The sequence below is a fragment of the Klebsiella sp. GW_Kp181 genome (genome assembly GCF_040062315.1).
In the GTDB taxonomy this organism is placed as follows: Bacteria; Pseudomonadota; Gammaproteobacteria; order Enterobacterales; family Enterobacteriaceae; genus Klebsiella; species Klebsiella oxytoca.
In genome coordinates this window covers 1-49,757 of record NZ_JBEAFR010000066.1, presented here as the reverse complement: position 1 = coordinate 49,757, position 49,757 = coordinate 1, and the positions used below count along the sequence as shown (strand labels likewise).

General features: G+C 53.2%; 60 protein-coding genes, 1 tRNA gene and 1 pseudogene. 43 read left to right on the top strand and 19 right to left on the bottom strand.

Translation table 11 applies throughout. The features are described 5' to 3' along the window. Positions 1 to 72 precede the first annotated feature (72 nt). The 4 genes from ABLV11_RS17325 to dhaK form a co-directional block, all read right to left on the bottom strand. Positions 73 to 1,722: a glycerone kinase gene (locus ABLV11_RS17325; RefSeq protein ID WP_049591528.1), complete on the bottom strand. Its 1,650-nt coding sequence runs from the start codon at positions 1,720 to 1,722 to the stop codon at positions 73 to 75. A 67-nt stretch (positions 1,723 to 1,789) separates the two neighbouring features. Beyond that, positions 1,790 to 3,211, bottom strand: coding sequence for a dihydroxyacetone kinase phosphoryl donor subunit DhaM (dhaM, locus tag ABLV11_RS17320; protein WP_126489574.1), 1,422 nt, complete (start codon positions 3,209 to 3,211; stop codon positions 1,790 to 1,792). Between the two features lie 10 nt (positions 3,212 to 3,221). Then, positions 3,222 to 3,854, bottom strand: a complete 633-nt coding sequence (gene dhaL, locus ABLV11_RS17315; protein WP_004115682.1) for a dihydroxyacetone kinase subunit DhaL — start codon at positions 3,852 to 3,854, stop codon at positions 3,222 to 3,224. Between the two features lie 10 nt (positions 3,855 to 3,864). Continuing rightward, entirely contained in the window at positions 3,865 to 4,935 is a 1,071-nt protein-coding gene (gene dhaK / locus ABLV11_RS17310; RefSeq protein ID WP_224330793.1) for a dihydroxyacetone kinase subunit DhaK, read from the bottom strand. 595 nt (positions 4,936 to 5,530) lie between these two features. Here dhaK and ABLV11_RS17305 point away from each other — a divergent pair. After that, positions 5,531 to 6,628: a glycerol dehydrogenase gene (locus ABLV11_RS17305; RefSeq protein ID WP_004115678.1), complete on the top strand. Its 1,098-nt coding sequence runs from the start codon at positions 5,531 to 5,533 to the stop codon at positions 6,626 to 6,628. A gap of 98 nt (positions 6,629 to 6,726) precedes the next feature. After that, positions 6,727 to 8,646, top strand: coding sequence for a dihydroxyacetone kinase operon transcriptional regulator DhaR (gene dhaR, locus ABLV11_RS17300; protein ID WP_224330791.1), 1,920 nt, complete (start codon positions 6,727 to 6,729; stop codon positions 8,644 to 8,646). A gap of 58 nt (positions 8,647 to 8,704) precedes the next feature. On the opposite strand, the gene dhaT is transcribed toward dhaR, so the two are convergent. Beyond that, complete coding sequence (gene dhaT / locus ABLV11_RS17295; RefSeq protein WP_224330789.1) at positions 8,705 to 9,868, bottom strand: 1,3-propanediol dehydrogenase; 1,164 nt, start codon at positions 9,866 to 9,868, stop codon at positions 8,705 to 8,707. A 24-nt stretch (positions 9,869 to 9,892) separates the two neighbouring features. Then, on the bottom strand, positions 9,893 to 10,318 hold the full coding sequence (locus tag ABLV11_RS17290; protein WP_224330787.1) for a heme-binding protein: 426 nt from the start codon (positions 10,316 to 10,318) through the stop codon (positions 9,893 to 9,895). 542 nt (positions 10,319 to 10,860) lie between these two features. On the opposite strand from ABLV11_RS17290, the gene ABLV11_RS17285 reads away from it, so the two are divergent. Together ABLV11_RS17285 and ABLV11_RS17280 are read left to right on the top strand one after the other, a co-directional pair. Beyond that, entirely contained in the window at positions 10,861 to 11,184 is a 324-nt protein-coding gene (locus ABLV11_RS17285) for a DUF1889 family protein (RefSeq protein ID WP_071530277.1), read from the top strand. Between the two features lie 497 nt (positions 11,185 to 11,681). Continuing rightward, positions 11,682 to 12,296: a Fic family protein gene (locus ABLV11_RS17280; RefSeq protein WP_004105916.1), complete on the top strand. Its 615-nt coding sequence runs from the start codon at positions 11,682 to 11,684 to the stop codon at positions 12,294 to 12,296. On the opposite strand, the gene ABLV11_RS17275 is transcribed toward ABLV11_RS17280, so the two are convergent. The 3 genes from ABLV11_RS17275 to ABLV11_RS17265 all read right to left on the bottom strand — a co-directional run bounded on the left by ABLV11_RS17275 (position 12,293) and on the right by ABLV11_RS17265 (position 14,582). Continuing rightward, complete coding sequence (locus tag ABLV11_RS17275) at positions 12,293 to 12,439, bottom strand: hypothetical protein (protein WP_016808013.1); 147 nt, start codon at positions 12,437 to 12,439, stop codon at positions 12,293 to 12,295. The genes ABLV11_RS17280 and ABLV11_RS17275 overlap by 4 nt on opposite strands. Before the next feature lie 433 nt (positions 12,440 to 12,872). Next, positions 12,873 to 13,958 carry a tyrosine-type recombinase/integrase gene (locus ABLV11_RS17270; RefSeq protein ID WP_348855535.1) on the bottom strand — a complete coding sequence of 362 codons (1,086 nt, stop codon included), beginning with the start codon at positions 13,956 to 13,958 and terminating at the stop codon, positions 12,873 to 12,875. 3 nt (positions 13,959 to 13,961) lie between these two features. Then, entirely contained in the window at positions 13,962 to 14,582 is a 621-nt protein-coding gene (locus ABLV11_RS17265; RefSeq protein ID WP_048300117.1) for a phage repressor protein CI, read from the bottom strand. Between the two features lie 100 nt (positions 14,583 to 14,682). Between ABLV11_RS17265 and ABLV11_RS17260 the strand changes: the two genes are divergently transcribed. The 10 genes from ABLV11_RS17260 to ABLV11_RS17215 all read left to right on the top strand — a co-directional run bounded on the left by ABLV11_RS17260 (position 14,683) and on the right by ABLV11_RS17215 (position 20,382). After that, positions 14,683 to 14,919, top strand: a complete 237-nt coding sequence (locus ABLV11_RS17260) for a hypothetical protein (protein ID WP_004144798.1) — start codon at positions 14,683 to 14,685, stop codon at positions 14,917 to 14,919. Between the two features lie 34 nt (positions 14,920 to 14,953). Then, positions 14,954 to 15,463, top strand: coding sequence for a phage regulatory CII family protein (locus ABLV11_RS17255; protein ID WP_065519549.1), 510 nt, complete (start codon positions 14,954 to 14,956; stop codon positions 15,461 to 15,463). A 7-nt stretch (positions 15,464 to 15,470) separates the two neighbouring features. Next, entirely contained in the window at positions 15,471 to 15,671 is a 201-nt protein-coding gene (locus ABLV11_RS17250) for a phage filamentation protein Fil family protein (protein WP_065519575.1), read from the top strand. Then, the gene (locus ABLV11_RS17245; protein ID WP_049182305.1) at positions 15,635 to 15,976 is read left to right on the top strand and encodes a DUF5347 domain-containing protein; all 342 of its coding nucleotides are present in this window, start codon (positions 15,635 to 15,637) and stop codon (positions 15,974 to 15,976) included. The genes ABLV11_RS17250 and ABLV11_RS17245 overlap by 37 nt, the downstream gene beginning before the upstream one ends. 67 nt (positions 15,977 to 16,043) lie before the next feature. After that, a complete protein-coding gene (locus ABLV11_RS17240; protein WP_019704181.1) occupies positions 16,044 to 16,277 on the top strand; it encodes a DUF2732 family protein in 234 nt (77 codons plus the stop codon). Then, complete coding sequence (locus ABLV11_RS17235) at positions 16,277 to 16,504, top strand: TraR/DksA family transcriptional regulator (RefSeq protein WP_004174285.1); 228 nt, start codon at positions 16,277 to 16,279, stop codon at positions 16,502 to 16,504. The genes ABLV11_RS17240 and ABLV11_RS17235 overlap by 1 nt, the downstream gene beginning before the upstream one ends. After that, the gene (locus tag ABLV11_RS17230; protein WP_131096136.1) at positions 16,501 to 17,388 is read left to right on the top strand and encodes a DNA adenine methylase; all 888 of its coding nucleotides are present in this window, start codon (positions 16,501 to 16,503) and stop codon (positions 17,386 to 17,388) included. Before ABLV11_RS17235 ends, ABLV11_RS17230 begins: the two co-directional genes overlap by 4 nt. Then, positions 17,369 to 19,774 carry a replication endonuclease gene (locus tag ABLV11_RS17225; RefSeq protein WP_348855531.1) on the top strand — a complete coding sequence of 802 codons (2,406 nt, stop codon included), beginning with the start codon at positions 17,369 to 17,371 and terminating at the stop codon, positions 19,772 to 19,774. Before ABLV11_RS17230 ends, ABLV11_RS17225 begins: the two co-directional genes overlap by 20 nt. 172 nt (positions 19,775 to 19,946) lie before the next feature. After that, a complete protein-coding gene (locus tag ABLV11_RS17220) occupies positions 19,947 to 20,135 on the top strand; it encodes a hypothetical protein (RefSeq protein ID WP_159180563.1) in 189 nt (62 codons plus the stop codon). 13 nt (positions 20,136 to 20,148) lie between these two features. Next, entirely contained in the window at positions 20,149 to 20,382 is a 234-nt protein-coding gene (locus ABLV11_RS17215) for a DinI family protein (RefSeq protein ID WP_004185723.1), read from the top strand. A 95-nt stretch (positions 20,383 to 20,477) separates the two neighbouring features. Here the strand turns inward: ABLV11_RS17215 and ABLV11_RS17210 are convergent, their stop codons facing one another. The 5 genes from ABLV11_RS17210 to ABLV11_RS17190 form a co-directional block, all read right to left on the bottom strand. Beyond that, on the bottom strand, positions 20,478 to 21,161 hold the full coding sequence (locus ABLV11_RS17210; protein ID WP_004151009.1) for a hypothetical protein: 684 nt from the start codon (positions 21,159 to 21,161) through the stop codon (positions 20,478 to 20,480). Then, complete coding sequence (locus ABLV11_RS17205) at positions 21,148 to 22,227, bottom strand: hypothetical protein (RefSeq protein WP_101516365.1); 1,080 nt, start codon at positions 22,225 to 22,227, stop codon at positions 21,148 to 21,150. Before ABLV11_RS17205 ends, ABLV11_RS17210 begins: the two co-directional genes overlap by 14 nt. Then, the gene (locus tag ABLV11_RS17200; RefSeq protein WP_191721039.1) at positions 22,227 to 23,228 is read right to left on the bottom strand and encodes a hypothetical protein; all 1,002 of its coding nucleotides are present in this window, start codon (positions 23,226 to 23,228) and stop codon (positions 22,227 to 22,229) included. Before ABLV11_RS17200 ends, ABLV11_RS17205 begins: the two co-directional genes overlap by 1 nt. Before the next feature lie 382 nt (positions 23,229 to 23,610). Continuing rightward, on the bottom strand, positions 23,611 to 24,621 hold the full coding sequence (locus ABLV11_RS17195) for a phage portal protein (protein WP_348855528.1): 1,011 nt from the start codon (positions 24,619 to 24,621) through the stop codon (positions 23,611 to 23,613). A 26-nt stretch (positions 24,622 to 24,647) separates the two neighbouring features. Continuing rightward, the gene (locus ABLV11_RS17190; protein ID WP_115658351.1) at positions 24,648 to 26,411 is read right to left on the bottom strand and encodes a terminase ATPase subunit family protein; all 1,764 of its coding nucleotides are present in this window, start codon (positions 26,409 to 26,411) and stop codon (positions 24,648 to 24,650) included. 140 nt (positions 26,412 to 26,551) lie between these two features. Between ABLV11_RS17190 and ABLV11_RS17185 the strand changes: the two genes are divergently transcribed. The 12 genes from ABLV11_RS17185 (at position 26,552) to ABLV11_RS17130 (ending at position 32,375) form a co-directional block, all read left to right on the top strand. Continuing rightward, the gene (locus tag ABLV11_RS17185) at positions 26,552 to 27,385 is read left to right on the top strand and encodes a GPO family capsid scaffolding protein (RefSeq protein ID WP_348855526.1); all 834 of its coding nucleotides are present in this window, start codon (positions 26,552 to 26,554) and stop codon (positions 27,383 to 27,385) included. A gap of 16 nt (positions 27,386 to 27,401) precedes the next feature. Further along, on the top strand, positions 27,402 to 28,466 hold the full coding sequence (locus ABLV11_RS17180) for a phage major capsid protein, P2 family (RefSeq protein WP_004174298.1): 1,065 nt from the start codon (positions 27,402 to 27,404) through the stop codon (positions 28,464 to 28,466). Positions 28,467 to 28,469: 3 nt separating this feature from the next. Continuing rightward, positions 28,470 to 29,120 (top strand): terminase endonuclease subunit, encoded by a 651-nt coding sequence (locus tag ABLV11_RS17175; RefSeq protein ID WP_004174300.1) that lies wholly within the window; start codon positions 28,470 to 28,472, stop codon positions 29,118 to 29,120. A gap of 96 nt (positions 29,121 to 29,216) precedes the next feature. Beyond that, positions 29,217 to 29,681, top strand: a complete 465-nt coding sequence (locus ABLV11_RS17170; protein WP_004174303.1) for a head completion/stabilization protein — start codon at positions 29,217 to 29,219, stop codon at positions 29,679 to 29,681. Then, the gene (locus tag ABLV11_RS17165; RefSeq protein ID WP_004144701.1) at positions 29,681 to 29,884 is read left to right on the top strand and encodes a tail protein X; all 204 of its coding nucleotides are present in this window, start codon (positions 29,681 to 29,683) and stop codon (positions 29,882 to 29,884) included. Before ABLV11_RS17170 ends, ABLV11_RS17165 begins: the two co-directional genes overlap by 1 nt. A 3-nt stretch (positions 29,885 to 29,887) precedes the next feature. Then, positions 29,888 to 30,103: an HP1 family phage holin gene (locus ABLV11_RS17160; RefSeq protein WP_004144702.1), complete on the top strand. Its 216-nt coding sequence runs from the start codon at positions 29,888 to 29,890 to the stop codon at positions 30,101 to 30,103. Further along, the gene (locus ABLV11_RS17155) at positions 30,084 to 30,593 is read left to right on the top strand and encodes a lysozyme (protein ID WP_080784243.1); all 510 of its coding nucleotides are present in this window, start codon (positions 30,084 to 30,086) and stop codon (positions 30,591 to 30,593) included. The genes ABLV11_RS17160 and ABLV11_RS17155 overlap by 20 nt, the downstream gene beginning before the upstream one ends. Before the next feature lie 4 nt (positions 30,594 to 30,597). Then, positions 30,598 to 30,981, top strand: coding sequence for a DNZ54_00345 family protein (locus ABLV11_RS17150; protein WP_348855524.1), 384 nt, complete (start codon positions 30,598 to 30,600; stop codon positions 30,979 to 30,981). Beyond that, positions 30,978 to 31,406: an Rz-like lysis system protein LysB gene (gene lysB / locus ABLV11_RS17145; RefSeq protein ID WP_159212581.1), complete on the top strand. Its 429-nt coding sequence runs from the start codon at positions 30,978 to 30,980 to the stop codon at positions 31,404 to 31,406. Before ABLV11_RS17150 ends, lysB begins: the two co-directional genes overlap by 4 nt. Further along, positions 31,294 to 31,539: an Rz1-like lysis system protein LysC gene (gene lysC / locus ABLV11_RS17140; RefSeq protein WP_348855539.1), complete on the top strand. Its 246-nt coding sequence runs from the start codon at positions 31,294 to 31,296 to the stop codon at positions 31,537 to 31,539. Before lysB ends, lysC begins: the two co-directional genes overlap by 113 nt. Continuing rightward, complete coding sequence (locus ABLV11_RS17135; RefSeq protein WP_348855522.1) at positions 31,502 to 31,933, top strand: phage tail protein; 432 nt, start codon at positions 31,502 to 31,504, stop codon at positions 31,931 to 31,933. Before lysC ends, ABLV11_RS17135 begins: the two co-directional genes overlap by 38 nt. After that, the gene (locus ABLV11_RS17130; RefSeq protein ID WP_348855520.1) at positions 31,926 to 32,375 is read left to right on the top strand and encodes a phage virion morphogenesis protein; all 450 of its coding nucleotides are present in this window, start codon (positions 31,926 to 31,928) and stop codon (positions 32,373 to 32,375) included. The genes ABLV11_RS17135 and ABLV11_RS17130 overlap by 8 nt, the downstream gene beginning before the upstream one ends. Here the strand turns inward: ABLV11_RS17130 and ABLV11_RS17125 are convergent. Continuing rightward, positions 32,334 to 33,158 (bottom strand): DUF2971 domain-containing protein, encoded by an 825-nt coding sequence (locus ABLV11_RS17125; protein ID WP_072271745.1) that lies wholly within the window; start codon positions 33,156 to 33,158, stop codon positions 32,334 to 32,336. The two genes, ABLV11_RS17130 and ABLV11_RS17125, sit on opposite strands and share 42 nt — an antisense overlap. A 128-nt stretch (positions 33,159 to 33,286) precedes the next feature. Between ABLV11_RS17125 and ABLV11_RS17120 the strand changes: the two genes are divergently transcribed. From ABLV11_RS17120 to ABLV11_RS17045, 16 genes and pseudogenes are all read left to right on the top strand, one after another. Further along, positions 33,287 to 33,859 carry a phage baseplate assembly protein V gene (locus ABLV11_RS17120; RefSeq protein WP_004174323.1) on the top strand — a complete coding sequence of 191 codons (573 nt, stop codon included), beginning with the start codon at positions 33,287 to 33,289 and terminating at the stop codon, positions 33,857 to 33,859. Continuing rightward, positions 33,856 to 34,218, top strand: a complete 363-nt coding sequence (locus ABLV11_RS17115) for a GPW/gp25 family protein (RefSeq protein ID WP_004174325.1) — start codon at positions 33,856 to 33,858, stop codon at positions 34,216 to 34,218. Before ABLV11_RS17120 ends, ABLV11_RS17115 begins: the two co-directional genes overlap by 4 nt. Beyond that, positions 34,205 to 35,113 carry a baseplate assembly protein gene (locus ABLV11_RS17110; RefSeq protein ID WP_348855518.1) on the top strand — a complete coding sequence of 303 codons (909 nt, stop codon included), beginning with the start codon at positions 34,205 to 34,207 and terminating at the stop codon, positions 35,111 to 35,113. Before ABLV11_RS17115 ends, ABLV11_RS17110 begins: the two co-directional genes overlap by 14 nt. Next, complete coding sequence (locus tag ABLV11_RS17105) at positions 35,106 to 35,714, top strand: phage tail protein I (protein ID WP_348855516.1); 609 nt, start codon at positions 35,106 to 35,108, stop codon at positions 35,712 to 35,714. The genes ABLV11_RS17110 and ABLV11_RS17105 overlap by 8 nt, the downstream gene beginning before the upstream one ends. After that, a complete protein-coding gene (locus ABLV11_RS17100) occupies positions 35,711 to 37,888 on the top strand; it encodes a sialate O-acetylesterase (protein ID WP_259503144.1) in 2,178 nt (725 codons plus the stop codon). Before ABLV11_RS17105 ends, ABLV11_RS17100 begins: the two co-directional genes overlap by 4 nt. 25 nt (positions 37,889 to 37,913) lie before the next feature. Next, entirely contained in the window at positions 37,914 to 38,612 is a 699-nt protein-coding gene (locus ABLV11_RS17095; RefSeq protein WP_348855513.1) for a hypothetical protein, read from the top strand. A gap of 10 nt (positions 38,613 to 38,622) precedes the next feature. After that, a complete protein-coding gene (locus ABLV11_RS17090; protein WP_348855511.1) occupies positions 38,623 to 39,696 on the top strand; it encodes a phage tail protein in 1,074 nt (357 codons plus the stop codon). Between the two features lie 138 nt (positions 39,697 to 39,834). Beyond that, positions 39,835 to 41,007 carry a phage tail sheath protein gene (locus tag ABLV11_RS17085; protein ID WP_023318907.1) on the top strand — a complete coding sequence of 391 codons (1,173 nt, stop codon included), beginning with the start codon at positions 39,835 to 39,837 and terminating at the stop codon, positions 41,005 to 41,007. Between the two features lie 9 nt (positions 41,008 to 41,016). Further along, positions 41,017 to 41,532, top strand: coding sequence for a phage major tail tube protein (locus ABLV11_RS17080; protein ID WP_348855509.1), 516 nt, complete (start codon positions 41,017 to 41,019; stop codon positions 41,530 to 41,532). A 52-nt stretch (positions 41,533 to 41,584) separates the two neighbouring features. Beyond that, positions 41,585 to 41,884, top strand: coding sequence for a phage tail assembly protein (locus ABLV11_RS17075; RefSeq protein ID WP_004144716.1), 300 nt, complete (start codon positions 41,585 to 41,587; stop codon positions 41,882 to 41,884). Positions 41,885 to 41,898: 14 nt separating this feature from the next. Continuing rightward, positions 41,899 to 42,018, top strand: a complete 120-nt coding sequence (locus ABLV11_RS17070; protein WP_002896220.1) for a GpE family phage tail protein — start codon at positions 41,899 to 41,901, stop codon at positions 42,016 to 42,018. Then, a pseudogene (locus ABLV11_RS17065) lies at positions 42,011 to 42,132 on the top strand (hypothetical protein). Before ABLV11_RS17070 ends, ABLV11_RS17065 begins: the two are co-directional and overlap by 8 nt. A 112-nt stretch (positions 42,133 to 42,244) precedes the next feature. Further along, on the top strand, positions 42,245 to 44,638 hold the full coding sequence (locus ABLV11_RS17060) for a phage tail tape measure protein (RefSeq protein WP_074440933.1): 2,394 nt from the start codon (positions 42,245 to 42,247) through the stop codon (positions 44,636 to 44,638). Beyond that, positions 44,635 to 45,120: a phage tail protein gene (locus ABLV11_RS17055; RefSeq protein ID WP_004185683.1), complete on the top strand. Its 486-nt coding sequence runs from the start codon at positions 44,635 to 44,637 to the stop codon at positions 45,118 to 45,120. The genes ABLV11_RS17060 and ABLV11_RS17055 overlap by 4 nt, the downstream gene beginning before the upstream one ends. Next, the gene (locus ABLV11_RS17050; protein WP_019704974.1) at positions 45,117 to 46,214 is read left to right on the top strand and encodes a phage late control D family protein; all 1,098 of its coding nucleotides are present in this window, start codon (positions 45,117 to 45,119) and stop codon (positions 46,212 to 46,214) included. The genes ABLV11_RS17055 and ABLV11_RS17050 overlap by 4 nt, the downstream gene beginning before the upstream one ends. 70 nt (positions 46,215 to 46,284) lie before the next feature. Then, positions 46,285 to 46,503: an ogr/Delta-like zinc finger family protein gene (locus ABLV11_RS17045; protein WP_004174338.1), complete on the top strand. Its 219-nt coding sequence runs from the start codon at positions 46,285 to 46,287 to the stop codon at positions 46,501 to 46,503. 12 nt (positions 46,504 to 46,515) lie between these two features. Here ABLV11_RS17045 and ABLV11_RS17040 read toward each other — a convergent pair whose 3' ends face one another. Both ABLV11_RS17040 and ABLV11_RS17035 read right to left on the bottom strand, forming a co-directional pair. Next, positions 46,516 to 46,893, bottom strand: a complete 378-nt coding sequence (locus ABLV11_RS17040) for a hypothetical protein (protein ID WP_004144517.1) — start codon at positions 46,891 to 46,893, stop codon at positions 46,516 to 46,518. Positions 46,894 to 47,020: 127 nt separating this feature from the next. Continuing rightward, positions 47,021 to 47,096: transfer RNA gene (locus ABLV11_RS17035), tRNA-Ile, on the bottom strand. Positions 47,097 to 47,220: 124 nt separating this feature from the next. Between ABLV11_RS17035 and mug the strand changes: the two genes are divergently transcribed. After that, a complete protein-coding gene (gene mug / locus ABLV11_RS17030) occupies positions 47,221 to 47,727 on the top strand; it encodes a G/U mismatch-specific DNA glycosylase (RefSeq protein WP_004105914.1) in 507 nt (168 codons plus the stop codon). On the opposite strand, the gene ABLV11_RS17025 is transcribed toward mug, so the two are convergent. Beyond that, on the bottom strand, positions 47,724 to 48,851 hold the full coding sequence (locus tag ABLV11_RS17025) for a hypothetical protein (protein ID WP_224330950.1): 1,128 nt from the start codon (positions 48,849 to 48,851) through the stop codon (positions 47,724 to 47,726). The genes mug and ABLV11_RS17025 overlap by 4 nt on opposite strands. Further along, positions 48,848 to 49,492: a TetR/AcrR family transcriptional regulator gene (locus ABLV11_RS17020; RefSeq protein WP_134883717.1), complete on the bottom strand. Its 645-nt coding sequence runs from the start codon at positions 49,490 to 49,492 to the stop codon at positions 48,848 to 48,850. The genes ABLV11_RS17025 and ABLV11_RS17020 overlap by 4 nt, the downstream gene beginning before the upstream one ends. Positions 49,493 to 49,757: the final 265 nt, after the last annotated feature.

The window sequence follows — 49,757 nt, the reverse complement described above, 5'->3', positions numbered from 1 at the left end:
CGGCGGTGAACCTGTAGCCCGGGCAAGGCGCGTTAAGCGCCGCCCCCGGGAGCAGGGGCGGTGCCAGAGAGACTATTTCTGCGCCAGCGCTTTAAACACCATGGCCACCGCGTGGGCTCCGGGGTCCATATTGCCGCGCAGACTATCGCTGTTCAGGTACGATGCGCGTCCTGCACCTGCTTTGCTGGCGTGAAGCGTACGATCCGCGCCCGCCTGCGCCGCCGCGAAAGCGGCCTGCAGATTTTCCGGTTCGGCCAGCAGCGCCGCCAGCGCCGGTTGCAGGGCGTCAATCATGGTTCGGTCGCCTTCGTCGGCACCGCCGTAAAACTTCATCTGCGCCAGACCGGCGTTTAGCGCTTCGGCGACGCTTGCCCCCTGTTCCAGCTTCTGCCCGGCGGCGGTAAAGAAAATCGACATCAGCACGCCGCTGGAACCGCCCATCACAACCGTCAGACGCTCGCCAATCAGGGCGAACAGCGTGGCGAGGTTAGCCAGCGGCAGCTGACGGCGCTGAAGTAAGTCGGCGATATCGCGTGCGCCAGCGGCAAAAGTGGAGCCAGTATCGCCGTCGCCAACCTTCGCATCCAGCGCATTGAGGTCCGCTTCCAGATCGGATAGCGTACCGGTCACCCGCTCTACGTAGCCTGCAACCTCGCTATTCTCCGAGGGCGTAAACTCCACCCGCGTACTGCGCAGCGACGAGGGCATCACGCTGATTGCGCGCGGCTGCACTGGCGTCTGCCAGCCGGCGGTTTCGACCGCGGAGAGCAGCGCTTTCTCAATGCTCTCTTCCAGCACGATGGCGGTGAGGGAAAAGCCTTTCATATCCAGCGCGGTGACCAGCGACGCCGGGCCTATCAGCCAGTCAATTCGCTGATGCAGCGGGGTATTGGCCAGCTCGCGGGTCAAAATTGCCATTTCGGCAATCGATACGCCGCCGAGATTATTGATCATCACCGCCAGGCGGCCGGTTTCCGGCAGGGCGGCGCTGAGCTTCTCTACCATCAGCGTAACGATTTCCGCACTGTTCTGCGTGGCGATAACCGAAGCGCCCGGTTCGCCGTGGATCCCCATCCCCAGTTCGGCCTGATCCGGATGATGGCGCGGAGTCGTTTCCGCATCCTGCGGCAGGTGACAGCTGGAAAGGGCCAGACCGAGGCTGAAGGTGTGTCTGGCGGCATACTGCGCTTCGCGCAGCACGGTCGCCAGATTGTGGCCGCGTTCGGCGAAGTAGCCGGCCACTTTATGCACCAGAATCGTCCCGGCAATACCGCGCGGGTGTTTGTTATCCGGCAGCGAAATATCATCGCCAACGATCAGCATTTCGACGTTATAGCCCATGCGGCGCGCTTTCTCCGCGGCGAGGCCGAAGTTCAGACGATCGCCGGTGTAGTTCTTGACGATCAGCAGGCAACCGGCATCGCCGGTCACGGCCTGGATGGCGGTCAGCACCGCATCGACGCTCGGCGAGGCAAAAAGATCGCCGCAGACGGCGGCGGTCAGCATGCCTTTACCGACAAAGCCCGCGTGGGCCGGTTCGTGACCGGAACCGCCGCCGGAGATCACCGCCACGTTGTTTTTGTCGAGATCGCGACGCACCACCACGCGAATGGCGGGATCGCTTTCCAGCCGCGCCAGGTTATTCCACGGGCTGGCGATAATGGTTCCTTCAATCACTTCATTGACGAGGTTGGCGCGCTGATTAAAAAAGAATTGAGACATAACGGATCCTGAAAGTTAAGCGAGTTCCCGGAGGGGACAGCCTCCGGGGCGAGAAGGTTAGAGCAGGCTAGGCGCGAATCACGCGCTTGCCGGGAATATCAAGGATGACGGTCTCCCCCTTTTGTAGCGTGGTCAGGACATCGCTCTGCTGGCAAAGCATCGCGATACCCGCCTGACGGGCGATAATGGCGCCGTGAGAGAGTTCACTGCCGGCCTGCAGACAGATCCCCTTCACCCGTTCCGCATCGAGCTGCAGGACGGTAGAAGGAAAAATATCGTCGGCCACGAGGATCGAGGGGCCGTCAAACTGCGGTAGTACTTCGTTGCTCCCGTTAAGGTGACGCAGCGTGCGGTGCAAAATATCTTCAATATCAATATAGCGCGCCTGTAGGTAAGGATCGTCGAGATGACGATATTGTTGGCTTAAATCGTTCAGCACCTGATGCCACGCCCACTCCGCGCTGCATTGCTCGTCGCGCACCCTATCGCAGGCGGCGGCGTATAAATCAGGGTCATCGAGCAGGGTATGATGCCCGGAGAAGATGGCCGCGATGTCGGCGGAAAACTTCGCCTCCGCCAGGGTCGTCAGCGCGCTAAGCTCTTCCAGCGTCCGATCGATGGCCCGTTTTAGCCGCAGCTGCTGCTGACCGATGGCGACGCCTTTTTCCCGTGAGACCTTCTCCTGCGGCTGGGAATAGAGTACGACCTTACCCTGTACGCGATTGGCGCAGGCGGGCTGAGTCGCAGACGCCGCCTCCGTTTGCTCGCCGAAATTCTCCGCCGCCAGCGCCTGGAACGCTGCCAGCGCGGCATCGGCATCCGGCCCGCGAGCAAGCAGCCTTAAGGTATCGTTACGGCGCACCTGAAGCAGGGCGATTTGGTTGAGGCTGTCGGGCGTGACGCACTTACCTCCTTTCTCCAGCACCAGGTCGGCGTTGAATCCCGCCAGCGCGGCGACCAGCTTTGACGCCGGGCGAACGTGCAGGCCGTTGTGGTTTTGAATCACCACGGAAACCGAGCGCGCATCGCGGTCGTCGATCGGCGCGGCGGTCAACGCCGCGTGTTGCGGTTGCGATGGCAATCCCAGCTGTACGCGTTTTGCCTCCAGCGCGTTCATGGCATCTTCGATGACCTTGTCGATGCCGGCCCCGGCGGCGGCGCTCACCGTCGCCGCCAGCGTTCCTTCCACCAGCGGCGCCGCGCACAGGCGAACCTTCGCCGCAATGGCCGGATCGAGGAGATCCAGCGCGGTTTCGGCGCTCAGCAGGGCGCTGCCAATATCCATCATCACCAGGATATGATCGGCGTCGGCTACGGACTCGATGGCTTCCATAACCTTAATGGGATCGGTGCCGATCGAGCTGGTGGGATCGTCAATTCCGGCGGCGATCGCCAGCTTACAGCCATCGTTCATTAACATCTGCCGGGCCAGTTCTCCGACACCTTCGCCCAGACGAGCGCTATGCGAAACAATCACCAGGTTTACCATCGCGTTTTCCTTACTCTTTGGCCGCTGCGGCCAGCATCTGAACCATCAACATTACCGAGGTCGCGCCCGGATCCTGGTGCCCGATGCTGCGTTCGCCCAGGTAGCTGGCCCGCCCTTTGCGAGCCTGCATGGCGATGGTGGCCTGGACGGCGGCTTGCGCCTGTTCGCAGGCAGCATCAAGAGCGCTTTGGATCGACAGGTGCTGTTCGCTGGACTGGCGCAGCGATTCCACTACCGGCAGCCAGACGTCGCACATGGTTTTATCGCCCGGCTCGGCTTTGCCGCGATTCACCACGCCTTCCGCGCCTTCGCGGATGGCTTGATAAAGCTCGTCCAGGGTCAGACTCTGATGGGCCTGGGTCACCTGAGCGGCGCGGATAAAGAAGGTGCCGAACAGCGGGCCGCTGGCCCCACCGACGTTGGACAGCAGCGTCATACCGGTATTTTTAAGAATGAAACCAATGTCTTTATCGGCAATCGAAGGCAGCTTTTCCACCACCTTGCTAAAACCACGATGCATATTCAGGCCGTGGTCGGCATCGCCGATCTCCCGGTCCAGACCGGTCAAAAAATCGCTCTCTTTGGTGAAGATATCGCCGCAGCGATAGAGCCAGTCAACGATTTGCGTTCTGCTTAATGACATGTCGTGCTCCTTATTTTCCCCAGTTCAGCGCCGGGGTGTGAACCGGGGCGTCCCATAATGCCAGCGTCTCGTCATCGGCTTTTAACAGGGTGATGGAAAAACCGACCATATCCAGAGAGGTACAGTAGCTGCCGATAAGATTGCGCTCGATCGCGATGCCGGTTTCCTCGCAGCGCTGCGTCAGACGGTTATAGACGCCGTAGAGTTCGGACAGCGGCGTGGCGCCGAGGTTGTTGACCAGCGCGATAACCCGATCGCCTTTTTGCAGCGCCTGCTTGGTCTGCGTTACCTCCTGCCACGCGCCTTTCACGTTGTCCCAGTGGCGCAGCGTGCGGCTATAGGCGCCGTTTTCCAGCAGAGTATCGAACATTTCGTCAACGGTGCGATCGAGGGAGGTGAAGCGGCGGCGGTCGATGCCCGGTTCGCCGTGAATGCCGACGCCGAACTCCATCTCATCGTCCTGCAGTTCGAATGAGGGCTGGCCGGCGGCCGGAACGGTGCAGGCGCCCAGCGCGATGCCGATAGAGTGGCCGAGGTTGTTAAGCTTGCGCCCCAGTTCAGCGCATGCTGCCAGCGAGTCGCCGCGTTCGGCGGCCGCGCCCACCAGTTTTTCAATCAGCACGGTATTGGCCACGCCGCGCCGTCCGGCGGTATAGAGGCTGTCTTTTACCGCCACATCGTCATCGACTACCACGGTGGTGACCTTGATGCCGCTTTCGTGTAGCAGCTCGGTGGCGGTTTCAAAGTTAAGAATATCGCCAGTGTAGTTTTTAATAATCAGCAGCACGCCTTCGCCGCCGTCGATGTTCATGGCGCACTCAAACATTTTATCCGGCGTTGGGGAGGTGAAAATTTCCCCCGGACAGGCCCCGGAAAGCATGCCCAGGCCAATATATCCGCAGTGCATCGGCTCATGACCGCTGCCGCCGCCGGAAAGCAGCGCTACTTTCCCGGCCACCGGTGCATCGGCGCTGGTGACGTAGACCGGATCATGATGCAGCGTTAGTTCAGGGTGCGCTTTTGCCAGGCCCGCCAGTTGTTCACTCAGGACATCTTCGACACGGTTAATCAGTTTTTTCATTGTTTATTCTCCATCGGAGTTTCGATGCGGCCTCTCTGCTGACGGAAGCGGTCATCGTGTAGGGGTATCGCCTGTCGATATGCGATATCGGGCGATGTATTGATTCTGGCTGAGTTAACGGGAAAAAAAATTGCCATAAAATGAGTTTCATTACGAAACGCGCACGGTGAATTTTGTTCCGTTATGAAACGCTTTTGCCGGGAGAAATCGAAAAATGCGAGCCAGGGCGACTATTTCATCTCACTTCACATACTTGCCAGACGCGGGGGGAGAAAAAATTTTACCTCTCCAGGCGCCAGTAGCGGCGAAAAACGCCGTACTTCATCCACTTTTTCCGCTTGTTTTGCGCTCAACGAGCGGATCGAGATCGCAATCCCGTCGTTTCATATGAATTCATGTTTCAATATGAAACGATAAAATGTGCACCCTGTTTCATATCGGGACAAAAAGGGGAAACATTTTTTTGCCCGCGGCTCGCCCTACAGTGATGACATCGCTCAGGTAGCGCTTTTGTTCCCGCTTTTAATACCAGGCCGGACGGGGAAATACCGGGGCACATCGTGTCAAAACATGCACTTATTTGAGGGTGAACGGAATGCTAAAAGTTATTCAATCTCCAGCCAAATATCTCCAGGGACCGGATGCATCCACGCTGTTTGGCGAGTACGCTAAAAACCTGGCGGACAGCTTTTTCGTGATTGCCGATGACTTCGTGATGAAGCTGGCGGGTGAGAAAGTGTTGAACGGTTTGCATAGCCACAATATCAGCTGCCATGCGGAGCGCTTCAACGGCGAGTGCAGCCACGTTGAGATCAATCGCCTGATCGCCATTCTGAAGCAGCACGGCTGCCGCGGCGTGGTGGGCATCGGCGGCGGCAAGACGCTCGATACGGCGAAAGCGATAGGCTATTACCAGAAGCTGCCGGTGGTGGTGATCCCGACGATTGCCTCCACCGATGCGCCAACCAGCGCGTTGTCGGTTATTTATACCGAAGCCGGTGAATTTGAAGAGTATCTTATTTACCCGAAAAATCCGGACATGGTGGTGATGGATACGACGATTATCGCTAAAGCCCCGGTACGCCTGCTGGTGGCCGGGATGGGCGATGCGCTTTCAACCTGGTTTGAAGCCAGGGCCTGCTATGACGCCAGAGCCACCAGCATGGCCGGCGGCCAGTCGACGGCGGCGGCGCTGAGCCTGGCGCGCCTGTGCTATGATACGCTGCTGGCGGAAGGCGAAAAGGCCCGCCTCGCCGCTCAGGCCGGAGTGGTGACCGATGCGCTGGAACGCATCGTTGAAGCGAATACCTACCTTAGCGGAATCGGCTTTGAAAGCAGCGGCCTGGCCGCCGCGCACGCCATTCACAATGGTTTCACCATCCTCGAAGAGTGCCACCACCTGTACCATGGCGAGAAAGTCGCGTTTGGTACCCTGGCGCAGCTGGTGCTGCAAAATAGCCCGATGGAAGAGATCGAAACGGTGCTGAACTTCTGCCATACCGTCGGCCTGCCGGTCACGCTGGCGCAAATGGGCGTTAAAGAGGGCATCGACGAGAAAATTCAGGCGGTAGCAAAAGCGACCTGTGCGGAAGGCGAAACCATCCATAACATGCCGTTCCCGGTCAGCGCGCAGAGCGTGCATGCGGCAATTCTGACCGCCGACCTGCTTGGACAGCAGTGGCTGGCGCGTTAATTTAGCGTCGTCCTGTCCCGCCTCGTTAATGAGAAGGGGCGTTTTATCCCCCTCTGGCGGTTACCGCCGGAGGGGTTGTCGTTTAAGTAACAGCGGAAATGGATATGACTGCGCAGACTCAGAGCTTTCCCCTGGTGATAACCCAGTCGTGGCATCGTTGCAGTAAGTTTATGCAGCGGGAAACCTGGCAGACGCCGCATCAGGCGCAGGGGCTGACCTTCGAATCGATTTGTCGGCGTAAGACCGCGCTGCTGACGATTGGCCAGGCGGCGCTGGAAGATGCCTGGGAGTATATGGATAACCGCCCCTGCGCATTGTTTATCCTTGATGAGTCCGCCTGTATTCTCAGCCGCTGCGGCGATCCGCAGACCCTTGACCAGCTGGCGGCGCTGGGGTTTCGTGACGGTAGCTACTGCGCGGAAAGCATCATCGGCAGCTGCGCGCTCTCGCTGGCCTCCATGCTCGGGCAGCCGGTCAAAACGACGGGCGAGCAGCATTTTAAACATGCGCTGCACGGATGGTCGTTTAGCTCTACGCCGGTGTTTGATAACCATGGGCGCCTGTTCGGTTCCATTTCTTTGTGCTGCCTGACGGAAGAACAGGCTTGGCCGGACCTCTCCCTGACCCTGGCTATCGCCAGGGAAGTGGGCAACTCGCTGCTCACCGATAGCCTGCTGGCCGAGTCGAATCGCCACCTTAACCAGATGTACGGTCTGCTGGAGAGCATGGATGACGGGGTGATGGCGTGGAACGAGCAGGGCATTTTGCAGTTTCTGAACGTGCAGGCCGCGACGCTGCTGCACCTCGATGCCCAGGCCAGCCAGGGGAAAAACATCAATGAACTGGTGACGCTGCCGGCTCTGTTGCGCCGGGCGATCAAGCACGCGCGCGGGCTGAACCATGTGGAAGTCACCTTCGAGAGCCAGCATCAGTTCGTTGATGCCGTCATCACGCTCAAGCCGATCGTCGAAGAGCAGGGCAACAGTTTCATCTTGCTGCTGCATCCGGTCGAGCAGATGCGTCAGCTGATGACCAGCCAGCTTGGCAAAGTGAGCCATACCTTTGAGCAGATGTCGGCTGACGATCCTGAAACCCGGCGGTTAATTCACTTTGGCCGTCAGGCGGCGCGCGGCGCTTTTCCAGTGCTGCTGTGCGGTGAGGAAGGGGTGGGTAAAGAGCTGCTCAGCCAGGCGATTCACAATGAGAGCGAGCGGGGTGGCGGACCGTATATCGCGGTTAACTGCCAGCTGTATGCCGACAGCGTCCTTGGGCAGGATTTTATGGGCAGCGCGCCGACGGACGAGGAAAACGGGCGTCTTAGCCGTCTCGAGCTGGCCAACGGCGGGACGCTGTTTCTGGAAAAAATCGAATATCTGGCGCCGGAGCTGCAGTCCGCGCTGTTGCAGGTGATCAAGCAAGGGGTATTAACCCGTCTGGATGCCCGGCGTTTGATTCCGGTGGACGTTAAAGTCATCGCCACCACTACCGTCGATCTTGCCAACCTGGTGGAACAAAACCGCTTTAGCCGCCAGCTTTACTACGCGCTGCACTCTTTTGAAATCGTTATTCCGCCGCTGCGGGCGCGGCGTAACAGTATTCCTTCGCTGGTCCACAATCGTCTTAAGAGTCTGGAGAAGCGTTTTTCCTCGCGGTTGAAGATGGATGACGATGCGCTGGCGCAGCTGGTGGCCTACTCCTGGCCGGGTAATGATTTTGAGCTGAACAGCGTGATTGAAAATATCGCCATTAGCAGCGAGAACGGCCATATCCGTTTGAGTAATCTGCCGGAATATCTCTTTGCCGAGCGGCCCGGCGCCGACGCGGGTTCCTCGCTGCTGCCCGCCAGCCTGACCTTCAGCGCCATTGAAAAAGAGGCCATCATCCATGCCGCCCGCGTGACCAGCGGACGGGTACAAGAGATGGCGCAGCTGCTGAATATTGGCCGCACCACGCTGTGGCGAAAAATGAAACAGTACGATATCGATGCCGGCCAGTTTAAGCATAAAAATCAGGAGTAACCGGGCACTCAGCCTGACGCCGCGATGGTACTTGTTCGCGGCGTTAGCGATCGCTCTATCAGAAAGCCTGGCGGAAGATAGCGACAATCTCTTTCTCGTTACCCTTGCGCGGATTTGAGAAGGCGTTGCCGTCTTTCAAGGCCATCTCCGCCATATAGGGGAAGTCAGCCTCTTTAACTCCCAGCTCGCTCAGATGCTGCGGAATGCCGATATCGGAAGAGAGGCGGGCGATGGCGCGAATGGCCGACTCGGCGGCGTCCATGGTTGAAAGTCCGTGGATGTTTTCTCCCATAAATTCGGCGATGTCGGCAAACTTTTCCGGATTGGCGATCAGGTTGTAGCGCGCAACGTGCGGCAACAGAACCGCGTTCGCCACGCCGTGCGGCATATCGTACAGGCCGCCAAGCTGATGGGCCATGGCGTGAACGTAACCGAGGTTGGCGTTATTGAAAGCCATCCCCGCCAGCAGGGAAGCGTAGGCCATGTTTTCGCGGGCTTGCAGGTTGCTGCCCAGCGCGACGGCCTGGCGCAAGTTCCGGGCGATCAGGCGGATGGCCTGGATCGCGGCGGCATCGGTGACCGGGTTGGCATCTTTTGAAATATAGGCCTCCACGGCGTGGGTTAACGCATCCATGCCGGTTGCGGCGGTCAGCGGCGCCGGTTTGCCAAGCATGAGCAGCGGGTCATTGATGGAGACCGAGGGCAGGTTACGCCAGCTGACGATAACGAACTTCACTTTTGTTTTGGTGTTGGTCAGTACGCAGTGGCGGGTCACTTCGCTGGCGGTACCGGCGGTGGTATTCACCGCGACGATCGGCGGCAGTGGGTTAGTCAGGGTTTCTATGCCGGCATAGCGGTAAAGATCCCCTTCGTGGGTAGCCGCGATACTAATCCCTTTACCGCAGTCATGAGGGCTACCGCCGCCGACGGTGACGATAATATCGCACTGTTCTTGACGAAAGACCGCAAGGCCATCGCGCACGTTGGTGTCTTTTGGATTTGGCTCGACGCCATCAAAAACCACCACCTCAATACCGGCTTCCTGCAGATAGCCGAGAGTTTTATCCACCGCGCCGTCTTTGATGGCCCGCAGACCTTTATCGGTGACCAGCAGCGCTTTTTTACCGCCCAGCAGCTTACAGCGTTCGCCGACGACAGAAACAGCATTGGGACCAAAAAAGTTCACGTTTGGCACCAGATAATCAAACATACGATAGCTCATAATATATCTTCCTGGTTGGATTTATTATTTAGAGAAACCCTTCAGAGCCGTTTCGGCTAATAACATGTCCTGTTCGACGGTACCGCCGCTCACGCCAACGGCGCCGATGACTTCCTCGTTAAAAATAACTGGCAGGCCGCCGCCAAAAGGAATGATTCGCTGCTGGTTGGTGAGTTGTAATCCATATAGCGGTGCGCCCGGTTGGACTAACGCTGTAATTTGATGAGTGCCTTTTTGCAGGCCGCATGCCGTATAGGCTTTATTGAGCGCAATATCGCAGCTGGTTATAAATGCCTCATCCATACGCTGCATCAGGAGCATATTTCCGCCGCGGTCAACAACGGCAAAGACCACCGGCACGTTCATTTCAAGGGCTTTCGCCTCAACGGCAGTAGCCATTTCTTTCGCAGCCGCCAGCGTGATAGTGGTGATGTGTTTGATCTTATCCATAATCTCTCCTGTTAATATCCAGGGCTGGATCGCGATAATTATCGCAGGCATATATTTCAACTGCTGTTTGCGGGCTTATTCTCTCGCCGCAGGTTATTAAGTCAATAGCGAGAAAGATACTATCTAATTGAGTTTTTTATTACCGCAGGCTGTTTTTTGATAACGATCGTTTAGCTGTATCACAGTTTGTTATTAATCTTCTTTTGCATGTTTCATCATGGAACTTCTGTTTTTTATTCTGTGCCAGACTGGAACGAAATTAATTTTCTTAACTTACGGCTTTACATCGCTTTTTGCTGATTAACGGCGAGAAGAAGGCGAGTTTATCGATAAGCCGTCGCGCAGGGTGAAGTTTTCTGCCTTTTTACTCAGCGGGCATCGCACCGTGATGCGAGCGCGCGGCGTGGAGGGGAGCAAAACGCCGCATTAGTCGAGCAGAAAAGCGCCACGCAAGCGTTTAGCTGGGGCCTGAATCAAAGAAAGACAACGATCTCTTTGATATCCCGACGGAGTTGGGTCCATATTATAAACATGTTCATTACGTGGTTAATTTTAAGGATAAGAGCATGCCAACAGCAATCGATAAAGCCCTGGATTTTATTGGTGGTATGAACACATCGTTACCGGTGCCGAATACTATGGATGAAAGTACCGCTAAGGGGATCCTGAAGTATTTGCATGAACTAGGCGTACCGGCCAGCGCTGCGCAGGTCACGGCCCGTGGTGAGAAGGAGGGGTGGAGTGCCGGGTTCACGCAAAAAGTAGCCGGATGGGCGGACAAAATTGCCTCTGGCAACCGCATTATTATCAAAAACCCAGAATACTTTACTGCTTATATGCGCGAACAGCTGCAGGCGCTGGCGTAAGCCGCCTGTCGCCATATTCACCATAAGACGTGGCGCTATACAGGAGCCGTAAAATGCAAAAAGGGCTGACGATTTCTCGCCAGCCCTTGCTGTATCTGGTGGCCCCTGCTGGACTTGAACCAGCGACCAGGTGATTAAGGACCATAACCTGACATAGTTCTCATTGTACGCTATTTTTTATTTTTTTTAGTTATAATCAAATGGTTAATTTGATTTTTTGTTTCTGTCTGCTTGTCTCATTTCTCTACTGTCTTTCCTTACCTGAAGCAAAAATGGGCATTGCCTCAGGGGACGTTTATCCTCTGAAAGGTAACCTCATGGCCGCCAGGCATATAAGACGTTACTGGTCACAGTTGATGTATTGAAAGACAAGCGTGAGTATCTGATCCCACTGACTGAAAAGCGCAGGGTATTTGAGTTCCGGGAGGAGTGGAGCAATAACTTTCAGCGGCAGCAGGAAAACAACGTTGTGAACTCGTTCGGAAGGAGATAAGGGCTTGTCAAAATATGAGCTAAATTCAGCAGAAGAGCGTTATCAGCCTGGGTCTGGAGATTTAGTACTGGCTAATAAGCTGGGTATTACTGATGACGAAGAAATGGAGACGCTGGAATCAGGCCTGTTATTGATGCTTTATGAACGGTTGTTTATCGAAGGTCAGCCTCCTTCTGTGCTGGCATTTGAGCACGTCAGTGGATGGCATCGCCAGTGGCTGGGGAATGTGTATGACTGGGCCGGGAAATTACGTCATGCTAACCTGGCTAAAGATGGTTTTCAGTTTGCTGCTGCCGACAGAATTCCACTGCTTCTCGATAGTTTTGATAAGCAATTTCTTTCCCGGTCTGCTGAGTTGAAATTCCTGGTTCGTCCGGAACTGGTTCGTTATCTGGCTGAATGCCACGTGGAGTTTATTTTGATCCATCCATTCAGAGAAGGTAACGGGCGTCTTTCACGACTGCTTTGTGATGTACTGTCGGTTGTGGCGGGTAAGGGCTTACTGGATTACAGTCTATGGGATGAGCACAAGGCCTTTTATTTCAGAGCAATACAGGCAGGCATATCAGGAAACTATAGCCCTATGATGCAACTGATGAGCGATATCTTACCAGATTAACGGGCAAGACCAACGGCTTTCGCCTGCGCCTGATTTTTTTTGAGCTGCTGCTCAATTTTTTGTACAGATGCACCGGTTTCGATTGCGGTTGAACTGGCTACGGAACGGTAGATCTGGGCTTTAGTGACAGGCGTTTTTTTCATAATGTCGCGTCTACTGGAGTTGTTGTGGAAATTTTAGAGTGTAACGAGATTGCTTGCAAGGTATAGCCCGATTTCCATTTTAGGTTATATAAATCAATGCATAACGTACGTATAGCGCAAGTGGCGAAGCATCATACCGGACGACCAATGGAATGATATTAATGCAGCTAAATTTTTACTCTCTGCCTATGGCTGTATTGTGAATATTGCGGGCAGCATTCCTGATTTATACCACTATCCGAGAATGCTGGCAGCAAGATGCAGAAAACAGGGAGCAATTCCTTGCCTTACCGAAATGACAGCCAAAGAAAAAGGGCTGACGATTTCTCGCCAGCCCTTGCTGTATCTGGTGGCCCCTGCTGGACTTGAACCAGCGACCAAGCGATTATGAGTCCGAACTATATTCTAATAAAAACAAATATATACAGTTAAATCAAACGCATAGCATTTCGTATATTGTCGAAAAGTATTGCATAGTGCTGCGCTGTGCTGCCATTTTGCTGCCACTTATCAGGTTTAATGGGTTAAGTTGAACCGCTTCTGTAAGGTGGTCAGGGGCGAAGTGAGCATAACGCATCGTGACTTTGATATCTGTATGCCCGAGGATGCGTTGTAAAACTAAAATATTGCCGCCGCCCATCATGAAATGGCTGGCAAAAGTATGCCGTAAAACATGCGAAAGCTGACCGTCAGGAAGTTCAATTCCCGCCCGTTTTACTGCGCTCCTGAATGCTGAGTAACATCCGGTAAAGAGCGGTTTAGAGGTTCGGCTTTTGGGTAGTAATTCATAAAGCTCGTCACTGATAGGAACAGCTCGGTTCTTCTTACCTTTCGTTCTGATAAAAGTGATTTTTCCGGGGCTTATCTGCTTTCCAGTTAAACTTTCCGCCTCACCCCATCTTGCTCCGGTTGCAAGGCAGATTTTAACAATCATGGTTAAATCCTCCGCCTTGCTTTTTTCACATTCTTCCAGCAAGCGAGCCGCTTCCTCAACTGTAAGCCAGGCCAGCTCAATTTCTGCGATCTTAAACTCTCTGACGTTTTCAAGAGGGTTGGGTGCTGTCCAGTCATCAAGTCTTTTCAGCTCGTTGAACATAGCCCGAAAGTAAGCTAGTTCAAGGTTAACCGTGCGAGGGGTGACAGCCTTAACGCGATCAGAGCGGGTTATTTTTCCGCTTAGTCGCTGTTCTCTATAAGTTGAGAACAGTTTAGCGTTGAATTCTGTAGCGAGGGGATCGCCCATTGCGAGACTGGCAAACTCCATTGCGCCTTTACGCTTTTCACCATCAGCAAGCGTAACGCCATGTGCGTTATACCAAGCTGTAACCAAATCCCGAACGCGGCGTTTATCAGTTTTCTCGCCCAGCCACGGCTTATCTTGAGCCTGATCTTTTATGTGGCGCTCAAATGCTAAAGCCTCCCCTTTGGTCGCGAACTGGCGACGGATGCGCTTTCCATCCCTACCGTTTGGGAAAACCTGAGCCTGCCACTTTCCGTTAGGTAGTTTTGAAACAGCCATAATTCACATGCTCTCTGTACGAGTGATTATTTTCCCAAGGATTTTTATGTCATCAATTTTGCATTCGAAAGAGGCCTTGCCATTCTCAACTCGCACGCGTCCGCCAGGAAAGCGGTACAGCTCGCGGACGCTTACAATCCCATCAATTTCAATGAACCAGAACCCATCTACCAATTCGCCATCGTAACGGTCAGCAAGGTAGGTCGTTTTGTCAGCATTCAGGATGAACGGTGAATTCAAGCCCTCTGGAATTGTCGATGTATCAGCTATGACATCTTTTTGGGTTGAGATATTCCCATTCGTGATGTCCATGCGTTTTAAATAGGTGATATTTTCATCGTTGCCCCCAAGGAACCTGCTTCCTTCCCCTGTGCTAAGCCAAATTAGTGATGCTCCTGTTTCAAGATGACAAACGATCACCCAGTCGGCTGGGAAGGTATCGCGTGCATACCTGTTAGCCATAGTGCTTTGCGAGACGCCAAGCTGATGGCAGAGGGCTATGCGGGTAGTGAAACCATAAGCTTCCAGAATGCGAGCAATGACCTCTTTTCCGCCTCTATTTTGAGATATGAAATCTCGAATCAGCTTTACGTCATCTTTATTCGTTAAGTTTCGTGTTGACATGATTGTTTTGTGATCCTAATATCTCGATTCAAGATGTTGTGAATAGTGTTAAACAGTGCCTAATAGTGAGTTAGGCACCCAAACCGAGGAATAGTGCATCATGAGTCGCCAATTATCAATGCGCCCTAGCATCAATCTTGTGGTGTCTGAACCATTCATTACCCTGGATGAGTTCTGCCGCCGTACCGGTTACAAACTCAGCTACGCCCGCCAAATGATCCGTGAAGGTCGCCTTCCAATTCGTAAAAAGGAAGGGGTAAACAGCCTTATCGAAGTAAACATGTTTGCATTGACGATGGAAGCGGCTCAAGGCTGCGAAATCGCAATGCAAGCTTGATAGTTCCATTTTGGGATATAGAGAGGCCAAAAACATGTTTGATTTCAGGGTTTCCAAACATCCGCATTTTGATGAAGCCTGCCGGGCTTTCGCACTGCGTCATAACATGACGAAGCTGGCAGGGCGTGCCGGGATGAATGTTCAGACTCTGCGCAATAAGCTTAACCCGGACCAGCCGCACCAACTTACCGCGCCGGAAATCTGGCTGCTTACTGATCTGACCGAGGATTCAGCGTTGGTGGATGGTTTCCTGGCGCAGATCCACTGCCTCCCGTGCGTGCCGCTAAACGAAGTCGCGCGCGAAAAGATGCCGGATTATGTTCTAAAAGCCACGGCAGAAATCGGCCGCGTGGCTGCCGGCGCTGTTTCCGGCGAAGCGCACACAACGGCAGGGCGCCGCCAGATTGTTGATAGCATCAATTCAGTTACTCGACTGATGGCATTAACCGCAGTGACGTTGCAGGCGCGCCTGCAGGCAAGCCCGGCGATGGCCAGCACCATTGATACAGTCACTGGCCTGGGTGCCTCGTTTGGTTTGATTTGAGGTGGCTATGTTGAATAACCAACCATCACTCGCATCGCTGCTCGTTAAGCAAAGCCCATCACCTCATTTCGGGCATGGCTGGATCATGGGGAAGGATGGCAAGCGCTGGCATCCGTGCCGCTCGCAGGATGCGTTGCTGGCTGAACTGCGTACTAATAAACAGGGGAAACCATGGCTATTGAAGGCGATTCTGCGACTGTTCCACTAAGTCCGGGGCATCGGCTGGATGGCCTGAATCATATTGCAGAGCTAAGGGCGAAAGTGTTCGGCTTGAATATAGAACCTGAACTGGAGCGTTTTATTAGCGATATGCGGGACCAGCGAGATATTAACCATAAACAAAATGAGCGTGCCTTAGCCGCCATATTCTTTATGGCTAAGATTCCGGCGGATCGTCATAGCGTCAATATGAATGAGCTGACGACTGACGAAAAGCGGGAGCTGATAAAAGCAATGAACCATTTTCGTGCAGTGGTGAGCTTATTTCCAAAGCGGCTAACCATGCCGAATTAACCAGTAACAGAAATTAATGGCGTAAACCCGCCGGGCATTCTTTTGCCAAAATTCAGGAGAAACAACAATGCGAAATATAGAAACCCGTTCCAACAAAATCGGCCCGGATGATGCAGGTCTTAACCAGATACTGACAGAGGCCCGCATGGAAGAACGCCGTGCACGTGCTGCGGCAATGGCCGCCCGCCTTGATAGCCTGGCGTGTCACATCACATCGCGCCAGCTTAATCACGTTGAGGCGGCGGAGCTGCTGCGCGTTACTGCGGAAAACATTCAGAACGAAGCGCAGGAGATCCACTGATGTCTGATTCTATGGACCTCGTACAGCAGCGCGTTGAAGAAGAACGCCAGCGGCACATCCACACTGCCCGCAGTAAAGCGTCGGGCGTTTCCCGCGTTTTATGCATCGAATGTGATGCGCCAATCCCGCCCGCTCGCCGCCGTGCGCTTCCCGGCGTGCAGTGCTGCGTCACCTGTCAGGAAATCGCAGAGCTGAAAGGCAAACACTACAATGGGGGTGCTGTATGAGCACCATCCTGAAATGGGCGGGAAACAAAACCGCCATCATGCCCGAACTGAAAAAACACCTCCCAGCTGGCCCGCGATTGGTTGAACCTTTCGCGGGTTCCTGCGCTGTGATGATGGCGACAGAGTATCCTCATTATCTTGTCGCTGATATCAATTCTGACCTGATTAATCTTTATAAGCAGATTGCATTTAACTGCGAGAAATTTATTACTAACGCTAAAGGGTTCTTTGCCAGCACTAATAGCGAAACCTCTTATTACAATATTCGTCAGGATTTTAATCATTCATCTGAAACTACTGATTTCTGGAAGGCTGTATTTTTCCTTTATCTTAATCGCCACTGTTATCGTGGATTGTGCCGTTATAACAGGAAAGGTGAATTTAACGTTCCATACGGGAATTATAAAAAACCATATTTCCCGGAAGACGAAATCAGAGCATTTGCAGAGAAAGCAAAGCGCGCCACCTTCATTTGTGCCAGCTATGAGGAAACTTTAGCGATGGTCAAAGTAGGTGATGTGATTTATTGCGACCCACCTTATGACGGAACATTTACCGATTATCACACTGATGGTTTCAATGAGCTTGAACAGCGTCGCCTGGCGACGACTCTTGATGTACTGGCATCAGCAGGCCATCAGGTTGTTGTGTCGAACAGTGAAACCGAGCTGACGAACGCGATTTACCAGAATTTTACCCGCCACCGTATTAACGCAAAACGCAGTATGGGCGTTGCCGGTGGTGATGGTAAGTCTGCAACTGAAATTATCGCTGTTTCTCAACCTCTGATCTGGTCCGGGTTTGATCTGGCAGCGTATCCAGTCGTGAGTGCGTCTTACGAAACTTTCCAAAGAGAGTATTTGTGTGAGCCATCACGACGTTAAAAACTACGGCGGTGCAGATGATGCCGCCGCTGCTTTTGTCTGGAATACCCCGAAAAAAGCGGTTAACCCATACACGGACCCGGCGGAAGTTGCGCCGGTGTCTGCGCTTTCAAACCTGATCGCTCTCTACGCCAGCGACAACGAGCAGGAGCAGCTGCGCCGTGAGGCGATGAGCGATGAGGTCTGGGAACGCTATTTCTTCAATGAGTCCCGTGATCCTGTCCAGCGTGAAATGGAGCAGGACCGGCTGATTAGCCATGCCAAAATGGCGCGCGAGCAGCAGCGTTTTAATCCCGATCTGGTCATTCTGGCTGACGTTAACGCCATGCCGTCCCATATCAGCAAGCCTCTGCTGGAGCGGATTAAATATTTCCATAGTCTGGGCAGAGCAAAAGCCTATTCCCGCTACCTGCGTGAAACCATCAGGCCGTGCCTTGAACGCCTGGAGCGCGTGCGTGCCAGCCAGGTTTCTGCGTCATTCCGGTTTATGGCGAGCCACGACGGGCTGGAGGGCCTGCTGGTTCTGCCGGAAATGAACCAGGATCAGGTTAAGCGGTTATCTACCTTGGTGGCGGCACACATGAGCATGTGTCTGGATGCTGCCTGCGGTGAGCTGTTTGCGGATGAAGACGTTACGCCAGAAGAGATCCGCCGGTCATGGGAAAGGGTGGCCGCTGAGGCCATGCGCCTTGATGTTATCCCGCCTGCTTTCGAGCAGCTGCGCCGTAAAAAGCACCGCCGTAACCCGGTCCCGTACGAACTTATTCCGGGTTCGCTTGCCCGTATGCTCTGTGCTGACTGGTGGTATCGCAAGCTGTGGCAGATGCGGTGTGAATGGCGAGAAGAACAGCTGCGCGCCGTCTGCCTGGTTAACAAAAAGGCGTCTCCGTATGTCAGCTATGAGGCCGTGATCCATAAACGCGAACAGCGCCGCAAATCGCTGGAGTTCTTCCGCTCGCATGAGCTGACCAATGAGCAGGGCGATACGCTGGATATGGAAGACGTGGTAAACGCCAGTAGCAGCAATCCGGCGCACCGTCGTAATGAAATGATGGCCTGTGTTAAGGGGCTGGAGTTAATCGCGGAAATGCGCGGAGACTGCGCGGTGTTCTATACCATCACCTGCCCGTCACGCTTTCACGCAACGCTCAATAACGGCAGGCCAAACCCGAAATGGACCAGTGCAACGGTCCGGCAGAGCAGCGACTATCTGGTGCATACGTTCGCCGCTTTCCGCAAGGCGATGCACAAAGCCGGGCTGCGCTGGTATGGCGTCCGCGTTGCTGAGCCACACCATGACGGCACCGTGCACTGGCACCTGCTTTGCTTCATGCGCAAAAAAGACCGCAAATCCATCACCGCGCTGCTGCGTAAATTTGCCATCCGTGAGGACCGCCAGGAGCTGGGCAACAATACCGGCCCGCGTTTTAAGTCTGAGCTGATCAACCCGCGCAAGGGTACGCCTACCAGCTACATCGCGAAGTACATCAGTAAGAACATCGACGGGCGTGGCCTGGCTAACGAAATCAGCAAAGAAACCGGCAGATCACTGCGGGACAATGCCGAACATGTCAATGCCTGGGCTTCGCTGCATCGCGTCCAGCAATTCCGCTTTTTCGGTATACCGGGCCGCCAGGCTTATCGCGAGCTGCGTTTGCTGGCAGGCCAGGCTGCGCGACAGCAGGCCGATAAAAAAGCAGGTGCGCCGGTACTGGATAACCCGCGTCTGGATGCCGTGCTGGCGGCAGCCGATGCCGGGTGTTTTGCCACCTACATCATGAAACAGGGCGGCGTACTGGTTCCGCGTAAACATCACCTGGTCCGCACGGCTTATGAACTCAATGACGAGCCATCAGCCTATGGCGATCACGGCATCCGTATTTATGGCATCTGGTCCCCGATTATTGAGGGCCGGATTTGCACGCATGCGATGAAGTGGAAAATGGTTCGTAAGGCCGTTGACGTTCAGGAGGCACCAGCCGACCAGGGCGCTTGCGCCCCTTGGACTCGTGGCAATAACTGTCCCCCTGTGGAAAAAATGAACGAAAACGGGGCCGTAAGCGGACAGGATTTACCGGATATTGCGGGTATGGATGAGCGAGATCTGCAGGAGTATCTCCATAGCATGAGCAAAAAGGAGCTGAGGGAGCTAAACGCACGGCTTCGCATGGTTAAGCCTAAGCGCCGGAAAGGGTACAGGCAGGATGTGGATAATCAGCAGCGCCTGCAGCTGGAGTATGAACTTAAATCGAGAGGCTTTGATGGTTCGGAGGCGGAGATCAATCTGCTTCTGCGCGGTGGCAGTATTCCATCCGGTGCCGGTCTGCGTGTCTTTTACCGGAACCAAAGGCTGCAGGAAGATGATAAATGGCGCCAGTGGTACTGATGATGGGGGCGCATTTTTCGCCTTTTTTCTGCTACATCGGACACATCTGATTGAATGATAAAAAGTATTTTACATCTTAAAAAACGTATTATACTGTATGTATATACAGTATTTGTTGTCCGTATGTAGGGATGTGGCATTACATATCCTGTAGTGAGGATCGGAGGGAAAAATGCAGGACTATCTTTTGGAGTCGTTGAAGCTCCAGCGTATTGATTTTTTTATCAAGCTTGTAGCAGCTAGTGAGTGCAGCGATGAAGAGAAGCGGCTTGCTATCCAGTGGGTCTCAGAGCTGACTGATGAATTAATGGCGAAAATCCGTAGCCATGAGTACAGCCGGTCAATGGATATTTCCAGTTAGGGGGATGATCTCTATGCGTGTCGAAATAATGATTGATAAAGAGCAGAAAATTAGCCAGGCGACACTGGAAGCACTCGAAACCGAGCTTTACCGCAACCTGACCCCCTTGTATCCCAAGACGGCGATCCGCATTCGCAAAGGAAGTGCCAACGGTATCGAGTTGACTGGCTTAAAACTTGATGAGGATAAGCAGCGGGTAATGGAAATCATGCAGCAGGTTTGGGAAGACGACAGCTGGCTGCATTAAGAAACGTTGTAGGCGTCAGAACTTGATTCTGACGCCTATGAGGTTGAACAACGAGTAAGGCGAGGCGTTAGGTGAAGTGACTCCTTATAAGCCATCTATGATTGAAGGGTGACTTTTTTTAACGTATCAAAAACGATTTTCGTAAACTCATTTTCATTTCTAACATCAATATAAGCAAGGCCGCTATTGGTGATCTTAAGCTTACCGGAATACTCTAATGAATTAACAGAGCAAACAAGTCTGTCAATTCGTATTTTTTTACCCTCTAACTCCTCTTTATAATATTTCCTAAGATCACTGCTGCCAATAATTTGCATTTTAGCCGTGGCATAATCAGAGACTCTAACTCTTGAAATATCAAGTTGTGTTAAATTGATATTTACACTTGAAGATATTTCATTAAGCCAGTTTATAGGGTTTATGTCTATTTCTTCCAAGCTAACACCTAAGCCAAGATTTTTTACCAAAGCCTGAGAAAAAGGCTTTAAAGTTCTGGGGGGGTTAGTAATCTGCATTACAGGAAGAGAGTCTACAGCCACGCTAAAATTTGTAGTGCGATACTCGATTCTTTCAACGGTAGTTTCACTTCCGTCAAAGCTTGATATTTTGTCATGGTAAACAATACGCTCGACAAAACGCCCACTTGCAAAATCATGGCGTATTTTATCAAAAATAAACCCTTTCCCTTTATCCTCTGTAAAAGAATCAAGAGAAAGACGTCTGACGGCTGTTTCAAACTCAAGCCGTATATTTAACTTAAGCCATTTAACTTTTTTCATCTTCGTTCACCTCTGATCCTATTATTATATTATAGGCATTTTCAGCGGCGGACTCAATTAATTCACTAATATGTTTTTTCTCTTGTGCCGTTGCCGCGCGAATGGTTACATTGAAACCATCTTCTTTTTGATTGTTTATCCCTTTAATTTGATATGCAAAGTCACAGCATTTCTCTGAGTCTTTAAAAAATGCTTCGACGTTGATTCTATCTCCAATTCCACTTGTTGGTTTTGAAGACCATGCAATACGCCCGATATAATAACCTTTCTCATGTAATTGAGAGAATATAGCTGAACTGTTTACCCCTTCACCATTCAGGACGGCTTTCTTAACAAATCCGGTATCAATAGTTTCTTCCTTGTCTTCATCCTCACTGGCATCAGTACTGCGATTTAATTCGACTTTTGTTACGTCATCAGTCTCATAACCACGTAGGCCATTCATTAATTCTTGAAAGAACTGACTTCTCAATGTAGGGTCAGTTATTGCTAGTAGTGAGATTTCGAAGCGCTCGATAGGCTCGGACTTGATTTTAGATAGCTCGTTTTGCAGACTCTCAATAACTTTTTTTGCCTCGGTGTTTTGAGGCATACGTACTTCGACTTTGTCAGTACCAGGGCGAAGTTCTATTATAATATTCCGCTTGTCGATCTGACGTAATGCAGTTTTAGACAGGTCTATTTCTTCATAGTTGTATTCTACTGTAAGTGAGCCATCTTTTTTAGCTACAATATTCAGGCTTTGACCTTTACTAGGTGAGCATGTTTTCTTTAGTGCTTCAGCTGCACTTTTTAATTCGGCCTGATTTGTTGAGGTTTGGAAGCTTACACTGGTAGTGCTTTCTCTTGGGTCATATGTTTTGACCAGTTTTTTTATGTGTTCTAATTCATTAAATCCGTGAGGAAGTTTGGATATTTCCTCAATTAGTATTTCCTTGTCGAGTTCTGGTGATAAAAACACACCTCTATTCAACAATAATTCATGCAATTTTGCAGCGGTTATCCTTTTATGATGCAATGCATCATAAATATTTTTGTCAGTTGCGAAATATAGTTTTTTAGCCATTATCGTTGCTCCATGCCGATTTTTTCAAGATTATATTCAACAACAACTTTGTCTGTCTTGTCGAAGTCGATTTTAAGAAAAAGTCTTTCATCCTCGCCTAAGAGCCAGTCTGTGCTGTATTTCTTTTTCGCTCTTTCAAAGTGATGAATGGCATTTTCATTTGGATGAATGTAACAATGGCGTAATACGATTGGTTTACCTTCGGTTAATATCTGATAAGTTGATAACATATCAAAGAAGTAAACAAATTCGTCTACTGAATCACCAGGTTGATTATAATAAACAACATATCCTTCAGGATTTTTATCCCTGAGCCAATTAAAAGCCTCATGCTTTATTATAATGTATGGTGATGTTAATAGTTCAATTGTTGCGGGTGTTTCCTGATTAATAGGGTGTTTTATTCGTGTTAGTGAAAGATCTGGGTAATAATATGTGAACTTATCTGGTTGAGGAAGTTTCCCTGAACCAATTAATTTAGTTATGTCAGAAGATATGTTTATCAAATCTGATATTTTATAAGGGTCAAGTAAATGTAGTTTGATGTTTGGAGGGCAATTTATAGATGAGTGGTCTAACTTTTTTGTAATATTCTCATAAAAGTCCTTGTCATATAAGTTATCATGGTTATATAAGAATAATAACCCTCTTACGTTATAACCTAAAGAATCATCATGAACATATTTCAATCGCCATTCTTCACTCACATTTGCACATTCGGTAGCTAAAGCAAGCGATGTTAAAGCTCCCTCGACTATTTTTTTTCCAATAGTACCTTCTGCATAGCTTTTGAGGTCTGTGTTGAGATAGACCATTTCCTCCTCATATGGATCTATGTAGAAAAATACAACATCGCTTGGATGTGTTTTCTTAGAATGAGCCTCCTGGCAACAATCCCAATTCATATCCGCTCTAGCGGCACGATCCCATTTGAATACTGAGAAAATATCATCAGAAATCTTACCCGCGACTCGTTGTATAGCCGAAGTCTCTCCACCCATTTCAATCTCGCTCCTTTACAATTGCTGTGGCAATCTGCCTGAAAATCCATCTGACTTGATGAGTAATCTAACCATATGGTTCGTATGTGTTTGTTGCATGACTATAGCGCATGAAAATGAATGATCGCAAAAGGATCATTTCTGCTCAGGCCCGCCAGTTCTGGCGGGCTTTCGCCTGTGTCATGCAGGTGCATGAAAACCATTACACAAAGCGGGCAGGCGTGGCGGGGATACGAGCGCGCGCAACGGGGTGAAATGGTGAAAATCCGGCGCATTTTCCGGGCCGCTGACGGGCGGAAGGGGAAGGGGGTAGAACGGAGGGGCAAAAAAATAGCGCCTCGCAGGGGGCTGCTGAGGCGCTTATAGAGGGTGTTACGCTGGGTCAGTCTTCCTGCAGGTCCAGCGTATAGGGTTCGAATCGGATCACCTCTTCGCCCAGCCACTTATTCAATTCCTGCAATCGCTTCTGCAGTGGCATCAGTTCGTTGCGGACAAAGACGCGGCTGGCTTTTTCCACATCACCAAAGCCGCCGGTATTGTTGGGAATAATGCCCATCATCTGCGGCGGTACGCGGTGTGCGGCCATCATGTCATCGCGGCTCACATTCTTGATGTTCAGAAACTCATCTTTCGCCGCGACCTCCGACAGCGGGATGATCTGGATGCCGTCCTTTTTACCGTTGGGCGAATACATAAACAGGTTGCGGAAGTTGCCCGGCCCTTTGGCGCTTTTCATGGCCTGGCGGATGTTGTTCACGTCCTCCTGATTCTGTGCCGCATCAGTCATGTACATGATGAACCCGGCGTGACTGCCGTTGATGTAATACTTACGGCGAAACAGCGTAGCCGACTCGTTGAGCAGTGTTGAAGGGATCGCGGAAAGGTAGCCGGGAAGCCCGTAGATTTCCTGGTTAATGTCCGGCTCCATCAGGTGAAAGATACTCCCTTTGGTGAACTCATAAGGCTGGATGGTCATGCCGTACTGCACGAACCAGTAAGTATCAAGGTCAATCCCGCGCCGGGTGTACTTCGCCAGTGATGGCTCCAGTGACAGGACGCCGCCCAGCCTGTTCGTCCGTTTTTCCAGATAGGCGTTACCGAACACAAGATAATCCTGGACGAAACGGGCAAAAGCCTGCTGGCTGAGCAGGCGGTGGGGGATGTAGGTACTACTGAGAATGTCACGCTTAACAGCAATCGGTGAGCTGTGATGTACAGCGGCGCGATAGGTCCGCGCCAGCCCGTCAAAGCTCACCGGCGGCTCATACCAGCGGTCCATTTGCACACATTCTACGTAGTCCAGAAGTTCGCGGCGGTCCAGTACCGGAATGGGATCGCCAAAGCTGAACGCCTGGGTAGTTGCTGCATCATTGGGTTGTACGTCGGGTGGCATCACATCCTGTGCGGTATTCTCAGTCATTAAAAAATCTCCACAATGTTGCTGGTATTGGCGGCTTCGCCCTGCAGCGGTTCGTTAAACAGTGCGTGCATCGTTGCCCAGGCCAGATCGGCGTGGCTGGCTTCTTCGCTGCGGCTGGCTTCGTAGGTAGGGCGGTTGCCGCTGGCGGTGGTGGCGCGGCGGATAGCCATAAATGACTGCGCAATGTCGGTGTGTCCGGCGTCAAACTCCAGACGGCGGTGGCTGATAATGTCGTATGCCTTGAGCACCAGGGCGTTTTTGACGTTGGGGTTATAGACAAACTCCCGCACGGCAGGGAAAAAGCCTTTTACGTTTTCATAAACACCGTGACCGACGCCGGTGGAGTCAATGCCGATGTAGGTCACGTTATACTGCTGAGTCAGTTTGCGGATGGCCTCTGCCTGGGCGCGGAAGTCCATTCCGCGCCACTGGTGACGCTCAAGGATGCGGAACTTACCGCCGGGTACCGTCGGCGGGGCAATGACTACGCAGCCAGCGCTGTCGCCGTTTTGGGTACCTTTCGCCGGGTCATAGCCGATCCAGACTTCGCGCCAGCCGAACGGACGCAGGGCCAGCGCCTGAAAGTCTTCCCAGACTTCCCAGCTGTCCACCATGCAGGCCTGCAGGTCAGCCAGTGGGAAAACGGAGGCGAGATCGTCGATGAATTCACACATCAGCAGGTTCTGGTACTCGTCGGGGCTGTACTCCAGGCGCAGCTGGTCGAGGTCGAACAGGTTGCAGCCACCGCGCACGGCGTCCTCCACCGTCACGATCTGTCTGAACTGACCGTCAGCGCAAAGCAGACCGGCAGCAAGGGCTGAGTGGGTCAGGTCGATATCAACGCGATCAGCTTTTGCCCGCCCGCGATTGAACAGGGCGCCGGACCAGAACGGGTAAGCGCTGTGCGTCAGGCTGGAAGGCGTGGAGAAATAGGTCTGGCGCCATTTCTTGTGCAGCGCCATGCCGGAGGCGACTTTACGTAGCTCCTGAAATTTCGGGATCCAGAAATACTCATCAAGATACAGGTTGCCGTGGTAGCTCTGCGCGGTGCGGGCGTTGGTCCCGAGAAAATACAACGTGGCGCCGTTTGGTAGCACCATGGGATCGCCTTTTAATTCCACATCGACTTCTTTGGCAAACTCGATGATGTACTGCTTAAAAACATGCGCCTGAGCTTTACTGGCTGACAGGAAAATCTGGTTACGTCCGGTGATCAGCGCATCGATCAGCGCCTCACGCGCAAAGTAAAACGTCGCCCCGATCTGGCGCGATTTAAGCACGTTGCGGATGCGGTGCTTAATTCCTGCTTCCCACCAGTGGCGCTGATATTCAAACATTCCGTTGCGGAAAATTTCTTCCAGCTTTTCGATCTGTTCGTCGCTGAACTGGTTTTTTTCAGGCTGTTTGCGGGGGCCGCGGTTGCGGTTTTGCACGTTGGGGTTAAGGTCCGCCTCATTACCACCGTTGTTAAATTTACCGATGCGGGCGTGTCGTTCTGACTGGCGGGCCAGCAGGTCTATTTCTTTAAAGTCTTTCCCTTCCTTGTGCTCCTTCATGATGAGCTGGCAATAGCGGGCGGCAGTGGTGAGCTGCATCTGATCGAGTGGGCCATATTCGCCCCACTTGTCGCGCTTTTTCCAGCTATGAACGGTTGCAACTTTTTCGCCCAGCATTTCAGCAATGCGGGCTACGCGGTATCCCTGAAAATACAGCAGTAATGCCTGCCTGCGGGGATCGAGGTCTGCGGGGGTCATCGTTTCCATGGCACAAACATACGGCCTTGCCTGGCGCCTTTCCCCGGCTGGCCTTTGTATGGTTTACCGCACAAGGTCCGCGCGTTGTTTCACCCCCTCCATCGCAGCAACCATAAGGCCTCACAGAGTTATTTGATGGAGTCGGTCACATGGCTGTAAAAGCAAAGCGCTTCCGCATCGGTGTGGAAGGGGCAACGACAGACGGGCGCAATATTGAGCGTGCCTGGCTGGAACAGATGGCGGCGAGCTATGACCCGCAGGTGTATACCGCGTTGATTAATCTGGAGCACATCAAGGGTTACACCCCTGATAGCCCTTTCCGCCGTTTCGGGACCGTGGATAAGCTGGAGGCAGAGGAGATTGCAGACGGCCCGCTGAAAGGAAAGCTGGCCCTGTATGCGTGGATCACACCGTCAGCGGATCTGGTGGCGTATACACGCAATCTGCAAAAGCTGTTTACCTCTATGGAAGTCAATACCAGTTTTGCCGATACCGGCAAAGCGTACCTCATTGGCCTGGCCGCGACGGATGACCCGGCAAGCCTCGGTACTGAAATGCTGCAGTTTAGCGCCAGCGCCAGAAGTAACCCCCTGGCAGGCCGCAAGCAAAACCCTGAAAACCTCTTTACCGCCGCAGAAGAAACGCTGATCGAGTGGGAAGAAGTCCAGGACGAAAAACCCTCCCTGTTTTCCCGCGTTGCCGCGATGTTCACCAAAAAAGAACAGAACGATGAAGCGCGTTTTTCTGACGTGCATCGCGCGGTTGAGCTGATTGCTACTGAACAGCAAAACCTGAGCGAACGCACTGAACACTCCCTGTCTGCGCAGGATACGCGCATTGCTGAGCTGGAAGCCTCCCTGCAGGAACAGCAGACCGCTTTTGCTGAACTGGAGCAGCGGCTGAGCCAGGAAGACAGCCGCAAAGATTATCGCCAGCGCGCGCCGGGCGGAAACGCACCGGCAGGCACACTGACCAATTGCTGATGGAGCATAAGAACCGATGAAAAAGAAAACCCGTTTTGCCTTTAACGCCTACCTGCAGCAGCTGGCACGCCTGAACAACGTGGAAGTGGAAGAACTTTCCAGCAAATTCACCGTTGAGCCGTCGGTACAGCAGACGCTGGAAGACCAGATCCAGCAGTCCGCTGCCTTTCTGACACTGATTAACATCACCCCGGTGGATGAGCAGTCAGGCCAGCTGCTGGGTCTGGGTGTCGGTAGCACAATTGCCGGTACCACGGATACCACCACCAAAGAGCGCGAACCAACTGACCCGACAGTAATGGCGGACGTGGAATACAAATGCGAACAGACCAACTTTGATACGGTGCTGACCTACGCAAAGCTGGACCTGTGGGCAAAATTCCAGGATTTCCAGGTACGGATCCGTAACGCCATCGTGAAGCGCCAGGCTCTGGACCGCATCATGATCGGGTTCAACGGCGTGAAGCGTGCCAAAACCTCTGACCGCGAAGCCAACCCGATGCTGCAGGACGTAAATAAGGGCTGGCTGCAAAAAATCCGCGAAGATGCGCCGGATCATGTCATGGGCAGCGAAACCAAAGAAGGCGTGACCACCAAAGGCGCCGTGAAGGTTGGTAAGGGGGGCGATTATGCCAACCTGGATGCCGTGGTGATGGATGCGGTCAACGAGCTGATCGACCCGGTGTATCAGGATGATGATGATCTGGTGGTGGTCTGTGGCCGTGAGCTGCTGTCTGACAAGTATTTCCCGCTGGTTAACAAAGACCAGGAGAACACGGAGAAGCTGGCCGCTGATCTGATCATCAGCCAGAAACGCATGGGTGGCCTGCAGGCTGTACGCGCGCCGTATTTCCCTGCGAATGCACTGCTGATCACCCGCCTGGATAACCTGTCAATTTACTGGCAGGAAGATACCCGCCGTCGTTCTGTTATCGATAACCCGAAACGTGACCGGATCGAGAATTTCGAGTCCGTCAATGAAGCGTATGTGGTTGAGGATTACCGCTGCGCGGCGCTGGTCGAAAACATCCAGATGGGGGATTTCAGCGCGCCAGCTGTACCGGAAGGCGAGGGGGCATAACGCATGAGCCTGAGTCCCGCACGGCAGCACCGCCTGCGCGTCCAGGCTGAACAGGCCGCCCGACAGGGCGGCAATGTTCGCCACGCGACGGGGTATGACCTGATGCTGATGCAGCTGGCGGAGGACCGCCGCCGCCTGAAAGGTATCCAGTCCACAGTGAAGAAAGCCCAAATCAAAGTGGAGCTGCTGCCCCGTTATTCCGCCTGGGTGGAGGGGGTGCTGGCTGCTGATGGTGCCCGGCAGGATGACGTGGTGATGTTTGTAATGCTCTGGCGTATCGATGCCGGGGATTATGCCGGTGCGCTGGATGCAGGGCGTCATGCGCTGCGGCATGGATGGGTGATGCCCATCGGAAACCGTAACGTCCAGACGGTGCTGGCAGAGGAAATGGCAGACGCTGCGCAGGCCGCTCTGCTGGCAGGTGAATCTTTCGATGCCGGGTTGCTACTGCAGACACTGGAGCTGACAGACGGCCAGGATATGCCAGACCAGTCACGGGCACGCCTGCATAAAGCGATTGGCGCTGTACTGACCGAAACCAGCCCGGCCTCCGCCCTGAATCACATCAATCATGCGCTGCAGCTTGATCCACGCTGTGGCGTCAAAAAAGAAAAACAGCAGCTGGAGCGCAGATTGCGCAATGACAGCCGTTAACGGAACGTGCCCCGCGCACGGGCGGCACGGGGTGGCGAAAGGCTTTTGCCACATCAAAACCCCGTCCACCGCCCACTATTTCAGGAGAAAGCCCGCATGAAGTTTGTTGCGCCTGAGCAGGCGCCGGAACAGGCGGAAATTATCAAAAATACGCCGTTCTGGCCCGATGTTGATTTATCAGAGTTTCGCAGCGTGATGCGGACGGATGGCACGGTGACGTCACCCCGTCTCGGACAACTCATCCGGTCTGCGATGTCAGAGGTCAATGCGGAGCTGTACGACTTCCGCAAACGCCAGCAGGCTCTGGGATTTATGACGCTGGCTGATGTACCGGCGGACTTACTGGACGGTAAAAGCGAACGTATTCACCACTACCACAACGCCGTTTATTGCTGGGCACGTGCGCAGGTGAATGAGCGTTACCAGGACTATGACGCCACGGCCTCCGGTGTGAAAAGGGGGGGTGAGCTGGCGGAGGCCAGCGGCGATCTGTGGCGTGATGCTCGCTGGGCAATCAGCCGGGTCCAGGATGCGCCTCACTGTACGGTGGAGCTGATCTGATGAAAGTGCGTGCGTACCAGGGTGACACGGTGGACGCGCTTTGCTGGCGTCATTACGGACGCACGCAGGGCGTCACGGAGCAGGTACTGCAGGCAAATCCGGGGCTGGCTGAGCACGGCCCGTTCTTACCACACGGGCTGCAGGTGGAGCTGCCGGATATTGCCACCACTTCCACGGTGCAGACCGTCCAGTTATGGGACTGAAATATGACGCTTGAACGGATCAGCGCCTTCATCACGTACTGCATCGCTGTACTGCTGGCATGGATGGGAGATTTATCGCTTAAGGATGTGTCGACAGTGGGCGGTGTGTTGATTGGCGTGCTGATGCTGGCCATCAACTGGTACTACAAACACAAAACCTACCAGCTGCTGCGCGGCGGAAAAATTACACAGGGGGAATATGAATCCTTCAACCGTTAAACGCTGCCTGGTAGGGGCGGTGCTGGCGATTGCCGCCACCCTGCCGGGCTTTCAGCAACTTCATACCTCAGTGGAAGGGTTGAAGCTGATAGCCGATTACGAGGGCTGCCGCCTGCAGCCGTATCAGTGTGATGCGGGGGTGTGGACCGATGGCATTGGCAATACGTCCGGCGTGGTGCCGGGGAAGACCATCACGGAACGGCAGGCCGCCGGGAGTTTCATCACCAACGTTTTAAGGGTGGAGAAGGCACTGGATCGCTGTGTCCTGGTGAGCGTACCGCAGAACGTCTATGACTCGCTGGTATCGCTGGCCTTCAACGTGGGAACCGGCAACGCCTGCAGCTCAACCATGGTGAAGTTTATCAATCAGAAGCGCTGGCGTGATGCCTGCTATCAGTTGCCGCGCTGGGTATATGTCAAAGGCGTATTTAATCAGGGCCTGGAAAACCGCCGCGGGCGGGAGCTGGCCTGGTGCTTAAAAGGAGCGTAACGAAATGAAGAAGAAACTTATCAGTGGGTTACTTTCGGTGCTGTACGCGGCGCTGATGATTATAAGTCTCTTTGTCCCAAACGGCATGGCCTCGGCGCTGGTCACTGCATTGACCTGGGTCGCCTGTTTGCTGGTTTGGGTGGCGGTGCTGCTTTGCCTGGCCGGGTGTTATGCAGGCGGCGCTCATCAGGAAGGGGCAAGGCAGGCGCTGACGCGCTTTTTCAGTACACCAGGAAACCAGGTGATCAGATGGGCCAGGCGTTCACTGCTTGTGATTTTCCTCGCCTTTACGGGCCACGTTGTCACCCTCGCATTTTATCTGCTGACGCTGGTCGCGCTTAAGGTTCTGCGTGCGCAGGTTGTTGATGCGGAGCCGGTGACGGCATGACGCGCGCGCTGGCGGTAATTCTGGCGCTCGTACTGGCGGCGCTGGGGTGGCAGTCATGGCGACTGAATGAGGCCAGCCACACCATCGATCAGCAAGGCGGGGACCTGAAAACGGCTGGCGACAAACTGGCAAAAACGAACAGCCAGCTGATCGCCCTGTCCATCCTGTCCGAAACCAACAACCGGGAGCAGACGCGCCTTTACGCGGCGGCAGAAAGTACAAACGCGCTGCTGCGAAGCCGTCAGCGCCGGATTGAGGAGCTAAAACGTGAAAACGAGGATTTACGCCGCTGGGCTGGTACTCCTTTGCCTCCTGACATTATCAGGATGCGAGAGCGTCCGGCCCTCGCAGGAGGTGCTGCTTACCGTGAATGGTTGTCCCAGAGTGACGCAGTGCCGCCTGGAAAAGTCGGCGGCACGCACTAACGGTGATCTGCTGACCGCGCTGGATGAAGCGGAGGCGGCTTGGGCTGTCTGCGCCGATAAAGTGGACACGATAATTTCCTGTCAGGAGCGAAACAGTGAACAAGCCTCAATCCTTACGCCGCGCCCTGAATAGCTCGGTGCCATATGTCCGCGATAACCCGGATAAGCTGCATTTGTTCGTTGATAACGGAACGGTGGTGGCAACCGGGGCAGCGTCACTTTCATGGGAATATCGTTACACCCTGAATGTGGTGGTTGTGGATTTCAGCGGCGATCAGGGGTTATTGATGGCGCCGGTGTTGGCCTGGTTAAGAGAAAATCAGCCGGATGCTATTCATAACCAGGAGCTGCGGGAAAAGTTGCTTTCCTTTGAAGTCGACATTTTGCGCAATGATATCTGTGATATCAGCCTGAATTTGCAACTGACAGAGCGTGTGATAGTCAGCGCTGACGGTGACGTGTCCAGCGTCGAAGCGGTGCCGGAACCGGACGAACCGGCCGAAATGTGGGCGGTGAGCCGTGGCTGAGCTGCAGGAAGTTGACGCCTGGTTAGATGCGTTGCTGGCGGGACTGGAGCCTGCCGCACGTAAGCGCATGATGCGGGATCTGGCACAGCAGCTGCGTCGCAGCCAGCAGAAAAATATCAGGATGCAGCGCAACCCGGACGGGACGGCTTACGAGCCGCGTCGCGTGACGGCCAGAACGAAACAGGGCCGCATCCGTCGGCAGATGTTTGCAAAACTCCGCACCACAAAATATCTGAAAGCCGTCGCCAGCCAGGACGCGGCTAGTGTCGAGTTTGAGAGTCGGGTGCAGCGCATAGCCCGCGTCCATCACTATGGCCTGCGTGATCGGGTCAGCCGTAAAGGGCCGGAAGTCAAATATGCAGAGCGCCGCCTGCTTGGTGTTAACAATGAAGTAGAGGAATTAACTAGAGATATCCTTCTTCGTTGGATTATTAGAGGGTAAGTATTGTGAAGCGATTTGCTCAATAGCTTCATCTATAGATATTTTAATGAAGGCCCACTCGTAAACATCAAAAAAACAAACATAAGCTTGACAGTTAGGAAGGTGCTTGTTTATTTTTTCACGCATTAACACTAAGTAATCATACTTATACGCATTTCTGATGCCTATATAAATTTCTTTAATGCTGGATTTTTTTATAGGCTGAATTTCACCTCTGCATCTGGAAATGTTTCTCACAACTCTCACTTCCTCCTCATATGACCAATAAGAAGGTTTGTAAAGGAAGGTACGCTGGAGTGCTTCTAAAAAATCCGGATTGAATTGAAACTGCATTCCCTCAAAGAAGTTTTGGTTGTCAGAGTTTACATAAGGGTTGTGGGGTTTAGTTGATGCATAAATGACACTCCCATATTTTGCTGGAATGACATTCATACCGTCATTGTTTAGCCCTGCTTCGTTTGCATCAATGCCGAAAACTACCCCAGCATGTGAGCCATTGTCTTTATCGATTCGAATGCCTTTTTTATCATCATAATTTGTACCCTTACCATAATGTGCCCACATAAGTGGGTTCATTGGGGCTCGTGTTAGAGATAAAATCCCATATGACATAGAGGCAGCTCGAAATTTTAAAGTTTGGTTTTTGTATTCTTCCTCTGACCCATAATGTAAACCAGTTAATTCAAAGGGGTCATTTAGTGATGAGGCTCTGGAAAACTTTAATGTTGAATTTTGAATGATTAATTCCGCTGTGTCAGAGTCAACATATTTATATAAAATCATTTTTTATCCTAAGTGAGCGCGCATTTCTATTAGTTCATCTAGATCCCGATGTTATCCCTTAATTGTAAGAGATACCATACAATGCAGGTTAGTTTTTTGATTGTTCGCAGTAATGCAATCTTGCCTTCATGAATACGCAATTAACCGAAATCATGCGCCTTATCACCAATCTGATCCGCACCGGCATTGTGACCGAAGTGGACCGGGACGGCTGGCTGTGCCGGGTAAAAACGGGCGACCTCGAAACCAACTGGATTAACTGGCTGACCTACCGTGCAGGTAAATCACGCACCTGGTGGTGCCCGTCTCCAGGGGAGCAGGTGGTGCTGTTCAGCCTGGGCGGCAATCTGGAAACAGCCTTTGCGCTTCCGGCCATCTACTCCAACGCCTGCCCGCCGCCGTCAGACTCTGAAAGTGCGGACGTGACCGCATACGAGGATGGTGGCTGGTTCGAATACGACCCCGCCACCGGGCGCTGGATTATTCGCGGCGTGAAAAGCGTGCTGATTGAGTCTTCGCAGGTTGTCTCCTGCAAAACCGGTGAGTTTGTGATCGAGGCTGACACCACCCTAATTAACAGCAACGTGATCCTGAACGGCGATGTGACCCACGGCGGCGGCGCGATGACGTCAAACGGCGTCGTTGCTGATAAGCATAAACACCCTGGCGACAGTGGCGGAACGACGGGAGATCCATTTTGACGCTCTATATCGGGATGAGCCGCGATACCGGCAGAGCCATAACGGAAACTGACCACCTGCGCCAGTCGGTGCGTGACATTTTGCTGACCCCGCAAGGGAGCCGGCTTGCGCGCCGGGAGTATGGTTCCCTGCTTTCAGCGCTCATTGACCAGCCGCAAAACCCGGCGCTGCGCCTGCAGATCATGGCTGCGGTGTATGTGGCGCTGCGGCGCTGGGAGCCGCGGCTGCAGCTGGACACCATCACGGTTAACAGCAGCAGCATGGATGGCGCAATGGTTATTGAGCTGGCAGGCCAGCGTAATGACGGCGTGCCCGTGTCCCTTTCCGTATCGACAGGAGCAGACAATGGCCGTTATTGACCTTTCCCAGCTGCCGCCGCCGCAAATTGTGGATGTGCCGGATTTTGAAACCATGCTGTCTGAGCGCAAGGCTGAATTTGTCGCGTTATTTCCGGCAGAAGAGCAGGAGGCCGTGGCCCGCACCTTAGCGCTTGAATCTGAGCCGGTGGTGAAAATGCTGCAGGAAAATGTGTACCGGGAGCTGCTGCTGCGCCAGCGGATTAACGAGGCGGCTAAAGCCGTGATGGTGGCCTATTCCGGCGGGGATGACCTGGACAATTTAGGCGCGAATAACAACGTACAGCGCCGGGTGATTACGGCTGCAGATGACACCACAACGCCGCCCACGGAGGCAGTAATGGAATCTGACGCGGATTATCGCCAGCGCATTCCGGCGGCCTTTGAGGGGATGAGCGTTGCCGGGCCAGTCGGAGCCTATGAATATCACGCGCTTAGCTCTGATGGTCGGGTGGCGGATGCATCGGCGTTCAGCCCGTCACCGGCGGAAGTCGTGGTGACTATTCTGGCCCGCGACGGCGATGGTACTGCGCCGGAAGATTTACTGCAGGTCGTCGGTGAGGCCCTGAATGATGAGGCTGTGCGGCCGGTGGCGGATCGGGTGAGTGTCCGATCTGCTGAGATTGTTCCCTATGAAATTGATGCGGTTCTTTATGTTTATCCCGGCCCGGCAAAGGAGCCCATCCTGGCGGCCGCGAAAGCGCAGGGTACGGCATACATCAACGAGCAGCGTCGCCTGGGGCGTGATGTGCGGCTGTCCGCGATCTATGCCGCGCTGCACGTTCAGGGTGTCCAGCGCGTCGAACTGATGAAGCCCCTGGCGGACATGGTGTTAGATAAAACGCAGGCGTCATATTGCACCGATTTTAAAGCGGTAATTGGTGGCTCTGATGACTAGCAGCCTGTTACCGCCGGGTTCGTCCGCACTGGAGCGCAGGCTGGCGCAAGCCTGTTCAGGTATCAGTGATTTAAACGTGCCGCTGCGTGATCTGTGGAACCCGTGGAAATGCCCGGCAAAGTTTCTGCCGTATCTGGCCTGGGCTTTCTCCGTTGACCGATGGGAGGAAACCTGGACAGAAACCGCTAAGCGGCAGGCTGTCAGTGATGCGTTCTGGATTCATCAGCGAAAAGGGACGGTCGCGGCGGTTAAGCGGGTGATCGAGGGGCTGGGTTACTCAATGACCCTTGAGGAGTGGTGGAAAGTAGCGGACCCCGCCGGGACGTTTCGGCTTGAAATCGATCTGAATGAAATCGGTATTACGGAGCCGATGATTTACGAACTTGAGCGAATTATTGGTGATGCAAAACCCGTGAGTCGCCATATATCACAGCTAACGTTATCGGTGAGCACTAAAGGCCTTGCAAGTATTGGGTGTGCAATATTAGACGGGGAAGACATAACGATTTATCCGGCTGGCTATACCCCGGATGAAAGTATTTATTATGACGGGCAGGCCCATTACGACGGGAATTATCATTTTTCAGGTGACAGCAAATGAATATTAGTGAAAAACCACAATGGGAAAATAGTATAAGTATGGTTGCCCGCCAACAAAGGGTTGAAGGCGGGAGAGATGGTGCAGCTAATATTCAGGCTCAGCAACTGGCAAACCGTACCCGGTTTTTGAAACAATCCGTCGAGGCATACAGCACCCTGATTAAATCGGGTGAGCTTCCTTATTCAAATGAAGATGAAGCAAAAGCCGCTATTGCAGCGGGGAAAATTCCTGAAAATAGTTTGTTTTCCGTTCGTTCTGAAAGCGCAGGCGTATGGGTTGAAGAGTTTAAAAATATTAACGGGGTGCCTGTTTCAACTGGCAAACGGCTGCCTGACAGCCTGGGTGTTTCGGTGGTGGTTTTCACCAGTGATGATGATCCGACAGGTGAGAAGGCTGGATTGTCATTAACGGTGCCGGGCCAGATTTTCCGGGTTGCATACCCTGATGACAGCAGCACCGAGACGGTTTACCGGAATGACGGAGAACGTGCGGTTAAGCTGTTAGAGGTCGCGGATAAACGTGCAATGGACAGGATGTTGCCAGATGCCGGGATTATGGGGGAAGTTGATCCAGATTATGCCGTTGAGTTTGTTGATGCATTGTTCCGTCGCGCCGTGGGCATTGATTTGCGTGGTGTGCTGGAAGCGAACGCGGGAATGCGCATTATGGGAGTTCCCGTCACCAACTTACCGGATGACTCCGATTACTGTTTTGCATTTGGTGATGAGCTGGGGCGCATTGTCTTTGGTATCGGGAAAACCGGTTTCATCGAATTGATGGGGATGCGGATTTTTGTCACAGAGGGTGAGAACTTTCTTGAGATTATTGATGAAAATCAGCGTGTGTCAGCCGGGATTGGTAGCAAAGGCGAGATTTTCAATAATTCAGCGGTGGAGCCGCAACCCGTAGAGCCTGAGCGATTCTGGCTTGATTTTGCCGAAGTGCTGCATGTCATTATCTATGGGCAATCACTTTCAATCGGGCAATACGGTACGCCGGTATTGGACACGCCGACACGCAACGCCCTGATGTTCAATACAGGGGTGCGGAGTTACAGCTCCAGCCCATCATCACTGGTGCCGCTGCGTGAAACTGTCAGTGGCAGCAACGGGGAGACAGTGGCGTCCTCTCTGGCGTATGGCTTTACTGATAACGTCAGCGATATGGCCGGTCGCGATCTGCTGTTTAATGCTGGCGGCGTCGGGGGAATTACGGTTGAGGGGCTTTCGAAAGGCACAGAGCCTTATCGCCGGTTGATTGCGCACCTGGTCTGGACAGCGACGCAGATGGCTTTACAAGGCCGTGATTATGCCGTGGATTTCATGCTGTGGATTCAGGGCGAGGCGAACATGGCAAACGGGACCAGCGCTGACAGTTACACCGGGAGGGTGACAACCTTACGGGCGGATGTGGCCGCAGATACGGCGGGGATGCGTGATGTGGGACGCGATCTGGTCATGTTGATGTATCAGACCTCATCTCACGGCTATTACGTGGGTACAGCAGAAAACCCACCGGAGCTTATCGCTCAGGCGCAGCTTGATATGGCGCTGAATAATCCTCTTATTGATATGTGGGGGCCATCATATATGGGGCTTCCGGCAAACCATACCATTGGACAGGGAAACGTCCATCACAATGCCCACGGTTACCGGCTGATGGGCCTATATGCGCAAAAGGCATTGCGACATCGCCTGCGAACACGCACCGCAGATAAGCCGAATGGTGAAAAATATTTACCTGTGCATGCTACCCGTGCCCGAAAAATAAACAGCAGAACCGTGATTACTGATGTATTTACGTATCACCCACCGTTAGTTATTGATGACTCGTATATCACTGAGCTGGCAGATGGTAATCATGGTGTCGAATTACATGATGAAACCGGGCGGCTTGATATTGTATCCGTGGAGATTGTGGCGGGAACGAAAATTAAAATCGTGTCGAAAACAGATATCGGAAACGGGGCGTTTGTGGCATTTGCCTGGACGCCGGAGAACCGAGGAGAAATCACAAACAACCGATATCAACAATGGTTTTTCGGGCGAGAAACAGGGGTACGAACAACCATTCATGATTCTGACCCTGAAAAAACTGATTTAACAGATGAAAACGGCAAGCCTTATCCGCTTTATAACTATTTACCGATTCAGAAGATTGCCATTTCCGAATAACAGATGAAATTAAACGAGGTATTTTATGATTCAGTTTCAGGTCGCTAAGGATTTTGGTAATCCCCTGCTGCCAGTCAGTAAGGCCCGCTCGGAAATGTATCTGGATTCTGCACTCTCTATTTACGAAATGCGCAGCGCAAAAGAAAGCAGCAGTAATGGCAGAGCGCTGGAGGTTAACGGCCTGACCTTTGATAATGAGGGGCTGGTTTGTGATGGCATTGATGGTCATTACGCTGATACGGGGCTTATTGAGCCTCTGGCTAATACCGTCATCGTTGCATTTCGGGCTAATCCGCAGGAAGTCACAACGCAGATTTACTCGGGCCTGCCTGAATCGGAGAGACCGTTTACAGGAGCGCGGGCCGCGATTACTAAAGACGGTATTTTTGTGGCTGATACGGGGGCGACGCCCGCGACGATCCACGCTCAAATCGGCAATATCACGCCAGGCTGGGAGCTAATAGCAGTAGTGACGGGAGCAAAACAACTTTCGGTAATCCGTGCATCGACTATGGAAACAGTGACCACGAAGTTTGAAACCCGAAACGAGCCGAAAAGAACTATTCGCATCGGGGGTGGGTATGTTGCCCCGCACAACCTGGGTATCAACGGACGTGTAGGATTATGGGCCATGTATAACGGTGTGCTGGATAGCGCGACCATTGTAGGTCTGTTCGCAAAAGCACGTACCATCATGGCTGGGAAAGGCGTCGTTATTCCTTAAGGGGGAGAATGTGGGTAAACCATTTTATACGCGCCTGACCCCTGCCGGGGAGCAAAAGTTTGCAACGGCGGCGGTGTCTGGTGAGCCGGTCAGTTTTTATGAGATGGCAGTGGGCGATGGCGGCGGAATCCTGCCTGACCCCTCCCGTATTGACGGTCTGATTAACGAGCGATTTCGGGCGCAAATAAACCGGGTAGTCATCGCTGACCAGGCAGCTAACGTCATCCGCGTTGAAATGATCATGATGCCTCAGGTGGGAGGATTCTGGATACGCGAAGCGGCACTCTACGATGAAGAAGGGATTTGTCTTGCCGTCGCGAATATGGCTCCGACCTATAAGCCGCTGCTTACAGAGGGGGCCGGGCGTTTACAGTCGGTTAATATGTGGATTGCCGTCAGCAAAACCAGCGATGTGACGATTAAAGCGGACCCGGCGGTTATTCTGGCTACCGTGGAAGAAGTGAACCGCGCAAAAAATGAGGCAAAGGATTATGCCGACCAGGTCGCAGGGCAGCTGGATATGGATATTCAGCAGGTTATCGCTGACGCTATCACTGCGGCGCGTCGGGACTTTTGGGAAGAAGAAAACCCGCCTGGAACGGTGCGCTTCTTTGCTCAAAATGTCGATCCGAACGAGAAATGGCCGTGGTCCCAATGGGTGTACACCGGCGAAAACAAAACGATCCGCGTTGGAAAGGCTGACGGATCGGACGTCGGGCAGAGCGGCGGCAGCGATACCGTTACACTGCAGCGTGCCAACCTGCCCGCCGTTCAGATTAATGTGAGCGGCGAAACCAGCGAACAGGGGCAGCAGGAGCTGACGACATCGGGCAACGGAAGGCACCGGCACAGGGCAGGAGACGGGGCGCCGGGGGATACCTGGCAGGATGCCACACACGGAACGGATAACCAGAAATATACGGGGTGGAACTATACCGACTATGCAGAAGACCATCAGCATGGCGTCACGATCCCGCCCCACAAACACACGACCACCGGCAAAACCGATAACCTCGGTGAAGGGAAATCAATCAGCGTGGTTGAGGCCCACACACTGCTGATGTGCTGGAGCCGCGTTGCCTGATAAATCCCGGTATCAGTCTGCCCCGATAAGGGGCTTTTTTCTTTCTGCGGTTGTGTCATTGACGGTACAACGGCCATCAACGGCTTGCGGTGAATGATTTCCCTACCATGGGTGAACCCCTAAACAGGAGATTCATTCATGGCGCAAGACTATCACCACGGCGTGCGTGTTGTTGAAGTTAACGACGGCACCCGCTCTATCACGACGGTGAGTACGGCGATTGTAGGCATGGTATGCACCGGCGATGATGCCGATGCCTCTGTGTTCCCGCTCAATAAGCCGGTTCTGCTTACCGATGTACTGACCGCCAGCGGCAAAGCGGGCGAGTCCGGCACGCTGGCCCGCTCACTGGACGCCATCGCAGACCAGGCAAAACCCATCACCGTAGTGGTGCGTGTTGCCCAGGGCGAAACAGAAGCGGAAACCACCTCCAATATTATCGGCGGCGTAACCGCTGACGGTAAGAAAACGGGCATCAAAGCGCTGCTTTCGGCGCAGTCGCAGCTGGGTGTGAAGCCGCGCATTCTGGGTGTGCCGGGTCATGACACGCAGGCTGTTTCCACTGAACTGTTAAGCGTGGCGCAGAGCCTGCGCGGCTTTGCGTACCTGTCTGCCTACGGTTGTAAAACCGTGGAAGAAGCGATTGCCTACCGCGAAAATTTCAGTCAGCGAGAAGGGATGCTGATCTGGCCTGATTTCATCAACTTTGACACGGTGCTGCAGGCGGATGCGACCGCTTACGCCACTGCCCGCGCGCTGGGTCTGCGTGCAAAAATCGACGAGCAGACCGGCTGGCACAAAACCCTTTCTAACGTGGGCGTCAACGGCGTAACCGGCTTGTCTGCGGATGTGTTCTGGGATCTGCAGGACCCGGCAACCGATGCCGGACTGCTGAACCAGAACGACGTCACCACCTTGATCCGCAAGGATGGTTTCCGCTTCTGGGGTTCCCGCTGCCTGAGCGATGACCCGTTATTCCAGTTTGAAAACTACACCCGTACCGCGCAGGTGCTGGCAGACACCATGGCGGAGGCGCATATGTGGGCGGTTGACATGCCGCTTAACCCTTCGCTGGCTCGCGACATTATCGAAGGTATCCGCGCCAAAATGCGCAGCCTGGTAAATCAGGGCTACCTCATCGGCGGTGATTGCTGGATTGATGACAGTGTGAATGACAAAGACACGCTGAAAGCCGGGAAACTCTGGATCGACTACGACTATACGCCAGTGCCTCCACTGGAAAACCTGATGCTGCGCCAGCGCATCACTGACCGTTACCTGGTGGATTTCACCACCCGCGTAAGCGCATAAGGGGGACCCATGGCCTTACCACGCAAGTTAAAACACCTGAATATTTTTAACGCCGGTAACAACTGGATGGGCATTGCTGAATCCGTCACCCTGCCGAAATTCACCCGCAAGCTGGAAAACTACCGCGGCGGCGGTATGCCCGGTTCAGTAGGTATTGATCTGGGGCTGGATGATGGCGCGCTGGATACGGAAATGACCATCGGCGGCACTGAGGCGCTTTTGTTTAAACAGATGGGCAAAGCCACGGTGGACGGCGTGCAGCTGCGCTTTACCGGGTCTATTCAGCGCGACGACACCGGCGAAGTGCAGGCCGTTGAGCTGGTCGTCCGTGGTCGCCACAAAGAGATGGATTCCGGCGAGTGGAAAACCGGCGAGAGCAATTCCACCAAAGTCAGCAGCGTTAACTGTTACGCGAAGCTGACCATTAACGGTGAAGTGCTCTATGAGGTCGATGCGATCAACATGATTGAAGTTGTTGATGGTGTTGACCTGATGGAAGAACACCGTAACGCCATCGGTCTGTAATTTTTTCCTGGCGCGCGAGGTCGCGCCAGCCAACCCATAACAGGAAAAGAGCATGAGTGAGAAAACAGAAGCAACGGTAAAACTGGATAGCCCGATTAAGCGCGGTGATACCACGATTACGGAAATTGTGCTGCGTAAGCCGCAATCCGGCGCGCTGCGCGGTACGCGACTGCAGGCGGTGATGGAGATGGACGTGGCCTCTATGATGACCGTGATCCCACGCATCTCCACACCAACGCTGACCCCGCAGGAAATGGCGGACCTCGACCCGGCAGACCTGGCCGCGATGTCTGTCGAGGTGGTCCTTTTTTTGTTGCCGAAGTCGGCGCTTGCCGATTTGCCGACAGCCTGACGGTAGATGACCTGGTGGCGGATATCGCCACGATCTTTCACTGGCCGCCGTCCGTCACTGACGTTATGCCGCTGACGGAAGTGCTGGAGTGGCGGCACAGAGCGATAATGCGTAGCGGGGCCAGCGATGAGTGATAAAAACCTGCGCCTGCAGGTGGTTCTGAGTGCGGTTGATAAACTCACCCGCCCTTTAAAAAATGCGCTGGCTGGCTCGAAGGAGCTGGCCTCCGGCATCCGGCAGACCCGTGATCAGCTTAAACGGCTTAACGACGCGGGGAGCCAGTTAAAATCTTTTGATCAACTCTCACAGAGCCTGAACCGGACCAGCAACGAGCTGGACCAGGCGAGGCTGCGTGCGCAGATGATGACGCGCGAGCTGGCAGCGCTCGAATCCCCCACGAAAAAACAGACGCAGGCGCTTGAGGCGCAATGGCGCGCCGTATCACGCCTGGAACAAAAGCAGGGGCAGGAAACGCGGCAGATGGCTGCAGCCAGGGCGGAGCTGTACCGCCTTGGCATCTCTGCGGGCGGTGGCGCCCGTGAAACGGCCAGAATTACCCGCGAAACGGATCGCTATAACCAGCAGCTGGCAGAGCAGGAGCGGCGCTTGCGAGACGTGGGCGAGCGCCAGCGTAAGCTGAATGCGATCAGGGCCAAAGCTGACAAGATGCGCGACGTGCGTAACAGCCTGGCGGGGAACGGGGCCGGGATGATGGCGGCCGGGGTGACAACGGGCGCGACCTTGCTGGCGCCCATTCGCGCCTACTCGGAATCAGAGAACGCCGCTAACCAGCTGGCAGGCTCAATGATGGGACCGGGCGGAAAGGTGGCGCCTGAGTTCCTGAAGCTGAACAAGCTGGCGATTGCCCTGGGGGACCGGTTGCCCGGTACCACGGCAGATTTTCAGAACATGATGACCATGTTACGCCGTCAGGGGATGTCAGCGCAGGTTATCCTGGGCGGGCTGGGTGAGTCGGCGGCTTACCTTGGCGTGCAGCTGCAAATGGCGCCGACGGAGGCGGCAGAGTTTGCCGCAAAATTGCAGGACGCCACGCAGACCACCGAAAAAGACATGATGAGCCTGATGGATCTTATCCAGCGTGGTTTTTATGCGGGCGTAGACCCCGGGAATATGCTGCAGGGTTTTTCAAAAATTAGTAGCGCGATGAGTATCCTAAATAAAAAAGGGATAGATGCAGCTAAAACTTTTGCCCCACTGCTGGTTATGGCCGACCAGGCAAGTATGGCCGGGGAGTCTGCTGGGAATGCGTATCGGAAAATATTCCAGGCTGCCCTGGATGCAAAGAAAATTAAAGCTGTTAATGATGATCTAAAAGGGACCGGCATTAAGTTTAATTTTTCTGATGGTAAGGGAGGATTTGGTGGGCTGGAAAATATGTATGTCCAGCTAAGTAAGCTGAGCAAACTTACTCCCGAGAGGCAGATGGCAACAAAAAAAGACCTGTTTGGCAATGATTCAGAAACGCTGCAGGCGTTGGATATCATGATCCAAAAAGGTATTGATGGTTATCGTGAAACAGTAGCGAAGCTGGAGAACCAGGCTACCCTGCGCGAGCGCGTCGAAGCATCGCTTAATACCCTGGGCAACAAATGGGAAGCCGCTGGCGGCTCCTTTACCAACGCCATGGCGAGCATCGGTGAAACCGTCGCGCCGGTGCTGAAAAATATTGCGGACTGGCTGGGTAATCTGGCGTCCGCGCTGGATGGTTTTGTGAAGCGTCATCCGCAACTGACGGCGGCGCTATTTAAAATTGCGGCCGTGTTTGCCGTGGTAGCTACCGCAGCGGGTGTGGTGTCACTGGCCCTTGCATCCATTTTGGGACCTATGGCGGTAGTGCGGGTAAGTGCTGGCATTCTCCAGCTTAAATTTGCTTCTGCGTTTGGTCTGGTCACAAGAGTAATTGGCGGCGCAGGCCAGGCGGTCATCTGGTTAGGCCGGTTGATGATGGCTAACCCCATTCTGGCGATAGTTGGCCTGATTGCGATGGGAGCCATCTATATCTGGCAGAACTGGGAAACGCTGGGGCCGAAGTTTAAAGCACTGTGGGATGCCATCACGTCAGGGGTGTCAGTAGCCTGGGCTGTGATTAAGCAGACCATAAGCAGCAAATGGGATGAAATTCTGAGTGATGTTGCCGCGCTGCCCGCAAAATTTAAAGCGGTGGGCGGGGCGATCATTGACGGCATCCTGAGCGGTATCAATGAGAAATGGGAAACGCTTAAGAGCAAGCTGGCATCGGTCAAAAGCTACCTGCCGGACTGGATGACCGGCGGCGATAATTCGCAGGGCGCCTCACCGCAGAAAAAGACCCCAGGATTTTTCGCGGGGATGTATGACAGCGGTGGTTATATTCCACGTGGACAGGTGGGTATTGCTGGCGAGAATGGCCCGGAGCTGATTAACGGTCCGGCCTATGTGACCAGCCGCAGGAGAACGGCCGCGCTGGCGTCCGTAGTCGCCGGAATGATGGGGGGAGCAATGCCAGCAGAGGCCGCCCCGCTTCATCCCATGAGTCTGCCGGCAGCTTCATACCGTCCTGTAACTGATAAGCCAGCAGGCAGCCAGCCTGTATTCCAGTTTGAAACCCATGCGCAAATTATTATCCAGGCTCTACCCGGACAGAGTGCGCAGGATATTGCGCAGGAAGTTGCACGGCAGCTTGATGCGCGCGAGCGACGCATGAAGGCGAAGGCCCGCAGCAATTTCAGTGATCAAGGGGGGTACGATTCATGATGATGGTCCTGGGCTTGTTTGTGTTTCAGCTGCGCACGGTTCCCTATCAGCAACTGCAGTATCAGCGGAACTGGCGCCATGTGACCAACAACCGCGTTAATCGCCGTCCGACAACGCAATTTTTGGGGCCAGATAACGATCAGCTGACGCTCTCCGGCGTCCTCATGCCGGAAGTGACCGGCGGCCGGTTGTCGTTGCTGGCGCTGGAGCTGATGGCAGAGCAGGGGAAGGCGTGGCCGCTGATCGAGGGTGGTGGGACTATCTACGGCATGTATGTGATTGAGAGCCTTAACCAGACGAAAACGGAATTTTTCGCCAGTGGAGAAGCCAGGAAAATAGAGTTTTCGTTGGGGCTTAAACGGGTGGATGAGTCCCTGTCTGAAATGTTCGGCAGTCTGAGTGATCAGCTTAGCAGTCTGCAGGATTCTGCCGCCGCCGCAGTAGGGAACATCAGATCCACGGTAGGAGGGTTGCTGCAGTGAGCGAGATGGCTGATTTACTCAACCTCGGAAGCAAGACCCCGGCCTTTCGGATCGTGATTGAAGGTAAAGATGCCACGCAGACGCTGGATAAACGTCTGCTGGGTATGACACTGACCGACAACCGCGGATTTGAAGCTGACCAGCTTGATCTGGAGCTGGACGACGCCGACGGCCTGGTAATTATGCCGCGTCGTGGCGCAGTGATTTCTCTGGCGCTGGGATGGAAAGGCGAGCCGCTGTACTCAAAAGGTAAGTTTACCGTTGACGAAATAGAGCATAGCGGCAGCCCGGACAGGCTGACAATCCGTGCCCGTAGTGCTGATTTCAGGGAAACGCTGAATGTCCGGCGTGAGAAGTCCTGGCACAAAACGACGGTGGGCGATGTGGTGAAAGACATTGCCGCACGGCACAACCTTAAAGTTGCTATAGGAAATGATGTTGCTGCGATGGCGCTGGATCACCTGGACCAGACCAACGAAAGCGACGCCAGCTTTTTAATGAAGCTGGCGCGGCAGTATGGCGCGATTGCCTCAGTCAAGGACGGTAATCTGCTGTTTATCCGGCAGGGGCAGGGGAAAACAGCAAGTGGTAAACCGTTGCCGGTCATCACTATTACCCGTAAGGACGGAGACAGTCACCGGTTTAGCCTGGCTGACAGGGGAGCATATACGGGTGTTATCGCTCACTGGCTGCATACCCGGGAACCGGAAAAGAAAGAAACTGCAAAGGTGAAGCGCCGCCGGAGGACGACAAAACCCAAAGAGCCGGAAGCAAAGCAGGGGGATTACCTGGTCGGAACAGATGAGAATGTGCTGGTTCTGAACCGTACCTATGCGAACCGCAGTAATGCAGAACGGGCAGCAAAAATGAACTGGGAGCGGCTGCAGCGCGGCGTGGCGACATTTTCTCTCCAGCTGGCAGAAGGCCGCGCGGATCTGTATACAGAAATGCCCGTTAAGGTCAGCGGTTTTAAACAGCCCATTGATGATGCGGAATGGACCATCACAACGTTAACGCACACGGTCAACCCGGATAGCGGATTTACGACCAGCATCGAACTGGAAGTGAAGATTGATGATTTAGAAATGAGCTGATTAGGTTCACAAAATGGAAGTTATGTGTATCATTATGTGATTGAAAAGTGCAGGGCGGGAGATAAATGTAATGATGAATTGTCCAAAGTGCGGCCACGCGGCGCATACGCGGAGTAGCTTTCGGGTAACGGATCAGACAAAAGAGCGTTACTGTCAGTGCCAGAACATTAATTGCGGAACCACCTTCATCACTCATGAAACCGTAGTGCGATACATCATGACACCTGGAGTTATTGATAATGCCCCGCCGCACCCTACTGCCGCCGGGCAGGGGCATATGAACTTTTAACGTAACAAAAGTTTATTGCAGAGGTTCAATCAAACTGGTTCTGTAAGCGCGTGCCTTTTCGTTTTCCATGGAGCCAGTTTTTTTACATTCAACTCCACCGCCATTAATCCTAAAACCTTGGTCATGGGAAACATTTAACAGAGTGATTTTTTTAATCGTCTCTGGCTTCCATTTGTTCATAAAGTAATCATTGCAAATGCCGCTGAAAAGTGATTCAGCGGCATCTATCAATAATTTTGGTTTGCTGTATTTAATGGTTAGCTCGCCATTGTCCAGGCTGTGCGATCTTGTATCGTAAACAGCAATGAGATTCTCAATAGAGTCTGGGATTTTGTCTGCGAAGGCGCTTTGAGATGCGACAAGTAGCAAGGCCAAAAGAGGTTTTTTCATACGAGTCTGTCCTTAAAAAGTATGAGTACGTGAAAAACCTGCTGCCATTTTGCTGCCAATGGCGTTTCTGATATGAAAAAGCCACCTCGCGAGAAGTGGCTTACTATATGATTTTAAAGCTAAAATTTGGTGGCCCCTGTTGGGTTTGAACCAACGACCAAGCGATTATGAGTCGCCTGCTCTAACCACTGAGCTAAGGGGCCGTGGCGAAGGATTATAAAGTAACTGTTGCCCGCAATCCAGCCTAAAACGCACGCCTGCTGTTTTTATAAACAACGCATTTTCAATCCTTTATAATTATCTTTTAGGTATTGAGCTGGGGAAAACATGATCAACGATATTCTGGCGCCGGACCTGCGGGTGGTCTTTTGCGGTATCAATCCGGGGAAGTCTTCCGCCCATACCGGTTTTCATTTCGCCCATCCGGGAAATCGCTTCTGGAAGGTGATTCATCAGGCCGGGTTTACCGACCGTCTTCTGAAACCCGAAGAGGAGCTGCAGCTGCTGGATACCCGCTGCGGGATTACCATGCTAGTCGAGCGCCCGACGGTACAGGCCAGCGAGGTCGCGCTGCTGGAGCTCCGCGATGGCGGAAGAGAGCTGGTGAGGAAAATGGAAGAGTATCAGCCGCGCGCGCTGGCGATCCTCGGTAAACAGGCTTTCGAGAAAGCGTTTCAGGTACGCGGCGTAAAATGGGGCAAACAGCAGGTGACCATAGGCGCGACGGAAGTATGGGTGTTGCCAAATCCCAGCGGGCTCAACCGGGCGACGCTGGATAAGCTGGTGGAGGCCTACCGGGAGCTTGACGAGGCGCTGGCAACGCGAGGGCTTTAATTCGCCCCGGGTGGTTCCAGGCGGGTAAATTCGCCGATAGGACGGCGAATTCTATTATTTTCGCCATAGTCGTCAACGTAGCCTGCGCGAAGGATCATTTGCGGCGGCTGGCTTAAGCCTAAGGTTTCCGCCAGCTGTTTACGGAACGCTTTATCCTCCAGCATCTGGCTCACCGGCTGAACAGAGATGCCGTAGCGGACGGCATCCAGCCAGAAGGCCTGCAGATTCATGCCGCTGCGCATCATCAGCGGAAAGGTTTCCTCTCCGCCGATGATAAAAAATCCGGCGCTCTGCGCTACGCTGCTGGCCGTTTTACTGATGCTTTCCGCGGCGAAGGCTTCTCCCTGGGCTTTTTGCCGATCGAAAAATGAGTAATAGAGCAGTTTTTTTATCCCGGTGATGCTTAACTGTTCTGCGGGCAGGCCGTCTTTCAACCGGCGGGCCTCTTCGTTGGAAAAGCGCAGCCAGTGAGCGAACTCCGCTCTTTTGGCCGCATCGAGCGCCTGAGCCTTTGCTGCCTGGATGGCAAAACTCTCAAGCTTATTAAACCCGGCGCTGCCGCGTGGATAATAATTTAAATACGGCTGGTGCTGTTTGAGCAGGGCAGCGAGATCGCGGGGCGCAAGGGCAATATCCTGAAACGGACGTTTGTCGGTGTGCCGGCGCTCAATTAACTTCAGCACGGCGGGCTGTTTGAGAGAAGAGGCGCTGTGGAGGGGGCTTAACGTCATGCGGGCAACATCACCATTGCGCGCCATCGCCGGTAAAATGTCTATTTCCGCCCGCATGCCAAATGCGGCGGCTGCCTGGCGGAAGTTCTCCAGGAACGCGCCCAGAGAAATACAGGCTTCTCGCCCCGCCGGGTCGATATGCGGGAGGGCTTTACTGTGGTCGAACGCCAGGGTGAATCGCCGTGCGTCCGGGTTATAGCGAATCTGCCAGGGCTGAGTATTATGCGCATTTGGCGCCAGCGAGGCGTAATACACTATATGGCGCTGTTCGGTTGGCAGCGCAAATGGTAGTGAAAGATCTTTGGTCAGGCGCAGGGGCTTCGCTTTATGATAGGCACAGGCGCAAACCACTATCATACCTATTAGTAAGGACAGAAATATTTTCTTTATCATCGACTTTCGCCTTTTTCTATCATTAATAATAAAGCGTCAAAAGCGAAGTTAAGAAAGGATTTTCGGTCCTTCTCAAGATGCCGCAAAATATAGGCTTCTTTACTTGCTGATTTCTCTATCAGCCCGGTCAGGCAGAGCCAGAACAGCATCATGACGTCTGCCATTGGAGCATTTAACTGAAGCTCTTTGTTTGCTGCCGCGCGGGAAATTTCTCCGGCGATAATATGATTAATCTCCTCGCCGAGCATATAGATATTAGTCAGTACTTTATTATTTTTCATCTCTTTTTCAGAGCAACCTATTTTCCCGGTAATGCCGGGGAAATAGACGATGCCGGAGTCGTGGATAGCAACCAACGACTGGCAAAGCTCATGATAAAACTCGCGGAAGGGGGCCTGCCGGCTGACTATTTTCACCACCTCCTGGTGAAAGCGCTCCATTCCATCGAGAATAAGGTGATCGACAATATCCTGTTTACTGTCAAAGTAGCTATAAAGCGTGGTTTTACTGAATCCGGCTTCGTGCGCAATCTCATCCATGGTCGTTCCTTCTATACCATGGTTAAGAAATAACGTATTAGCGGTGGCCAGAATAACCGTTCTATTAAAATCAGCCAGCTGAATCTTTCGTTTGCTATTCATTGAATATCCCTATTATTTAGATTCGCGTTGTCCATTAAGTGCGATTTATGAACTAATAGTACAAATATAAAACTATGAGTCCAGTTGTTTGGCTTTATGGTATTAAATAATAAGAATATGACCCGGATATATATTGATAATTTCTGGATGCAGGTATTAATATTTATTAAAGGAATGATTTGCGATTAGCCATAAAAAAAGCCAGTCAGTTGGACTGACCCCATAAAGTTGGACAGTTCATATTAAGCGGCTTTCAGGGCCTGGG

What these genes read in the sequence shown, in the direction of transcription:
- ABLV11_RS17060 (WP_074440933.1), top strand. Translation starts at nt 42,245, where the DNA reads ATGATGACGCGCGAGCTGGCAGCGCTCGAATCCCCCACGAAAAAACAG.
- ABLV11_RS17200 (WP_191721039.1), bottom strand. Translation starts at nt 23,228, where the DNA reads ATGGGTGGAGAGACTTCGGCTATACAACGAGTCGCGGGTAAGATTTCT.
- ABLV11_RS17120 (WP_004174323.1), top strand. Translation starts at nt 33,287, where the DNA reads ATGAATACGCAATTAACCGAAATCATGCGCCTTATCACCAATCTGATC.
- ABLV11_RS17095 (WP_348855513.1), top strand. Translation starts at nt 37,914, where the DNA reads ATGATTCAGTTTCAGGTCGCTAAGGATTTTGGTAATCCCCTGCTGCCA.
- lysB (WP_159212581.1), top strand. Translation starts at nt 30,978, where the DNA reads ATGACGCGCGCGCTGGCGGTAATTCTGGCGCTCGTACTGGCGGCGCTG.
- ABLV11_RS17165 (WP_004144701.1), top strand. Translation starts at nt 29,681, where the DNA reads ATGAAAGTGCGTGCGTACCAGGGTGACACGGTGGACGCGCTTTGCTGG.
- dhaK (WP_224330793.1), bottom strand. Translation starts at nt 4,935, where the DNA reads ATGAAAAAACTGATTAACCGTGTCGAAGATGTCCTGAGTGAACAACTG.
- ABLV11_RS17155 (WP_080784243.1), top strand. Translation starts at nt 30,084, where the DNA reads ATGAATCCTTCAACCGTTAAACGCTGCCTGGTAGGGGCGGTGCTGGCG.
- ABLV11_RS17055 (WP_004185683.1), top strand. Translation starts at nt 44,635, where the DNA reads ATGATGATGGTCCTGGGCTTGTTTGTGTTTCAGCTGCGCACGGTTCCC.
- ABLV11_RS17260 (WP_004144798.1), top strand. Translation starts at nt 14,683, where the DNA reads ATGAGTCGCCAATTATCAATGCGCCCTAGCATCAATCTTGTGGTGTCT.
- dhaT (WP_224330789.1), bottom strand. Translation starts at nt 9,868, where the DNA reads ATGAGCTATCGTATGTTTGATTATCTGGTGCCAAACGTGAACTTTTTT.
- ABLV11_RS17190 (WP_115658351.1), bottom strand. Translation starts at nt 26,411, where the DNA reads ATGGAAACGATGACCCCCGCAGACCTCGATCCCCGCAGGCAGGCATTA.
- ABLV11_RS17305 (WP_004115678.1), top strand. Translation starts at nt 5,531, where the DNA reads ATGCTAAAAGTTATTCAATCTCCAGCCAAATATCTCCAGGGACCGGAT.
- ABLV11_RS17040 (WP_004144517.1), bottom strand. Translation starts at nt 46,893, where the DNA reads ATGAAAAAACCTCTTTTGGCCTTGCTACTTGTCGCATCTCAAAGCGCC.
- ABLV11_RS17110 (WP_348855518.1), top strand. Translation starts at nt 34,205, where the DNA reads ATGGCCGTTATTGACCTTTCCCAGCTGCCGCCGCCGCAAATTGTGGAT.
- ABLV11_RS17265 (WP_048300117.1), bottom strand. Translation starts at nt 14,582, where the DNA reads ATGTCAACACGAAACTTAACGAATAAAGATGACGTAAAGCTGATTCGA.
- ABLV11_RS17160 (WP_004144702.1), top strand. Translation starts at nt 29,888, where the DNA reads ATGACGCTTGAACGGATCAGCGCCTTCATCACGTACTGCATCGCTGTA.
- ABLV11_RS17170 (WP_004174303.1), top strand. Translation starts at nt 29,217, where the DNA reads ATGAAGTTTGTTGCGCCTGAGCAGGCGCCGGAACAGGCGGAAATTATC.
- ABLV11_RS17245 (WP_049182305.1), top strand. Translation starts at nt 15,635, where the DNA reads ATGGCTATTGAAGGCGATTCTGCGACTGTTCCACTAAGTCCGGGGCAT.
- ABLV11_RS17275 (WP_016808013.1), bottom strand. Translation starts at nt 12,439, where the DNA reads ATGAAAAAAACGCCTGTCACTAAAGCCCAGATCTACCGTTCCGTAGCC.
- mug (WP_004105914.1), top strand. Translation starts at nt 47,221, where the DNA reads ATGATCAACGATATTCTGGCGCCGGACCTGCGGGTGGTCTTTTGCGGT.
- ABLV11_RS17185 (WP_348855526.1), top strand. Translation starts at nt 26,552, where the DNA reads ATGGCTGTAAAAGCAAAGCGCTTCCGCATCGGTGTGGAAGGGGCAACG.
- ABLV11_RS17180 (WP_004174298.1), top strand. Translation starts at nt 27,402, where the DNA reads ATGAAAAAGAAAACCCGTTTTGCCTTTAACGCCTACCTGCAGCAGCTG.
- ABLV11_RS17220 (WP_159180563.1), top strand. Translation starts at nt 19,947, where the DNA reads ATGCAGGACTATCTTTTGGAGTCGTTGAAGCTCCAGCGTATTGATTTT.
- ABLV11_RS17150 (WP_348855524.1), top strand. Translation starts at nt 30,598, where the DNA reads ATGAAGAAGAAACTTATCAGTGGGTTACTTTCGGTGCTGTACGCGGCG.
- dhaR (WP_224330791.1), top strand. Translation starts at nt 6,727, where the DNA reads ATGGATATGACTGCGCAGACTCAGAGCTTTCCCCTGGTGATAACCCAG.
- ABLV11_RS17325 (WP_049591528.1), bottom strand. Translation starts at nt 1,722, where the DNA reads ATGTCTCAATTCTTTTTTAATCAGCGCGCCAACCTCGTCAATGAAGTG.
- ABLV11_RS17255 (WP_065519549.1), top strand. Translation starts at nt 14,954, where the DNA reads ATGTTTGATTTCAGGGTTTCCAAACATCCGCATTTTGATGAAGCCTGC.
- ABLV11_RS17250 (WP_065519575.1), top strand. Translation starts at nt 15,471, where the DNA reads ATGTTGAATAACCAACCATCACTCGCATCGCTGCTCGTTAAGCAAAGC.
- ABLV11_RS17290 (WP_224330787.1), bottom strand. Translation starts at nt 10,318, where the DNA reads ATGGATAAGATCAAACACATCACCACTATCACGCTGGCGGCTGCGAAA.
- ABLV11_RS17215 (WP_004185723.1), top strand. Translation starts at nt 20,149, where the DNA reads ATGCGTGTCGAAATAATGATTGATAAAGAGCAGAAAATTAGCCAGGCG.
- ABLV11_RS17125 (WP_072271745.1), bottom strand. Translation starts at nt 33,158, where the DNA reads ATGATTTTATATAAATATGTTGACTCTGACACAGCGGAATTAATCATT.
- ABLV11_RS17240 (WP_019704181.1), top strand. Translation starts at nt 16,044, where the DNA reads ATGCGAAATATAGAAACCCGTTCCAACAAAATCGGCCCGGATGATGCA.
- ABLV11_RS17080 (WP_348855509.1), top strand. Translation starts at nt 41,017, where the DNA reads ATGGCCTTACCACGCAAGTTAAAACACCTGAATATTTTTAACGCCGGT.
- ABLV11_RS17105 (WP_348855516.1), top strand. Translation starts at nt 35,106, where the DNA reads ATGACTAGCAGCCTGTTACCGCCGGGTTCGTCCGCACTGGAGCGCAGG.
- dhaM (WP_126489574.1), bottom strand. Translation starts at nt 3,211, where the DNA reads ATGGTAAACCTGGTGATTGTTTCGCATAGCGCTCGTCTGGGCGAAGGT.
- ABLV11_RS17235 (WP_004174285.1), top strand. Translation starts at nt 16,277, where the DNA reads ATGTCTGATTCTATGGACCTCGTACAGCAGCGCGTTGAAGAAGAACGC.
- ABLV11_RS17075 (WP_004144716.1), top strand. Translation starts at nt 41,585, where the DNA reads ATGAGTGAGAAAACAGAAGCAACGGTAAAACTGGATAGCCCGATTAAG.
- ABLV11_RS17205 (WP_101516365.1), bottom strand. Translation starts at nt 22,227, where the DNA reads ATGGCTAAAAAACTATATTTCGCAACTGACAAAAATATTTATGATGCA.
- ABLV11_RS17230 (WP_131096136.1), top strand. Translation starts at nt 16,501, where the DNA reads ATGAGCACCATCCTGAAATGGGCGGGAAACAAAACCGCCATCATGCCC.
- ABLV11_RS17270 (WP_348855535.1), bottom strand. Translation starts at nt 13,958, where the DNA reads ATGGCTGTTTCAAAACTACCTAACGGAAAGTGGCAGGCTCAGGTTTTC.
- ABLV11_RS17025 (WP_224330950.1), bottom strand. Translation starts at nt 48,851, where the DNA reads ATGATAAAGAAAATATTTCTGTCCTTACTAATAGGTATGATAGTGGTT.
- dhaL (WP_004115682.1), bottom strand. Translation starts at nt 3,854, where the DNA reads ATGTCATTAAGCAGAACGCAAATCGTTGACTGGCTCTATCGCTGCGGC.
- ABLV11_RS17020 (WP_134883717.1), bottom strand. Translation starts at nt 49,492, where the DNA reads ATGAATAGCAAACGAAAGATTCAGCTGGCTGATTTTAATAGAACGGTT.
- ABLV11_RS17210 (WP_004151009.1), bottom strand. Translation starts at nt 21,161, where the DNA reads ATGAAAAAAGTTAAATGGCTTAAGTTAAATATACGGCTTGAGTTTGAA.
- ABLV11_RS17100 (WP_259503144.1), top strand. Translation starts at nt 35,711, where the DNA reads ATGAATATTAGTGAAAAACCACAATGGGAAAATAGTATAAGTATGGTT.
- ABLV11_RS17195 (WP_348855528.1), bottom strand. Translation starts at nt 24,621, where the DNA reads ATGCCACCCGACGTACAACCCAATGATGCAGCAACTACCCAGGCGTTC.
- ABLV11_RS17175 (WP_004174300.1), top strand. Translation starts at nt 28,470, where the DNA reads ATGAGCCTGAGTCCCGCACGGCAGCACCGCCTGCGCGTCCAGGCTGAA.
- ABLV11_RS17045 (WP_004174338.1), top strand. Translation starts at nt 46,285, where the DNA reads ATGATGAATTGTCCAAAGTGCGGCCACGCGGCGCATACGCGGAGTAGC.
- ABLV11_RS17085 (WP_023318907.1), top strand. Translation starts at nt 39,835, where the DNA reads ATGGCGCAAGACTATCACCACGGCGTGCGTGTTGTTGAAGTTAACGAC.